This window comes from Roseofilum capinflatum BLCC-M114, from assembly GCF_030068505.1.
Taxonomy (GTDB): domain Bacteria; phylum Cyanobacteriota; class Cyanobacteriia; order Cyanobacteriales; family Desertifilaceae; genus Roseofilum; species Roseofilum capinflatum.
The window spans coordinates 57,672-115,342 of sequence record NZ_JAQOSO010000096.1; the positions used below are offsets into that span (position 1 = coordinate 57,672).

Here is a 57,671-nt window from a genome sequence, read left to right on the forward strand (position 1 = left end):
AAATGATGCATCGGTTCTAAGACATTTTCATAACCTTGCACCCAACTAATATCATTCGTCCAAGATGCTCCATCGAGATCGAACTGGGGATCAGTTTTCTTTAATTCACTTAATACCGTTTGCACCTTCTCTGGAGTCACCTCATCTCCCACCATTTGCCAAATCTTATGCTGCTGAACCGCCTGACACTGGGGATAATCATCGGAGTTTACTCCAGCATTATCCAACAACTCTAAATATTCCGTCCCATTTAAACCAACAACTCCATCCTTATCTCGGCCATTACCTTTAATCTCCTCCCAAACCGGAATAAAATCACGAGGATATTCATTCATCATTACGCCTCCATTTTCACCATCAGCAATTTGGGTGACACAACTCGGAACATCAACTTTACCCAACATTTGTCTAGAGCGCGTTTTGGCTTCATGATAGGGTTGCATTTGCGCGACCAATTTTGTATCTGAACCTTGGGTTTTAATCAAAGCCGTAATCCGGATTTCTTGTCCTTGGGAATTGCGGGCAATCAAACTATTGGGTACATATTTATCATCCTGGGTTAAGGGACTACCGTCTAAGTGTTCAACTGAACTTTCCTGTACCAACAACCAACGATACCCACATTCTTTCAAGGCTTTAATATATTCATACAGGGTATCCGGATGGTTAGGCAGATGCATTTCCGGCGGTGAAAACCCCTTAACTCGCTTGAGCGCCTCTGTACCAAAAATTGCCCTAAATTGATGTTGCCACGCCACAATATGCAATTTAATATCAGGAATAGGTGTAGAGGGAACAACCGCATGACTCCACATCGTTCCCAACCATTCCACACAATCAGAATAAGGGGATTGGGTCAAAATTTTCAGCGACCCTAGAATATCCTCGCGCCCCATTTGTTCTAATCCCCAAAGGAGGTTCCCCGAATAATCCAACATGATGCGCGGATCGCAGCCTTGGTTAACCAAATTGGGGATAAATTCTCCCATGCGTTGATAACACCAAGCAAAGGGAGCAGCATTGTGATTATCGCCTTCTTGGGGATGGTCAAACATATAGTGTAAATTGCTAATTAATGCCCCATTTTTACCCGCAGGAATGGTGGGTTGATGCATATGCAAGGCACAAGCAAAGGCGGCGTTAATCTGGTCGATCTTCCAGGTGGATGCAGAGCGATAGACGGGCGTTTGTTCTTGGACAAGGGCCGTGATTTCTGCTTCAGAGCCACAGATAGGAGGTAAGGGGGTTAGAGTCATGGGGTTTAGATAGCGGAATTTTGACTTAAAATTTGCTCAGTCTTTGATCTATAGCTTATCAGCCATGACCCGAAAAAGAGGATTCTTTTGGTATTCCCAAAATTATTGGTGCAAACGATGGGATAAAATAGTATTACCGACTATAATTGCCACCTTGAGAACTCTCACCTATTAGCCCCCATGGTTACTTCCACAGACTTTCGCGGTTTACTCAATCAACGCTTTGCCAAGAATTTCTTCCCTATTCCTGCAACCAGTCCTTGGGACGTGGGAGTAAAACCCCCTGATTTTCAATTGCCCAATATCACCCAGGGGGGAACGGTGCGCCTGTCCGAGTATCGCGATCAAAAACCGGTGATTATCGCTTTTACCCGCATTTTCACGGAGAAACAATACTGCCCCCTCTGCTTTCCCCATATTAAAAAACTGAATGAACAGTATGAAGCGTTTACAGAGCGGGGCGCAGAAGTGCTATTAATCACCAGTACCGATGCACAACAGAGCGAAATCGTGGTTCAAGATTTAGGCTTGAAAATGCCCCTGCTCTGCGATCCCGACTGTATCACGTTCCGCGCCTATGCCGTCGGTCAAGCCTTGGGCGCACCCCTACCTGCCCAATTTGTCCTCGATAACCGGGGAATTTTGCGTTATAAACACCTCTTCTCTTTTCTTCACCCCAATGCAGAGATTCAAACCTTGCTCACCGTTTTAGATAACCCATTTTAGATGACAGAACATTTAAACATTTACCAACTCGGTCATCCCCTTCTGCGAACCCTTGCCCAACCCATTGCCAACCCAGAAGATCCGCAGATTCAACAACTTATTAATCAATTAATTACGACCACAGAAACCAGTAACGGAGTCGGCATTGCCGCTCCCCAAGTCGGACAATCTTACCGTTTACTCATTGTTGCCTCTCGCCCTAATCTCCGCTATCCCCATGCTCCAGTGATGGAACCGACCCCACTGATTAATCCACAGATTATCAGCCATTCTGATACCCAAATCAAAGGATGGGAAGGCTGTCTTAGTGTCCCCGGAATCCGAGGATTAGTGCCCCGATTTACAGAAATTGAAGTTGAATATATTGATGCAACTGGCCAACGTCAGCACCGGATCTTTACTGATTTTGTGGCTCGCATTATCCAACATGAATGGGATCATCTAGAGGGGAAACTCTTTATCGATCGCGTGGAAAGTACCCAAGATTTAATGAGTGAATCGGAATACTACCGACAAATTGTGGGGACTGTCAACCCCTCCTCCTGCCCACCCTAGGATGATGGGTAATCATCGCTTCATCTTCAAGACTATCAACTCAGCAGACGAAATAAAAGAAATTGAGTTTGTTGATGGGAATTAAAATTATCATCACTAACCAAAATTAAACTCTGACTCCCGTCGGGAAAATGGGGGCCAAATGTCATCCCTTCCAAGTTATCCAGGGTAATCCCTAACCGATCTAAATCGAAAAGGAATTGTTTGCGAATGGCTTTTAATTCGCCCAGGTTACCTTTGAGAGATTGAATATTGGATATATCGGTGGCTGCTCCAGTTACTGCTTGGAAGAGCTTGACCTGAAAACCCGATAAACCAAAAGATCGCTCTAGGGTGAGAAAATGTCCCGGTTCATCTAGGGCCAAAATCTCTGTTAAACCTTGGGATAGGATCTTAGATTCAGGGGGATCGAGTTCATACAGGTGTTCAGAAACTAGCAGAGGGGGCCCTTCACTGAGGAGATAATGCATCCACCGAATTCGACTATTGAGGAATTCTTTGGCTTCTGGATCTTGGTCTTGGGTTAAGGCCGCTTCTGTGGCGACAAAGACCCGTAGGGGTTCGCCTGTTGTGGGCACGGGGCCGATGGGGTTCGTGGTTAAAGATTCAAATCCTAAGTTATTTTGTACTCCTTTTTCTTGCTCCTCTTCTGGAGCATCGGGGATATAGCGCCGAGGAATGGGGAGCTGATTTAACCATTGTCCAGTTTGAAGGTCGTATTCGGCGATCGCAGGGGGAATCTCTTGATCGGCAATACCTTCACTGGCAATTAAAACGCTTTGGTTGGGAGTGATGGCCAGTCCTTCTGGATCGAGGGTATTTTCTGGATAAAGCGTACCTTCGGGGGTTTTTAAGGGGGTAACTGCTTCTAAATCGACTTGAAAGGGGTCGAGGGAGAGATTAAACGTATAAAAGCGAGCTGGGCCGTGAAAACTGCGGTCATCGGAAAGGGCATACAGTTGATTGCGACCTCGATCGTAGGCGATCGCCGATAATCCTCCCACCGTTGTGCCCTCAAACTCCCTTTTCGGTAGGCTAACTTCTCCTACCCATTCCAAAGACAAGGGCAAAAACAACCGCTCTTGGGCACTCACTTGAGGAAGACTACAAGCAGTAAGCAACCCAACCAGACAGATACTTAACAGAAACCGGGGAACTAAGAAGCGTTTCATCCACACCCAGACCATTCAATCATCAATAAATCATCAATAAAGGCATCTTAACCGATTGTCTGAACTATTCCCCATTCCCCCTAGAAGCCACATTACTACAATTCAAATATTCTGCACTGCAAGGATCAACCGGTTGTCCATAAACTCCAGGGGGATAAACTTCAAAATGTAGGTGAGGGCCTGTTGATTGTCCGGTACTGCCGACTAAACCAATCGTATCTCCCTGGCGAACTTGCATTCCTTCACGCACTAAAATTCTAGACAGATGGCCATAAAGGGTGCGCGTACCATCAGCATGTAATAACGTGATGGTTAACCCTCCTTCTCCAGCAGATTCGTTAGCAAACGCGACTTTGCCATCGGCTACAGCCCTGACTGGACTTCCCATGGGGGCCACAAAATCAACCCCGGCATGGAGTTCTCGACCCCATCTGCGGGTAGTACGCCATCCATAACCGGAGGAAATACGAGCATTTTGTAGGGGATAGAGCCAGGTGTTTGGGCGAGGTTCCTGGATAGGAGGGGGAGAAACCCAAGCGCGATGATCCTCGGCATTGCTGTTTTGGGGGGAATTCTCTGTGGGATTTTCTGTCCGATTTTCCCATGGATTCGGTCTTTCTAGGGAGGGTTGGGGAAAGCGTCGGCTGGGTAACCGAGCGGCAGAGAAGTTTCCAGTGCTTGGAATCACGCCACTGGAATTAATGGCAAAATGGGAAAAGACTTGATATCCTTGGTTCCTCAATCTGGGCACAATAGAAGCCATACTCATCCTATAAGTCAGTGCTTGTACGCCTTCTACCGTTTCCAGTTGGCTGCCTGACTCTTGAAATAAATGGCACACTTTGATCTGATTGTTGGGAATTCCGGTGAGGCGGCTAATGTTTGCTATATCGTTATCTTGGGTATTTTGGATAAAAATAAATCGGCTGTTTAAGTTACAAACCTCACTGGAAGACGATCGCCAATTCCAGCTCTGAGCAATGGATGCCTGTTGAGGAATAAGGACGCGAGCAAGGGGAATAAGGGCGATCGCCAATCCCAATACAGCCAAGCGGATACGTTGTGTGATCATCTATTTACTCCCAAGAACTCTCGATCAAAAGCAGTGCCTCAGTCTCGGATTAAAGACTTATGTTATCGGATCTTGCTAGGGCCTATCTCACCGATCCGGGAAATCTGGAACTTTGAGTGCCTCAATTATGATCTCTATCACGTCCTAGGGTTTATTAACATCACCTGTGCATCATCTCCAATCTCACAGGATCAGTGTCGATCCTGTCACGGGCAAATGCTGGTTCATTGGCGAAGATAGGATTATCGATAAATGAGTTGTATTTCCTTAAGCATCATGTTTACTCCCACCACCACCCTCCAACCGATGATTCAATTCTTGCAACGGGATCTAGAACTGCCAGCTACCTCCATTCGCCTAGCGTTGCGCCACCATGATAGTAATCCGAGTCTGTTGCCGATGACCCTATGGCAGTATGGATTGATTACGTTAGAGCAACTCGACAAAATCTATGATTGGCTGTTTTCGCAAGTCTAAGGGATCTCTGCTCCTCATTCTGGCTTATCCTCTTCTACGGGGACGAGATTGAAACCACATCAGGATACCACTACTGGCTAAGAGAAGTAATCCGAAGGCATTGAGAAAAGGATAAATCAGTTCTAGGTTAATCCTGCCAAAGTGACCGCGATGGAATTCGAGCAACCACAAAAAATCATTAGCTTTTCCAGTAACCACTGCAACTTGAAACAGCGATCCAGTGATTAAGGTCAGCAGAATGGGAAACACCATAATCGGTGCTAACCAAAAGTGCAAACGACGGATATAGATTCTATTCATTCATCTTGTTTTTCGCTGTAATTAATACAATAGGTGTGGCCACTAAAGCAAATACCATGAATGTTCCCACATCGAGCATGGGATAGGCAGGAGGGGTATGTATCCCAGGGGCGATTTCTTGATGCACCATTACGGGAGTAGGAGAGGGTTGGATCTCTTCTTTCGCATTGGGTTCAGGTTCCACAGGGGGGCGGTTATGGGAATGTCCAGCATGGGCAAGCAGAGGAAAAGTCATGGCATTGAGGTTCGGCATCTCCATGCTATGGTAAACTCTCTAGTCAAGGGGAGAGTCAAGGGAATTAAGGTAAATCCTATGTTGTCATCCCAATCTGAACGCTTATTGATCGGACAAGTGAAAGCCCAAAGCGGCGTTCCCATTAAGACGATTCGCTATTATGAACAGTTGGGATTAATTGAGTCGGTCGATCGCACCCAAGGGGGATTTCGCCTATTTTCGCCCCAGGTATTATCTCGGTTAGCTTTTATCCGGCGATCGCAACAACTCGGTTTCAGCCTGCAAGAAATTAAGCAAATTTTACACATTCACGATCGCGGTCAACTCCCCTGCGAACAAGTACGCCACAATATCAATCTCAAAATTGCCGATATTGACCATCGAATTGCCGAATTAAAGCAATTAAAACAAGAATTACTTGATTTAATTCAAGATCCTCCTGATGTAGATAACTTAGAAGACCTTGTTATTTGCCCCATTATCCAACAATCTCATCCCAAATCTGATTAAATTAGAATAGAATCAGGAATCCGGGGCGTTTCAAGATCGCTGAATATGGATTAAATTCGACATATTCTCAAACGTATCATCATGGCTAATCACAAACAATTGCCGGAACGACTTTAAATTTCCAATTGCCTCCGCCAACAGTTGGCGACGCGGGCGATCCATATTCGTCGTCGGTTCATCAAAAAAGGCAATATCTAAATCTGATAACGTCCGTAAAATTGCCAATCTCACTGCCAACGCCGCACACATTTGCTCCCCACCGGATAAACTCTTAAAATTGCGCTTGTGGCCATCTTCTTGCACCACAATATCATAGTCTTCTGTCCATTCCAGGGCCACATTTTGCCGGTTCATCAATTCCCGAAAAATTGTATCCGCCTCTTGGGAAATTTCCGCCAAATAAAACTTCGTAATTCGGGGAGAAGCTTGATTAAAGAAAAAACGAGCATCTTTAACAAATTGCCAGTTACGTTGGGCTTTTTGTAGTTCCACTAAAGTTTGCTCTCGTTTTTTAGCAATTTCTCCCTTTTTAACTAAAGATTGACAAATTTCCGTTAACTGTTGTCGTTGGAATGAGAGCGTTGCTTCCAATTGTGCCAAGCGATTGTTTAAGTTCTGAAGGTCTTGATCGACCTGTTGAATTTCTGCTAAACTATAAGTAGAACTCAGGCGATCTAATTCGGCTTGTTTTTGCTGTTTTTCCGTTTCTAATTGTGCCCGTTTAGCGCTAATTTTCTCAAGGGACTGTTGTCGTTCTTCCAAGGTTTGAGCTTCTTTTTCAGATTGAACGTAGAGCAAATAACCGGAAGAATGCTCCTGTTTAAGTTGCTCTACCTTGCTTATTTGCGCTTCAAGCGTTTCAAAAGTGCTGAGTTGCTCATTGAGAGCGTCTAGAGAGTGCTGAATCGCTTGGTGTTGCTCCGTCAACTGCTGCCATTCCTGGGCTATATTCGGGGCGCTGGCTAGTTGTTGCTCTAAAAGCTGACGTTGCCCTTTAGGGTTAGCAAGCTGTTGCAGGCGATCGCCAATTTCCTTTAACTCCCCACTGAGCGCCTCTTCCCCCTCAATTTTCTCCTCTAAGGCAATTAAGCGCGATCGCAACTCCTGCCCCTCCTGCTTCAATTGGGCTTCTTGTTTACGCTGACTGGGCAGATTTTTCAATTCCGCCCGACATTGATAAGCCAGTTCCAATTGCCCTCTTAAATCCTCACAAGTTGCCGTTAATTCCTGTTCGCTCACCTGTTGATTTAAGTCAGAAGCCATCTGATCGAGGCGCTCTAAACTCCGATCTTGGCAACGTTTCCCGGAAGTAATCAGGGTTTGTACCTGTGGCTCTAGGGAGGGTAACAGGGGCTGGAGTTGCTGATAATAGGATCGCTGCTGTTCCCCCAAATCAATTAACGTATCAATCTCCTGGGCAAACTGCTGGGCGGCTGCCACCCTACTGAGTTGACCTTGATACTTTTGTAACTGCTCCTCTAGCTGGGGAATTTGCGCCACAGAGGGTTCTAAGGCTTGCAAGCGATCGGCCTCTTGTTTTACCTCATTTAACCGCTCTAAACACTCATATAACTGTTGCTCCGTGCGTTCCTGTTCCCGCCTCCAATCTTGCACAGCTTGCAGTTGAGTGTGCAAGATTTGCTGTTTCTCTTCTAAGCTATTTTGCTCTTCTACCCCAGGCGCTAACTGTTCAATCTTCCGTTCTGCAACCTGACAACTTTCCCGTTGCATCTCCAATTTTGTCAATTGATGCTGCAACCGTTGGCAACTTTGCCCCTGTTGCTCTTTCTCCCGCAACAGTTGCTGTTGACTTTGCCGACTTTTTCCCAGTTCCCTTAACTCACCTTCCGCTCGTTCATAGGCGAGATAACTGGCTTTATTATCATCACACTTTTGGGCACTCTCTTGGGCTTGATGATAGGCTTTTTCTCGATGATAACACTCTTGATTCACTCGTTGATACTCTGCCTCTAACCCTTGTAGAGCGCGAGTGCATTCTTCCACCTGTTGCTGATGTTGCTTAAACTTCTCTTGGCGCTGCTCTAGGGTATTGAGTTTCTCAACGACCGCCTTTTTTTCTACTTCCCCCTTCTCTATTCCTGCGTTAAATTCTTCATGGCGATCTTGCAGCGCTTGCCAATCTTCTAATTGTACATCAAAGCGTTCTAAATGTTGAGTACAAGTTGTAACTTCCTGTTCTGCAAATCGTTCTAACTCTCTCGATTTTTCCTGAGCTTTTTTATATTCTTCAACTCGTAAAATCGGATCAAATACAGCTTTGCGATCGCCTGGCTTTTTCAGGAAATCAACAGTAAACGTTCCTTGAGGAATCCCAATTGCATCTGAAAACACTTTGGCTAAATCCACATCTTTAGGAATTCCTAAGTGTTCTTGTAACCATAACACCACATCATTAACTTTAGTCGGGTCGAGTTTACTGTCAATCTGCGGATCGTAAAGCTCATATCCGCGCCGAGTGCAGCGTTTGACCTGATAAGTTCTACCATCTTGATTAGAAATAAATTGCACTGTGGCTTGGGCGCTTTTACTTCCCTTGCGAATTAAGTCTTCTCGTTGATACTCACAAGAGTTAAACATCACCCAAGCAATCGCTTCTAAAATAGAAGTTTTTCCTGCACCATTTTCGCCACAAATGGCATTACTTCCGGGTTCAAACTCTAGATATAGATCGGCGTGGGACTTAAAGTTTTTTAGGCTAATCGATAAAATTTCCATGGAATGTTAATCCGTGAAGTTGGGTAATGTAGCCAACCTAAATGAGTTATGTAATCGCTGCCCCTCATCCCCCAGCCCCCTTCGGCTTCGCTCAGGGCAAGCCTTCTCCCGCAGGAGAAGGGGAGCAGAATTGCATCAAATCTCTTGTGCTGCATCCAGGAATAATTTACGAGCAACGGTTTGAATTCCGGTATGGCGATAGTAGTCGGTTGCTTGGTCAATAAATGCCGCCACAAAATCTAAACTATCATCGGAAAATTCAATAAATCCGCCGATATGTTCATAAACACCTTGGGGGGTTAAGCCAACAGAACCCACCAAACTATTCATCCATCCTTCGACGGCGTTAAACGTATTGGTAATAAAGCCAAATTTGTCATCCCCAGGAATAAACCCAGAAATGGCAGAAAAGGCGGGGTTGCCTTGAAAGGCACTTCTACCTTGAGTATCTAAAGTACCGTGAACTTTTTGTAAGAAATCTGGGCCTAGAGGAAGTAATCCATCGACGGAGACGAGGGTAGCCATCCGCATGAGGGAAGACCCTTGATAATGTTCAGTGAGTTCCGTGACAAATTCTCTGGGTTTGAGAACATCTAGACCGTTTAACTTGCTGTAGGCAATTAATTCTACGACTAATTTTAAGCATAAATCCACGGATTGGGTGGTATCGGCTTTGGGGGTTAGCTTATTTAAAAATCCCAATAATCCAATTTTTTCGCCCACTTTATTGGCTAGAGCAGCCGCTCCCAGTGCCCGGTCTGCATTATCGATGGTTTGGTAGAACCAAATGGCGCTTTGATAGCCATTACTTTTATTGTTATACAGCTCGATCGCCCGGTTGCGGATGGCGCGAATGCGATCGCCGTCAGTTTCCCCGGTCACCACTTCAATGGTATGGTCACAACCGACCAGATTATCCCACTCTCCAGGGACTATAAAATCCAGAGAATTGAGCATCTTGACCGTTAAGTTATCTGCCGGTAATTCGTCGAGCAACTTAATAATGGAATCGGCCATCTTTAACTCCTGGTTAAATACTGTCTTTATTGTGAATCCTCTGCCCTCTATGCGTCAATCATATGACTAGAAGCAATGATGAAGCAACAACCGGGCAGAACGGAGTTATGATAATTAAGGTTTTAAGGATAGACTGTAAGCGATCGCAGTCTACAATTCCTACAGCACCATCTACAACCGTGATCTCCGAGGGTGAACATGGCATCATATACGAAAATTAATCCCCAACTGCTAGACGAGACAGGACTCCGACTCACAGAAGAACAAAAAGCAGAGATTTGGAGACGTTTTCCCAAGCCCATAGAGGGTTATTATTATGCCGATGCGATCTTTGAGGGAGGAGGAGTGCGGGGGATCGCCCTCTTAGGAGCCTTGCGCTGCTGTGAAGATTTGGGCATTCGCTGGAAAAAACTGGCCGGAACCTCTGCCGGTTCATTAACCGCAGCCTTCCTCGCTGCGAATTTTGCGATCGATGAACTCGAAGACATCCTCAGTACCATCGACTACGATCGCATCCTATCGCAAAAAACCAGCCCCTTTATTTTCAACGGCGACCCTAGCAACGACCTGAAAGCCCCCTTATGGATGATTTTGTCCTTATTATTCACCCAACAACTCGGTCAATATGACTCCGATCCTTTCCGCCAGTGGATCGCGAAAACGATTAAACAAACCGGAATTCAGACCTTTGCCGATGTTAAACGCCTCGATCCTCAACGGGAATTGAAGGTGGTCGTCTCTAATATTACCCACTGCGAAATGCTTGTCCTACCCGACGACCTCAATCCTAATGGCGATCGACTCAACTCAGAACAACAAACCCAGCGCAAGGCCATGCTAGAACAGCATCATATCAACCATCATGAAGACTTCAGCATTGCTGAAGCCGTGCGCTTATCTTCGAGTATTCCCCTATTCTTCAAACCGGAAAAACTCGGTAAAGCCTATATTCTCGATGGCGGTTTGCTCAGTAACTTTCCCCTGTGGATTTATGATCGTCCTTCTGGCGATCCCCTTAACCCTCCAAAATGGCCCACCTTCGGCTTTCGCTTAATCGATCAAACCCTGAACCCTCCCGAAATTAACAACGCCCTTGACCTATTTACCGCCTCCATGCGAGCCATGGCCAATGCCAGAGACCGATACCATCTGCGCCAGGGCGATCAAGGGCGGGTAATCAATATTGATGTCACCGATGCCAACGTGACTACCACCGAGTTTTCCCTCAGTTCAGCTAAAAAAGTCCAACTCTATCGCTTAGGATACCAACATACCAAAGACTTTTTCCTCCACCAGTGGAACTGGCAAGAGCATCTGATAGCGCGAGGATTTTGCTGAAAAAAGTCTCTCGATCCCCTTGCCCATCTGGGCTAAGTTTGTTATCATAGGTAATGCTTACCTTGGAGAGGTGGCTGAGTGGTCGAAAGCGGCAGATTGCTAATCTGTTGAAGGTGTTAGCACCTTCCGAGGGTTCAAATCCCTCTCTCTCCGTTTCTCATATCCGAGTCCTGTCAAGGGATTCTGGCGCTAGGAAGGCGGTAACACCTAAGTACCCTACCAAAATCTACTTAACCCTCCTCTGTCACTCTTGGAAATTCTAACGAATTTCCAAGAGTGACAGCCCGCGATCGCGAAGCGAAACGGAGTTTTATCGCGAAGCGTTTCATGTCGGCGACAGCCGAAAACGGAGTTTTATCGCTAACGAAAGAATCAGGGTTTCACACCCCTTTATCCGAAAGTGACAGAAGAGGGGTACTGTAGAGACAAGGTGGGTTCGTGCGGGTTTCCGCAAGCGGACATGAATACAAAAATAGTTGTCAGTCTACAAGATTTGGGTAAAACCCGCCCCTACAGAGATCTGTAGCGTAAATAAATAGATTTGATATTACTTTACAGCGCAAAGCGCTGTAAATCTGGGTTATGATGGAGACTTATACAGAAAAGGGATTAAATTTTTTCAAAGCAGATTCAATTATACTCGCATATTTTAATTCTCCTGAAAATATCTTAAAGAAAGTGTGCCCAGAAGTCCCTTGCTCAATGCCGACTTTATAGGCTAAATGGGTAAATTGATAAAATCCTTGGGCAATACGTTGAGCTAAAGCCATTTCTGAACCCCAGGTTTGAGCTAGGATGTGGGTATAGTCTTCTAGGGCATTTAAATCTCCTCCCAGGGCGCGATCGATCGCCTCAGATGCTTTTAGTCCACTCCAAATGGACGGACGAATGCCTTCTGCGGTAAACGGATCGACTAAACAAGCAGCCTCTCCTGCTAAAAGGGCGTTTTGGGTATGGAGCTTTTGGTTGCCATTCCACAGATAGATGGGATGAACCAATTGAGTATATTCTCGATCTCAAATTCAGTAGCGTAATCTTTTAAAACTGCTCTCAAGTTCCCAGATTGACCGCGTGAAAACTTCCCTATCCCCATTGAGTATCCATCCGCTTTCGGGAAATTCCACAAATAGCCATGATTTAAAAGACCGAACTCAATTTCAGCATGGGGATGGTGGAGATGCTCTCGTGTCACTTCAACCTCTAAAGCCGCTCCAGCAAAATGTTTGCGATGTTTAAATCCCAACCATCGCGCTAAAGGGCCTTTTGACCCATCGGCGGCAATCAAATATTTTCCTTGGATACAATCTTCAGGAGTATTCACTTGCCAACAGTGACCTAAGCATTCAATGCCTTCAGCCGGGGTCTGATCTCGCAATGTTGCGCCCTGTTGCACCGCCTGTTGAACCAGAAAATGATCGAAAATATTGCGTCTGACCATCCAAATTGCACCAGGACGGATATCAATTTCCACTGGTTTTTCTTTTTTCCAGGTACAGCGCACGGACTCAATTTTGGATGATAGGCGGCCGTTCCTCCTGCGGGGCCAGCGCCGACAATGATGCAATCAAAGCTCATAATCAATTAAAAATTAGAACTATTATCTATTATCCAGACTTGCGACGGTTCAACAGTAGAGTGAGGGCAAAACCGGTTAAGCCTCCCACGAGTAACCAGACACATCCTAAGCCGATCACATCACCGATAAATTGACGAAACTGAACCCGGAGCAACCCCCCTAAAGCCCAACCACAGGCCAGGGCGATCGCCCAATCTATAATACTGGCAATAATCCAACGCCAGGCTTGGGGAACTTGGTGGGAGAGCAACACATATTGCCCCACACCGAGAACAAACCCCACTTTGGCCCCCTCCCAGAGACCATAGAGCAAGCGCCCAGAAATATCCAGGGTTCTGGGCGCAATCCAACCGATCGCCCCTAAATCACTCCATCCCATAATTGCCCAACACATAGCACTGATCACCATCCACCAGCCAGCCTGTTTGAGATGAGGCAAAAGCACAATGGCTTGCATCAGGCCGACAATTGCGCCCCCAATGAATCCTTCTGTGATTCCTATATCAGGTCGTTCGCCAATTTCAATCAGCAACAGACTCACTAGAAATCCGATGAAGGTCTGGATTGTCCATTGAATTCCAAAACCCGATCCAATCATGGGCGAATTATAGCGCTATGCGCTAGGGAATGGGGAATAGGGAATGGGGATAACTCATTATTCATTACTCATTACTCAATAATCTCCCGCAGTCCGCGACGGCGAACTTGGGGAGACTCTGGGGCAATGTATCCCCACAAGCTTTCCCAATAAAAGAACGAAAAGCCGTCTAAGGAGCGATCGCGCACCACTTGCACTTGCTGTTCAATTAAATCTAAAGGAATAGGTGTTCTCAAGGTTCCCGTAGTAATTCCGATCGCCACCGGCATCTTCTCCTGCAACTTCGGAATCACTGGATCGGGCAAATCGCGCAGAAACGTTTCCATCCCACTCCGATACACTTGAATCACCAACTCATCAATTAAACCCTGTTCAGCCCAAGCCAGCCAGTTTTGTAGAAAATTGCGATAGGCAAACTCGCGGGGATTAGGGGACAAAGAAATAATACAATCCGGTTTAATCTCTTTTACTCGGTCATGAATCCGCTTCATCACTTGAGTCAGTTTAGCAGCCCGCCAGCGCATCCATTGCACATTGCGATAATTTTCCGGCGGAATCTCCCCATTATGTTCCTGTTGATAAAGCCAGATCGTAAACGGATCGTAGCCCAACTCTACCGGCAAACTAAAATGGTCATCGAGTTGAATGCCATCCACATCATACCGGGTGACCACTTCCACAATCAGATCGATCAACAACTGCTGCACTTCTGGATGCAGAGGATTCAACCACTCTAGGCCATATTTTCCATGGTGCTGTAACGGGAGTCCATCCCGACTTTGGGCTAACCAACTAGGATGACGTTTCACCAATAAGGAATTTTGAGGAGCCATAAACCCATACTCAAACCAGGGAATTACGCGCAGTCCCTGCTGATGGCCCAGAGTAATAATTTCTTCTAGAGTATCTTGACGAAAACGGATCGTATCGAGTAATAAATCTTGTTGGCGACCAATGACTTCTTTCGCCGTATCACTGGGATAAAACGTTACCCCTCGGTTCCAGGCAACAGGATAGATCGTGTTAAAATTGAGATCAGAGAGTTGGGCGATCGCCCGATTAATCCCCCAAGGACTATACAAAACTGCACTACTCACATTCGTCAACCAAACCCCCCGAATTTCATCGATCGCTTTTGGGGATTTAGCCTGTATGGGTTTGACCACTTGCAACCCCATAATTAAGACCGTAATGATGAGGGCCAAGCTTACCCACTGCCATCGTCTTTCAATCTTTCGTCTCATGGTTGGAGTGTCTACCGCATACCTTAGCCGTACTTTAACAAAATTCTACATCCTACTCTTACAGAATTAGGGGAACTCGAACACTAGCCGGATGGGAATAGATAAGCTTTGATAGTAGTGTACTCCCGTTCTTTCTGCGTCAGTTCCATGAAACTCTACGCCATTTGGAGATTACTCAAAGAAACCTTAGTGCAATGGCAGCAAGACCGGGTTCCCATCCTGGCAGCCGCCCTCGCCTATTATATGGTGTTTTCCTTAGCCCCCATGCTCATCATTGCTGTGGCAGTCGCTGGCTTTGTGATTGGACAGGAAGCAGCTCAAGAACAACTGGCCATTCAATTGCAACAGTTTATTGGCTCGGAAGCCGCCCAGTCCATTCAAACCCTCATTCAGGAACGCTATCAACCCCAATCGGGTCTGATGGCGACTATAATCGCGATCGCCACCCTATTGTTTGGCTCCACCACCGTCTTTGCCCAACTCAAAGTCGCCCTCAATATCATTTGGGGCGTTACCCCCAAACCCGAACGGGGTTTCTTGAACTTTCTCATGGCTAGAGTTCTCTCCGTTTTGATGATTATCGCGATCGGATTTCTCCTGCTCCTCTCCCTCGTCTTTAGCTCCGTTTTAGCCGGAGTCAGTGAATGGCTCGAACAATGGATGAATACCCCCGCCAGTATTTGGCGTTGGACAGATATTGGCGTTTCTTTCCTCGTCGTCACCCTTTTATTCGGAGCCATTTATAAAATCTTGCCCGATGCCAAAGTCGCTTGGTCAGATGTTTGGGTCGGCTCTACCCTAACCTCCATCCTCTTTACCCTAGGTAAATGGGGAATTAGCTTATATTTAGGACAAAGTAGTGTCCGATCCTTTTATGGCGCTGCCGGATCATTTGTCATCTTATTATTATGGATTTTCTTTACTGCCCAAATCTTACTCATTGGCGCAGAATTCACCCAAGTTTGGGCCAATCGCTATGGCGAAACTATTCGCCCTCGCAGCCATGCCATTCCCACTGGTGAAGCATCCTGGAGTCCCCCCCAGACTTCCACCTCCAATTCTCAATCCTTAGAGAGCAATCGTAAAAAACGCAAGAGAGTTGTCAAACTTAAACGATTTTTGCGTCAAGTCAAAAACACTCTAGACCATCCAGACAATCAACCTTAGTTGTTCCCACTCTACCAGGCTTGCATCTATGAATCATCTTACCCATTCTTTAGAATATAACCGCCTGCAAATGCTATCTTTTGTTGAGCATCTAGAAACCCAAATGCCCCAGGCTTCTCCCTATGAGATTGCCAATGAGTTGCGCCGCTATACCCGCGAATCTTATACTAATCACTTGTTTCGTTGGGCGACTTTATCAGATGTTGAATATATCGATAATCGCTTAGATAAAACCATAGTATTATGCGGACAAAGTACAGACTTTGCTCATTTTATTGCCTCCTTATCCGATCAAATTCAACTTCCAAGTTGGAAAAGCTTATTAAACTTCACCACATCTTGGACAAGTAAACACAGTTCTTGGAGTGGAGATTTATCCCAATCCATTCTCGATTTTCGTTCTGGAAAATTTTCGACCATTTATAAAGCCTTAGAAGCCGATGCCTCTGAACCAGATTTAGCCGCTAATATAGCCGCATTTCGAGTCGGCTATATGGTCAACCAACAGACTCATTCAGGGATTCCTGGATTTCGTAAACCTCGCTATGGCATAAAAATTTCAGAAGCCATTGTAGCTTATGATAGTGGATTTTACAGTGGGCAAGTGCGAGAATTTATTATTGAAGCCCTAAACGGTAAAATTGAGAAAGATAAAATCATGAATCCGGGAGAAATAGAAGCTAAAATTCGTAAGTCTATTGTCGAGTTTTTGGCATTCATGCAGCTCTATCAGTTAGGAGTAAAAATTAAAAGTATGGCTAAAGTAGCCGAAAATTACCGGACTCTCTCTAAGATGACGCACCATGAGATCACCCCAGAGGAAGAAGCGGGGGAAGATGATGTTCGCATGGCGACTCTTTATTTCTTCAATTATTTAGTTCAGCAAGCTAATCTCGATCCGGTGCAGATGCATTTTATGCACGATCTCTGGAATGGTCGAGTTTAAGGGAATAGGGAATAATCTTACAAAATACATTCAGCAGCTTCTTAGGGGGAGCGGTCATTGAGAATTCTAAATAATCCGCAAAATGCTCATAGAGGATAGCAAGCATGATCAAACTACCACCAGAACTGGCAGTTGTTATATTTACTTTTGGGGCAGCTATGTTGCTCGGTTGTATTGTAGGCAAAGTCTCTATAAAGGGGATTGAGTTTGGAGCTAAAGATCGTTTAGCACGCTTTCTGTTGGGAATTTTTGGTACTATGTTTGTTGTTCTTTCCATTATTTCATTTATAAATATCTAGCCATTCCAGTAGTCTAGTAGGGCTGGCATTGCCCACCCTACAACTATAGGTTTTCTTTCACCTGTTTATAACGCTGCTTGAATTCCCGTTGTTGTTGATTATGATTGACAATGGGTGAGGGATAATTACAGGCTTGCCGGACTAAAGGCGGAATCTCTCCGGTGAGTAAATCTTTGGTTTCGACAGACGCTAACTCCGGTAACCATTGGCGGATATATTGTGCTTCTGGATCGAATTTTTGCCCTTGACTGGCAGGATTAAAAATCCGTAAAGGTTTGGCATCCATGCCACTCGATGCGCTCCATTGCCATCCCCCATTATTGGCGGCTAAATCTCCATCGATGAGATGTTGCATAAAATAGCGCTCTCCCCATTGCCAATTAATGATTAAATCTTTGGTTAAAAAGCTGGCAACAATCATCCGACAACGGTTATGCATCCATCCGGTTGTGTTCAATTGGCGCATGGCTGCATCGACGATGGGATAGCCGGTTTTTCCTTCGCACCAAGCTTGGAAATGTTGGGGATTATTGTCCCAAGGGAAGTGTTTAAATGGCGCTCGATAGGGGCCATCAGCGAGTTCGGGAAAGTGGTAGAGTACATGCTGGTAAAATTCTCGCCAGGCTAGTTCTTGTTGCCAAGTTTGGATGTTTTGACGACTTTTATCGCTGGACGATTTTTTGATTGCTTCTTGGGTGGTTTGCCACACTCTGCGAATACCGATCGCTCCCAACTTCAAAGCGGCACTGAGCTTCGATGTACCTTCTATACTGGGGATGTTGCGCTGTTGCTCGTAGGTTTCGAGGGAGCGATCGCCAAATTTCTGCAATTGCTCTTCAGCAGCCCGCTCTCCCGGTATAATCACCAACTCTTTTTTCTCAGAATATCCCCAATCCTTCAAACTCGGAAAATCAATACTCTCCACCCGATCTAACACTTTTTTCTGTGCTTCGGTTAACCCCGATCCCGGTTGTAAATCAGCCACCGGATCGAGTTTCTTTTGTCCTTGCCAATTCTTCCAAAAGGGAGTATAAACCGTGTAAACATTGCCCGCTTGCGTGCGAATATCTTCGGGAGCCACTAAAAGCTGATCCCAAAAATTTTTAACCTCAATTCCTTTCTCTTTCAAGCCTTCAGAAACTCGCTCATCTCGAACTTGACTGTAGGGTTCCACATCCCGATTCCAAACCACCGCTCTTACCCCTAAATCCCTAGCTAGATTCGGAATCACTTGCTCCGGTTTCCCTTGCAATAAAACAAACGGATGATTCAATTTTTGATAATTATCCTGTAGCTCTTGCAAACATCCCAGAAGATATTGTAAACGAACCGGTGCAATATCCTCCCGGTTTAAAATATCGGGATCGAAGCAAAAACAACCCACCACAGAATGGGCTTTAGATTGGGCATAGCTTAAGCCCAAATTATCCGTAACTCTTAAATCCCGGCGATGCCAAAATAAAATCAGATTCGACATATATAGCTAGTCTAAAATAAGTTGTGCAACGAGAAATGCCCTCTCCCTGAATCCCTCTCCCGTGGGAGAGGGACTTTCCCCCCGTCTCCCACGAGAGAAGGGGGTAGGGGGATGAGGGACAATCGTTATATAACTCATTTAGGTTTGCTCTATCCTCTCTTAATACACTCTCTGAAGTTTGCGCTAGTGTAGAAGCGATCGCCAAAACTCAAGCCACCAGCTATGACTTCCACAGAACACTCTACTACCTTACCCGATCGCACTCAACTTCCCAATTCCCTTGAGGAAGACTACTTCGATCTCCTACCGGATCACACTCAACTCCCCTGTGAGGATGGCTCCTTTGTGAAAAACTTCCAAGAACTCCCCCAAAGCATCTTACTAACAGACTCCATTCGTCCCATTCTCGATCAACTTCATCCAGAAAGTGACTATTGCATTGGTCAAGATAGTGGAATTTACTGGCAGCTAACCCATCCTCCCGAAAAAGGAGCAGAATGTCCCGATTGGTTTTATGTGCCCAATGTACCGGCTACCCTAGATGGGCAAATGCGTCGTTCCTATGTCCTGTGGAAAGAATTGGTTCACCCTCAAATTGCCATAGAGTTCGTTTCTGGAAACGGTTCAGAAGAACGGGATCAGACTCCTCTTTTCGGTAAATTTTGGGTGTACGAACAAATCATTAAGCCAGCCTATTATGCAATTTACGAAGTCAAAAAGTCCAGTGTAGAAGTGTATGAATTGGTCGGCGGTCAATATCAACTCCTCTCAGCCAACTCACGCGGCCATTTTGCCATTCCGCCAATGGGCGTAGAATTGGGGATTTGGCAAGGACGGTATCAAAATGTCGATCTGCCCTGGTTACGCTGGTGGGATAGTGAGGGGACTTTATTACTAACTGGAGAGGAGCGATCGCAGGAAGCGGAGCGTCGAGCCAACCTCCTTGCGGCTAAACTCCAGGAATTAGGCATCGATCCGAATGAAATTCAATAGCCCTTGCACCTACGAGTAGAGTTGACTAATAATCTGGTGGAGAACTTGCGTAATCCCCCCTAATACCTGGGGGGAATTGGGGATCTGAGCCAACATTCTAATCTAAATGCCCTAATCTATTAGGATGACTGCTAGATCGCCTGCAATCTACCCCAAACGTCAACCCCTATCTATGAGGTCTGTAGTGTGAGGAGTGCCTTATTTATTTCTAGTCTATCAGTGAGTGCCTTAGTATCTCTGATAGCTCCGAGCTGGGCGAGTTTGCCCATGACTGCTGATTCAGTGGAAATAAGACCTGACCCCCTTTCCCCGAATCTGGAATGGGTTCCTGAACCCCTAGAACCTATAGCACCTCCTGAATCGTTCTCTTGGAGTTTGTCTCCGGTTTCTCCTCTTGAGTCTCCTACCCTTTGTTCGTCTATTGCTCCCCCTGAACTGATGGAGAATACGCCTCACTGTTCTCCCCTCTCCCAAGATACGGAGATGTCCGAACCCACTCAACCGATTCAGGTGCAGGAAATTCGAGTGATGGGAAGTACGATTTTTAGTCAGGAAGAACTCAAGGAAGTTGTGAGGGAATATGAAGGTCAATCCCAAACCCTAGAGCAACTGAGGGAAGCGGCCGATAGAATTACTGAACTCTATTTGAATGGGGGGTATATTAATAGCCGGGCACTTTTAGGCGATCAGGTGGTGGACAATGGGGTTGTGGAAATTCAAGTTATTGAAGGCCGTTTAGAAGAGATTGTGGTGGAAGGGGCAGGGCGTTTAAATCCGAGTTATGTTACCAGCCGGATTCGGCGAGGGGCAGGGGTTCCGTTAAATAGTGCTTCGTTGGAAAATGAATTAAGACTGCTGAAAACCGATCCCCTGTTCGAGAGTGTAGAAGCGAGTTTACAACCGGCCGCGGAGATTGGGCAAAGTAAACTAACGGTGCGGGTGAGCTTAAAGAAACCTCTGACGGTTAATTTATTTGCCGATAACTATTCACCGGCTAGTGTGGGATCGGAGCGGATTGGGTTTCGGCTGGGATATCAAAATTTGACGGGTTTGGGCGATCGCGTCATCCTTGGTTATAACCGTACCACCACCGGCGGAGATACCAGTCGCTATGAGTTTATCTATCGTATCCCCTTAAATGCTATGGATGGCTCGTTTACCATCCAATTTCTACCCGATAATAATGAAATTAGTAATATTGAACTCCAAGATTTGGGCATTCGCGGCGAAACGCAACGCTATGAATTTGACTATCGCCAGCCGATTATTCGCTCTCCCCGTCAAGAGTTTGCCCTATCTGTAGGATTTTCCCACCATCGCGGCCAAACCTTTTTGGGCGATATTCCCTTTGGCTTTGGAGAAGGGCCAGATGACCGAGGAAGAACCCGCAGCAGCGCCATTCGCTTCGGTCAAGAATATGTGCGTCGGGATGCGACAGGCATTTGGGGGGTGCGATCGCAGTTTAACCTGGGTATAGATGCCTTTGGTGCAACCCTCAATCCCGGATCGACCCCCGATAGTCGTTTTTTCAGTTGGCTTCTCAGTTTACAGCGCCTGCAACGGTTAGGGGATCATCATTTACTCACCTTCCGAGGAGACCTACAACTAGCCACTACGAGCTTACTTCCCTCACGGCAATACGTCATTGGTGGCGGTCAATCCGTTCGAGGATATCGACAAAATGCCCGCTCTGGAGATAATGGGTTTTTAATCTCCATTGAAGACCGAATTACCCTACAACGGGATAGCAAAGGTCAACCTACCCTCATGGTTGCTCCTTTTCTCGATTTAGGGCAAGTCTGGAATAGCCGAGATAATCCTAATATTTTAGCCTCTGAAAACTTTTTAATGGGGGTGGGAGTAGGATTACTCTGGGAAGTCGCCCCCGGATGGAATATTCGCTTTGATTATGGTTATCCGATTATCGATCTCCCTGACCGAGGCAATAATGCCCAGGATGATGGGTTTTATTTTAGTGTCAATGTGGAGCTTTAAATTAGAGACATTTTAGCCAGGTCGCTAAATCTTCAACAGTCTTGAAGTCCAAAACCTCTTCTCCTAGACTTTCTAAATCTTCAATGGATAAGCTTTCAATTTGACTACTTATCTCCTCTGGGATTTCTCCAAAACGTTTTTTGATTTGACGCATAATTAAGGCGATCGCTTGCTCTAGCTTTCCTTCTTGTCTGCCTTCTTGTCTGCCTTCTTGTCTGCCTTCTTGTCTGCCTTTTTGTCTGCCTTTTTCTTCCGCATAAGTTATTCTTCCTCTTTCATCTTGTAGCATCATCCCTCGCTGATCTACTATTTCAAATTCTTCGGGGGTCATGTTGGCTTGACTGGCTAGATTTAACGCCAATTCTATCTCCGATACTTCCCCCAAATTCTCTGGTACTTCCTCTAAAGTTGCCGCTTCCTTGAGGAAATAAATCCATTTATCTGTTAAGCTCTGTAACTCCGATAAACTTTTCTTGAATTTGGGAATTTCCACAAAAATCAATCGTAATTCTTTCTCTAGGATTTTCAGCTTTTTTTCCTCCTCTTCTTGAAACACAAATTTATTGATGATTTTTGAACTGTCTTTTAGTAAAATAAAATCGGTGATGGTTACGGCTATGGCTGGATTTAATCGGGGGTAGTATTCTCCTTTGATTAACTGATTAGCATAAGCTTTGGTTAAGTTGTAGGCGACTCGTTTTTCAAATGCTGCCATGGGTGCGACTTGCATTTCTATGACTACGATTGAACCGTCATTCAGAACTGCTTTTACATCTAAATAAGTGTCTTTTAAGCTCAGGACTTGACCGGGATTATAGGGATTTTTGATGGTTAAGGATTGGATGATTTTTTCTCCATCATAAACGATGGCATTGAGAAAACTGATTAATATTTGTTGGCTTTGTTCTGAACCAAATATTTTTTTGAAGGCATAGTCTATCTTCGGGTTGATAAATCTCATGGTTTTTTCCTGTTGAGCTTGAAGGGCTAGTTTTAGTTTACCACAGTCTCTCGCTGACTTAATATTAAACTCGTTGCGATCGACTCTTGCTTGTTTACCGTATTATCGATCTTTTAGCCAGTTCGCTAAATCTTCCAGACTATTGAAGTCTAAAAAATCTTCTCCTAGACTTTCTAACTCTTCAATCGATAAGCTTTCAATTTGACTGCTTATCTCCTCTGGAATTTCTCCAAAACGTTTTTTAAGTAAACGCATAATTAATCGTTTGCCTCCTTTTTGTTCCGCATAAGCCACTCGCCCTCTTTCATCTTGCAGCATCATCCCTCGCTTATCTACTATTTCAAATTCTTCGGGAGTCATGTTGGCTTGACTGGCTAGATTTAACGCCAATTCTATCTCCGATACTTCCCCCAAATTCTCTGGTACTTCCTCTAAAGTTGCCGCTTCCTTGAGGAAATAAATCCATTTATCTGTTAAGCTCTGTAACTCCGATAAACTTTTCTTGAATTTGGGGATTTCCACAAAAATTAGCTTGAGTTCTTTCTCTAGCATCTTCAAGTTTTTTTCTTCTTCCTTAAACACAAACTTATTGATGATTTTTGAACTCTCTTTCAGCAAGATAAAATCGGTGATGGTTACGGCTATGGCTGGATTTAACAGTGGGTAGTCCTCTCCTTTTGTTAACTGATTTGCATAAGCTTTGGTTAGGTTGTACGCTACTCGTTTGTCAAATGCTGCCATGGATGCGACTTGCATTTCTATGACTACGATTGAACCGTCATTCAGAACTGCTTTTACATCTAAATAAGTGTCTTTTAAGCTCAGGACTTGACCGGGATTATAGGGATTTTTGATGGTTAAGGATTGGATGATTTTTTCTCCATCATAAACGATGGCATTGAGAAAACTGATTAATATTTGTTGGCTTTGTTCTGAACCAAATATTTTTTTGAAGGCATAATCTATCTTCGGGTTAATAAATCTCATGGTTTTTTCCTGTTGAGCTTGAAGGGATAGTTTTAGTTTACCACAGTTGTGATTAATATAGCATTAAACCAGCACCAATTTTAAGTATAAATATAGGTTAAGTTGATTCTGTGGTTCTGGCGATCGCGATCGCCCCCTGTCCCAAGGATACCCCACCATCATTTGACGGCACTTTTGCCTGGGATAAGCACTCATAGCCTCTCGCTTCCAGGTTTTTGGTTAATTCTTCCAGCAAAATCCGGTTTTGGAAACATCCTCCAGAGAGGGCAATTTTTTCAATATCGAGTCCATCTAATTGACACTGATGGGCTAATTTTTCCACGAGATGGGTTATCCCTTGGATTAAACCTTGGTGAAACCGGGTTGCAATTAGGGAAAGGGTTGCCCCTTGACTCAAGTCTTCTAAGAGGGAATGCCACATGGGGCGAGGATCGAGAGAGAGAAGGTTATGACTGGAGGTACGGTATTTTGCTCGAAGATCCCCCCAACCCCCCTTAGAAAGGGGGGCAGCAAGCAAAGTCTCCCTTTTTAAGGGGGATGTAGGGGGATCGATAATCTCAAAGGGATAAGGAAAATCAGCGTCAGAGACTGAGAGTAAATGGCGATCGACTGCCATTTCTAATTCGATCGCCCCTTGTCCTTCAAACAGGGCGCGATCGCGACATAGACCGATCGCCGCCGATACCGCATCAAATAACCGTCCTGCTGAACTTGCCAGGGGTGTATTGAGTCGTTTTTGCAGCATTTGGTCAAAGAGAGCGATCGGTTGGTTTTGCCAATAGTCAAAGAGTTCTAAATGACCATATTTTTTGTGCAACATTTGCCAGTCAAAAGCGGCTTTTAAGTGGGCGTAGGTGTTGCGCCAGGGTTCCAGAATTGCCTTTGTACCACCAATCATCGCCACCGGTTTTAAGCTTGCCAACCGTTGATAGCCTCGATAATCTGCCAGGAGAAACTCACCGCCCCAAATCGTACCATCCTCGCCAAATCCCAAACCATCCAGGGCAATGCCCAAGACGGGAGCAGTATCTAAGGGGATGCCATTTTCGACTAAGCAACTGGCAATATGGGCATGGTGATGTTGAACTTGAATCAGGGGTAAATTCTGGGTTTGGGCGTGGTCTTGGGCGAGTTTGGTGGAGAGATATTCCGGATGGAGATCGGCGACTAAAAATTGAGGTTGATGATCGTAAAGTTGGCGAAAAAGTTGCAGATTTTTTTGATAATCTGCGTAGGTAATGGGGTTTTCTAAATCCCCTTGATGTTGGGATAAAATAGCTTGATTATTTTGGATCAGGCAAAAGGTAGATTTGAGTTCTGCGCCATAGGCTAATATTTTAGGGCAGTTTTCCCTGCTATGCCCTGCATGTCGATCCCCCCAACCCCCCTTTTTTAGGGGGGCAGCAAAAGTCCCCCTTTTTAAGGGGGATGTAGGGGGATCTGTTGGATTGTGCCTTGTTGCAGAGGAACCTGCTGTATGGCTCCGCTCAAATCCTGGCGGAAGGGCGATCGCCCCCGGAACATACCCCCGACTGCGACGCAATAACCGGGGTTTTCCTGCCATGACTCGCACGACGGAATCATCCATACGGTTAGCGATTTCTCGGTTATGAAATAATACTGTATCCGCTAATCCGATCAGTTTTGTCCTGGCTTCTGCGTTACTGATTAACTGGGGTTCATGGGATAAATTGGCGCTGGTCATCACTAAGGGATAATTCAGGGTTTCAAGTAACAGAAGATGCAGGGGAGTATAGGGAAGCATAAAACCGAGGGTTGTTACTCCAGGGGCGATCGCCTCCGGTAACCTCTCCCCACCCTCCGCATTCAACAGCACAATGGGAGCCGCACCACTCCTGAGCGTCTCCTCTTCGGCTGCACTCACCTGACAATAGCGCCGAATAACAGCAATATCCCGCGCCATCAGTGCAAAGGGTTTGCCATATCTGCGTTTGCGTTGACGTAAGCGGTTTACAGCTTCTGGGTTAGTAGCATCGCAGGCTAAATGGAAGCCACCTAAGCCGCGAATAGCTAAAATTTCTCCCTGTTCGATCCGGGAAATTACTGTTTCTATCTCTTGTCCCGGTTCCCAAACCGCGTTTTTATCGGTGAGGGACTCTAGCCAAAGTTTCGGCCCGCAAACCGGACAAGCAATGGGTTGTGCATGGAAACGGCGATCGCCTGGATCGTCATATTCTCGCTGACAGTCTGGACATAAGGGAAAGTTCGCCATCGTTGTTGAGGGGCGATCGTAGGGAACCCCTCGAATAATCGAAAGCCTTGGCCCGCAATGGGTACAGTTCGTAAATGCATAACGATAGCGGCGCTCAGAAGGCGTACTAATCTCTGCCACACAAGCCCCACAAGTGGCAGTATCCGGCGCTATTTGAGTCTGGGTTTTGCCCCCCACACTCTCCACAATGGCAAACCCTTCAAACCCCACAGTCGGCTCTAGCGCTTCGGTTTCAATCGATTCAATCTCTGACAGGGGGGGCGCTTCAGACTCTAACCGTTGCCGAAATACAGATAACGCTTCCGGTTCTCCAGCAATGCGAATGCGTACCCCTTCCCCATCGTTGCAAACTTCACCCCCTAGCCCCAGCTCATGGGCTATACGCCAAACATGGGGTCGAAATCCCACCCCCTGAACCCGTCCTCGAACTCGAATTTGTAGGGTTTTTTCAGCAGTCTTTTTGGGTTTCATTGACTCAATCTAAATTTATTGCTGTACATCCCTCAAAATCTCCTCCAACGTTAACTTCTGTGGATATCTAGTCTGTACTTGCGGTAAAATATTAGCCGTCGCCTCACCAATAACGGCCAATCCATACAAAACTGCTTTCTAGAAGGCACGTATAGCCTCCTTTAATACCTTTTCCTTGAAAGCTGGTTTGAGGGAATTCGGCGTACCCAAATCTACCGAGCAGCCTAAGATCTCTTCCAGATAATGCTTGAGACCCAGAAATGTAAATAACCCAACCGGCCGCTCAAATTCTACCAGCAAATCTACATCGCTGTCTGCATGAGCCATATCTCTAGCCACCGAACCAAATAAAAACAACATTTTTACTGAAAATTGCTGCAATTGTTCACGATGCTCTGATAATTGTTGTAGAACGGTTTGCTTACTTAACATTTCGTTCCCCCTGTCAACTTTGCCCCGATCAACTTTGATTGTTGATTCCAGGATAAACCTGACCAGCTTTCTTGTTTAGGTTTGAGATTGATATCCATAGAAATCAATCCGATAATCGGTGATTTTCACCCCAGTTTGCTGCTCAATTTGGGCGATCAGCTCTGGGGGCAGTTCGACATGAATATCGAGAATTTTGCCATTATCTAAGCAATTGATATGGGAGTGGGGGTCACTAATATGACCATAAAGCCGTCCATCGGCGCGATCGACACATTCAATAATCCCTTGGGAAGAAAGGGCTTCGAGATTCTGATACACTGAGGTATGACCGATCGCCCGTCCCTGTTGATTGAGCAGGTCATAAATATCCCTTGCTGACAGATGCTCCTGTTCTTGCCAGAGCAATTCCAGAATAAACCGCCGTTGACGACTCAGGCGCATTCCTAAATGTTGACATCGATCAATGGCCTCTTCTAAAGAGCGGATCGGTTCTAAGGTGTTAGGTTGGTTGCTCATTGTTAATGATATGGGTTCTCCTAATCTATACATGCTAAACAGCATCAGGATGCGCTCATCAGGGTCAAAGCGCGATCGCTTCTAAAGTAAACTCATTACCACTTTAACTCACATTTTCGAGGCGTGTCGGCAGTCAATAGGAGAGAGTAACTCTTTTAGCTCTTTTAAAAGCCTAGGGTTTTCAAGGCGATCGCCCCTGGAGGATCTTGGGGCATATAGTTAAGTTGCTCCCATAATGGTTGGTAATGGCTCCCATCACCAGAGCATCGGTGACCATTAAACCACTAAAGCCCAAATCTTGGCGCAGTTTCTGGGTGAGAATTGTGGCGGATAAGGTAGCAGGATAGCGCTCATTCCAAGCGGGAATCTGCAAATGGGCGCTCATAATGCCATCGACTCCAGAGGCGATCGCCACTATTTTCCGTTTATGAGCTTGCAGAATTTCGTTCATAGGCCATCAAACACTCCTAGTTTTCTAGCCAGCCAAGTTAACACCTTAGAACACCAATTTTTTTGAGAACTTGGCTGGTAGTATAAAAATCTAATCAAACTATATCCTGACTCTTGATATCGCTGTAAGTTACGGAGGACAATTACGCGGTTATACCAAGCCCAGTGAAAGTCCGGTTGCAGTTGTAGGGCGCGATCGCAGCTCTCTAGGGCTTCCTCATATCGCTCTAAGTTATTCAGGGCATTACCTCGGTTGTGCCAAGCATAGTGAAAGTTAGGTTGCAGTTGTAGGGCGCGATCGTAGCTCTCTAGAGCTTCTTCATATCGCTGTAAGTTCTTCAGGGCAACACCTCGACCATTCCAAGCATAGTGATAGTCCGGTTGCAATTGTAGGGCGCGAACATAGCTTTCTAGGGTTTCCTCATATCGCCCTAAGTTATAAAGGGCAATACCTCGGTTAGCCCAAGCCAAGTGATAGTCAGGTTGCAATTGTAGGGCGCGAGCATAACTCTCTAGGGCTTCCTCATATCGCCCTAAGTTCTCCAGGGCAATACCTCGGTTATTCCAAGCATAGTGATAGTCTGGTTGCAGTTGTAGGGCGCGAGCATAACTCTCTAGGGCTTCCTCATATCGCTCTAAGTTCTTCAGGGCAAAGCCTCGGTGAAACCAAGCCAAGTGATCGTCAGGTTGCAGTTGTAGGGCGTGATCGCAGCTCTCTAGGGCTTCCTCATATCGCTCTAAGTTCTTCAGGGTACGACTTCGGTTAGTCCAAGCTAAGTGATAGTCTGGCTGTAGTTGTAGGGCGCGATCATAGCTTTCTAGGGCTTCTTCATATCGCTGTAATTCATCTAGGGCAATACCTTGGTTAGTCCAAGCCTGATGAAAGTCAGGTTGTAGTTGTAGGGCACGAGCATAGCTTTCTAGGGCTTCTTCATATCGCTCTAACTTATTCAGGGTATTACCTCGGTTAGTCCAAGCTAAGTGATAGTCTGGCTGTAGTTGTAGGGCGCGATCATAGCTTTCTAGGGCTTCTTCATATCGCTGTAAGTTCTTCAGGGCAACACCTCGACCATTCCAAGCTATGTGAAAGTCAGGTTGCAGTTGTAGAGCGCGATCATAGCTTTCTAGGGCTTTTGTATAATCCTGACTGCTGTAGAAGAGTAGTCCTTGCTTTGCCAATAATTTTGCTTTTTGTTCATCATTCGATGAATCGAGCTGAATGAGTTTTTCTTTAATGTCTAAAATTTTTGCGATCCGTTGTTCTGGGGTGAGATTGAGATATTCTTCGGAATCTGCACCGACTAGCTTTTGACAAGCTTGTTCTAGCTCCTCTGCACTCTCAACGAATCGAAAAAAACCCGATCGCCAGTCAAAAAAATCCGGCGCTCTTTGAATAAAATAATCGATGACAAAGTAGGGAACTAGAAACACCATGCGAATGGGTAAATGCGCCTCAAACATCTCCCGTTGCCGATTCAAATGACTCAGAAGCGGTGGCACTCCCTTCCAACTGTAGTTATAGATTTCCTTAGCAGTCCAACCCGCCAGACGCTTCGTATCTTCATAGCTGTATAGGGCTTGCTCTACTCCACTAATACAGGCAATTTCAAACCCCTCTGTCTGATGTCGTTCTCGCAACTCTGGATAAAGGGTTTCACTCTCCCGATTTAACTCAATTTCTACTATCCGTTTCTGGGGAAAACGTTCTCGAATTGCACGGATAACTTGGGTTCCCTGAGCGGGACTACATTGGACAAAAAACAAACCAAATCCCTTTTTCCGTCGCAAAGCCCGCAGGATATCGGCAATCACCTCCGCATTTTCTGCGCTCCAACGACCTAACTCTGGAAAGTCTGTCCAAGGTTTAGTCATTCCAACTCCTTCCACAGTACGGGATGCACATCATACCAAGTTTGCTTATCTCCCTTCTCATCAAAATAGCGATATTCCAACAGACAACGATTAAACAACAAACTGCGCTCAATTGGGTCATTTTCAATATCTTTTGACTGATGTACTTCTCGCAAGATTTCCCATTGATTTGCCTCCACTGCCCGCCGATAAACATCTCGTAAATTATCCGTCGCCCGTTGTACTGCACGTGCTTGAATGGGCAGGGTATCAGTCTTTTTAATCGCTTCCTGCATTAATTGTATGAAATCTCGCACATAACCGCCACTCATTAAACATAATTGTCGGAAAATTTGCTCAGATTCAAATACCTCTGGAACGAAATTATCGCGCAAACGCTCAGGAACCCGCCGTTTAATCAGATTTCGCAAAATCTCCAAGCCTTTATCGTCAGGGTCATTATTTTTCTGGCGCACCATAATTGAGGGTAAAACTTGGGGAATACCATAATTAACATGCAGTTCTGTTGCCCAGCGAGAATAGATGAAGGAAATGGGCACAGTATAAACAATATGGCAATTCAGCGCCTTCAATTGTTCGTTCCGGTCAAGAAAAATTTCCTCATGGTTACTGCGCCCATTTTCCTGAAAAATGGGCACAATTCGATCTAAATTATCGGCAATTACCAGCAGTTTGGTCTTCTCTGGTAAATGTTGTTTTCCATCTGCAATAAAGGCATTCAAAGCTTCAATCAGCGTTTCTGTGTGCGGTTCAACCAACTCGCGAATTTTCTGTCGTTGTCCGGGTTCCATCCGCACTGCTGCCGTTAATTTGGCAAACATTTGTAATCCCACTTCTAAGTTAAGCTGATCGACCTTAATCTCCATCAGCATCACCTCTTTCAAGTCCTGTAACCGGTCTTGCAACCAACTCAGTATCGGCTGAGAGTCTGCGTTTTTTAACTCTTCCAACAGGTGACGGGTGCAAGCCAGTAAAATATCGGTATACTGGGCATCCTGAACACTCAGGTCTTCTTCATCTGCCGCAAAATAGACGACCTTATGATGCCGGTCTTCCAAGTCTTTTTTCAGCCGCAGCAATTCCGTGGTTTTCCCGGAGCCACGATGACCAGAGTATAGCTGATAGGTGAATGCTTGCGATCGCCGCACTGTTCTCCCCAAATCCTTCACCACATCCTCATCCCCGCGCACCGAGCGACAGTCCACATACCTTGGATCTCCCGGTTGCAGTGGAGTCGGGGTAAAGTTGTTATACATCTCATCAAGGAGATCTTCCATTTCGTCGGGACTGATCATGGTTCAAGACCGATAGGACTAGAGAACAGAGCAGAAGGGTTCACGCCTCATTTTATCCCAAATCTAAAGCTTGATCGTTCAAAAGCCTAGGGTTTTGAGGGCGATCGCCTGTGCATCTGGCATTTGTCCGTAACTGAACACATAAGGCACATCATTGGGCAGTTGGGGACGGAGAAATTCCAGGATATAAGGACTGCCATAAATGACCAAGGCTTGCAGAGTATCAGTTTTAAGCAAGGCTTCAAACCAGGCGATCGCCGTTTCATTCAACGTGGAACTGCCGCGAAATGGATGACCGCGAACGAATAATTGTAACAAGGTGGGCTGTAGACCTTGGGTGGGTAAACTGGGGGTATGACGGTCTACGAGCTGCAACGGATATCCCTTAGCTTCTGGGATCAGAATTGCAGGCGCGGGTTTAGCCAACACGGAGCAATCCAAGGCATTATCAACTACAATTAAATTGCGTCCTCCTTGGAGATTGAGGGGCAGATTACCGCCGGTTTCCTGGGCATCCTGAAGGACTGACTGCACGATTTTGCGGGTTTCTGGGGTTCCCAGAGCTTGGGGAAATTGCGGAGAATCAGGTCTCGGTTTAACTTTCTGTTTGGCTTGAAAAATGCGCTCTACGGAAGCTTGAATCCGTTCTGGGGCAATTTTTCCAGCTCGGACGGCTGCACAGACGGCGGCGATCGCCCCTGGAGGATCTTGGGGCATGAGCAGAATATCTACCCCCGCTTGCACGGCTAAAACGGCGGCTTCATTGCTGCCATAATGGTTGGCAATGGCTCCCATCACCAGAGCATCGGTGACAATTAAACCACTAAAACCCAACTCTTGGCGCAGTTTCTGGGTGAGAATTGTGGCGGATAAGGTAGCAGGATAGCGCTCATTCCAAGCGGGAATCTGCAAATGGGCGCTCATAATGCCATCGACTCCAGAGGCGATCGCACTCTGAAATGGGGGTAGCTCAATCTCGGCTAACCGCTCTTCTGAATGGGGAAGCACCGGTAATTCTAGATGGGAGTCTACTGCCGTATCGCCATGGCCGGGAAAATGTTTAGCTGTGGTTAAAATGGGATAGGATTTAGCGCCCTGAATATAGGCGGCGGTTAATTGACTGACGGCTTGTGGCGTTTCTGCAAAGGCACGGACATTAATCACCGGATTTTGGGGATTATTATTCACATCCACCACCGGCGCATAGAGCCAATTTAAGCCGATCGCCACTGCCTCTTGTGCTGTCCTTTCCCCCATCTGTTGGGCATAGTGGCGAGCGGCTTGGGGAGACTTTTCAGCGATCGCCCCTAGAGCCATAGGGGGAGGGAAATGGGTAGCGCCACTAAAGCGTTGTCCTACTCCTTCCTCCACATCTGCCCCCACCAACAGGGGAAAGGTTGCCCAACTCTGCAACCGGTTAATGCGATCGTGCAGTTCGGCAGCGCTTCCCCCAACTAATATCACTCCACCCACACCCCACTGGGCGATCCAGGATTTTAGGGTTTCATTGACGGGTTCCCAGTCGGGGTAGCGAATTTGATGATCGAACAAATAGCCACTTGCCCGAATCACGACCATTTGGGCAACCTGTTGTTCTAAGGACAGAGAAGCTGGATCGGGCAGATGAGAAGGATGGGTGGGATCTAACATGGCTCTACACCACAGCTTTACTCATTGTCTACTCATTGTCTTCAGTGGAGACACTATTTTCTGAGTCCTCGTGGGCATCATGTTCGTGGGAAATCTGGTTAATCAGATGCAACAGGCGATCGCCCCTTTCCAAAGAGCGATCTTCTAAAAAGATCACCTCTGGAGTGCGGCGTAACTGCATCCGATGGCCCAGTTCATAGCGAACATAGGAGGTTGCTGATTGCAATCCTTCCATGGTTTCGGCTTTTGCTTCTTCCGTCCCATAAATACTGACGAAAATTTTAGCATGTTGCAGATCTCCAGAGACATCCACATCCGTAACGCTGACCATACCCGCCCCTACTCGGTCATCTTTAATGCCATGAATCAACATCTGACCGACTTCGCGTTTAATTTGGGAGGACACGCGAGAGACACGACGACTGTTAGCCATAAGACCTCCTCCACATTTTGGGGTGATTAGCGGTTATCTTCTCTGGTTTGATGGTATCTTCACACCGGAGATAATCCTAGCATAGCCCGTAATGTCAGGGTTAGGAAGACAAAACCCGAAACTAAGAGTCCTAAAGTGGCGATCGCCGTTACCGGATTCTTAAACAGGGGCTGGACAGATTTGAATAAAAAGAAGAAAATACCCAGCGTAAAGGTAATCAAGTACCGAGGATAGCGCGATACGTTCTGAAAGAAGTCTCCCATGGGATAGATATTTTAAGTGTGCAACAACTCAACAGGTTTCTAGTTATTCTACCTTCAGTCTGAACGACCAACCAAAATTTTGGTCGCAGAATCAATCTATGTTAACGAACCCATCTGGAAGTGATGTAGTGTCCAAGATTAGCGATCGCGGCCAGATCTGCCATAATGCAAGCAAGAATAGACATATCACAGTTATGCCCAAGTCTCGAACCCTCTACGTTTGCAATCAATGTGGGGCAGAATTTTCTCAATGGTGGCGAAGCGATCGCCCTGAATGGACGATCAACAACCGGGTTAAATCACAGGACAACATGAACAAAGCTATGCTGTGAGGGTTTTTGGGGATAATGAACGATGCTCACTTGGCTACCTGGGAAGCGCTGTTCTAGGTCTGCTGCGAAGCGATCGACATTATGAACGGCTAGATCGGGGGCTTGTTCTAGACGACTGGGAGCAATATATTTGATATCATTCAAAAATAGGCTAAATCCACGGTTAGCCAACTGGGCCATTTTGTCAGTGAAGGCGCGATCAAATGATTCTTGATCTTTTTTCTTGGGACTTAATGAGCCAATGGAAAAAATCCAATCAAAGGTTTGTCCTGGGAAAGGATAGGATAAAAATTCACCACAAACAAATTCAGCTTGCGGATCGTGACCATAGAGCTGTTTAGCCACTCGATCAAACTCAGGCAAAAATTCCAAACCCACATATTTGCCTTGAAAGTGCTGTTGTTCTCGCAAAAATTGCAGAAAATAGCCCTGACCAGAACCAATATCTAAAACGCTTTGTATCTCTTGCCAATTGTGTTGAGGTAAATGACTAATACCTTGATAGAGCGATAAAGCTTTCTCTTCTGAACTCCAACGAGCAGCCATCAGAGAGCGATCGCCATGTTTCTCAATCGCCTTTTGGTAGAACTGTGTAATTTTTTCTGGTTCTGCTACCATTGCTGCTTCTGAGGCAGTATAGTTTTCGTTATTCATCATCTTCTATCCTTCCTTGCTCTGACGAGCGATAAGGGCCAGATCTGCCATAATGCAAGCAAGAATAGATATATCACAGTTATGGCTAAGTCTCGAACCCTCTACATTTGCAATCAATGTGGGGCAGAATTTTCCCAATGGTTCGGTAAATGCTCTGCTTGCAATAGTTGGGATTCGCTGATCGAACAGGTGAGCGGCCCGGTGACTCCCACGAACAACCGGTTGGGGTTGCTGAATCAGGAGTGGCGCAAGGATGGGGGGCGATCGCCGACCCAGAGCGGTCAACCTCGCGCTGCGATTACCCTGGATGCCATTTCCGATCAAGCGGTTTTACGGATGGATTCCGGGTTCTCGGAGTTAGACCGGGTACTCGGTGGCGGCATTGTGCAGGGGTCTTTGGTGCTGATTGGGGGAGAACCGGGGATCGGAAAATCGACGCTGCTGTTACAAATGGCTAATCAGCTCTCCCAACATTATGCGGTGTTATATGTATCTGCGGAAGAGTCGGGACAACAGGTAAAATTACGGGCAGCGCGGTTAGGAGTGGGGGAAGAGGAAGAAGAGGAGAAACCGAAACTCAAGCATGGATTTGATGCGGTCATCGAACCGAAGCCGAAGGGAAAGAAGGGAGAAAAGTCGGAGGAACCACAGTCAAATTTTTATCTATTACCGGAAACCGATTTAGAGGAAATTTTACGGGAGTTGGAAGCGCTCAAACCCCGTTTAGCGGTGATTGATAGTATTCAAACCATTTATTTTCCGTCTCTGTCGTCTGCTCCGGGTTCGGTGGCTCAGGTGCGCGAGTGTACTTCGGCGCTGATGCAGGTGGCGAAACGGGAAAATATTACGTTATTTATTGTCGGCCATGTGACGAAGGATGGCTCTTTGGCGGGGCCGAGGGTGTTGGAGCATTTAGTGGATACGGTATTGTATTTTGAGGGCGATCGCTTTGCATCTCATCGGTTGTTGCGCTCCATGAAAAATCGCTTTGGCGCAACCCATGAAATCGGCGTGTTTGAAATGGTCGCTCAAGGATTGGCAGAAGTACCGAATCCCTCGGAGTTGTTTTTGGGCAATCGGGATGAGAAGGTATCGGGAACTTGTACCATTGTCGCCTGCGAGGGGACGCGCCCGATTGTGGTGGAATTGCAAGCGCTGGTGAGTCCGACAAGCTACGGTTCCCCCCGTCGGGCTACCACTGGAGTAGATAATAATCGCTTGTTGCAGATTTTGGCGGTGTTGGAAAAGCGGGTAGGTATTCCTTTATCCAAGCTCGATACTTATGTGGCTTCTGCGGGGGGGTTAGGGGTAGAGGAACCCGCCGCAGATTTGGGGATTGCGGTGTCTGTGGTGGCTTCATTCCGCGATCGCCTCGTCGATCCGCGCACAGTGATTATTGGTGAGGTAGGTTTGGGGGGACAGGTGCGAGCAGTGTCGCAATTAGAACTGAGATTAAAGGAAGCCGCGAAGCTCGGCTTTAAGCGGGCGATCGTTCCCAAAGGGCAGTCTTTACCCGACTTAGGCTTAACCATTCTCCCGGTTGGGCGAGTTCTGGATGCGATCGTTTCTGCCATTCCCGTACAACCTCCCTCCGAAAATTCACCAGAGTCTGAATTGGAATTAGATGAATTAGACCTTTAAGTGTTGAGCTAAATGAGCAAAGGTTATAATGAGCTGAGTCTTCACTTTTTACTTGGTCTACCTGACCCACTCTAATCCTATTAAACGGAAACCATGCCTCAATACGACCTCTATCATCATGAAGTTAAAAATGCATTGAGCAAAGATGGCTGGTTAATTACTGACGATCCTTACACTTTAGAGTATAAAGGACTTCGTTTATATGCGGACTTGGGAGCGGAAAAATTATTGGCGGCAGAGAAAGAAGAACGGAAAATTGCGATCGAGATTAAAGTTTTTAACAGTATTTCACAAATCACAGAACTACAAAAAGCTATAGGGCAGTACAATATGTATCAAAGTATATTAAACCGTGTTAGCCCAGAGCGAAAGCTATTTTTAGCGATTTCAGAGGAAGTGTATAACGATTTTTTTCAGAAACCAGCGATTCAAGATATTATCAACGATCAAAAGATGTACTTAATGATTTTCGATCCAGAACAGGAGGTGATTTGTCAATGGCTCAACTAGAGAATAAGCTGGAGCATTATCGCCAAATTATTGCTCAGATTCTCCAAAATCACGGTCAATATAAACCGAGTCATGGAGACCTAGAAACGTTAATAGTTCAAGATGAAATTGGGAATAATTACTTATTACTCGATGCTGGATGGGATCGCACTGGACGGGTTCATGCAGTGGTTTTTCATCTGAGGATTCTTGATAATAAAATCTGGATTGAGGTAGATGGGACAGAAAAAGGAATTGCCTTAGAATTAATGGAGCTAGGCATTCCTCAAGAAGATATTGTTTTAGGATTTATTCGCCCCAAAAATCGCCATGTCACTAATTCTGTAGCGTAAGCGGCGAAGCTCGGCTTTAAAAGGGCGATCGCTCCCAAAGGTCAATCTTTACCCGACTTAGGGTTAATCATTCTCCCGGTGGGGCGGGTTTTGGATGCGATCGTCTCTGCCATTCCCGTACAAACTCCCTCCGAAAATTCCCCAGAGTCCGAGTTAGAGTTAGATGACCTAGACCTTTAATTGCCCTATTTAAAAAGGCTAGAATCATGGAACTTGAACGATTTGGGCGATCGTTTCCCCTAAACGAATAAAGTCTTTTGGATTGAGAGTCAATAAAACATCTACACCGACATTTACAGCGCTTTGCGCTGTATCGGTGGACAGTAGGAAAAGATCCCCCCTTGCCCCCCTTAAAAAGGGGGGAATAGGAAAGTCCCCCTTTTTAAGGGGGATTTAGGGGGATCAAGATGTCCCACATAACAGCGAAAACTGCTGTATAGCTGCTTGCGCGATCAATGCATCATAAATAGAACCTCCAGTCAAATTTAGACTAACCATGTTTGTCATCACAGCATGATAGTCTTTCGCTGCGAAAGGAACCGTTTCTAATCTCTCTAAGTTTTCTGTAATTAACTGTTGAGCTAAATGAGCAGAAATACGCGGTCTCAGGGGAAGACGAGTTAGTACAGAGTAAGTTTCTGCTAGAGTATGGGTAGCAACAAGCCCATCAATTTCTCGTATTTTTGCTCGATTGAGCCAATCAGCACAGGATTGATGATGGGGATGGCTCACTACAAACGCTGACACCAAGATAGAAGTATCAAACAGGACTTTTACCAATTCATTTGCTCCTGAATTCGTTCCTCTCGCAAAGCATGGATAATATCAAGGTTATCCGTTTTTTCTGAGTTCACGACTAGCACGCTCCCTTCATAGGAAAGGTTTGCTTCTTCGTGAATTGGGGTTAAGATAATCTTTCCATCTTGCACTTCTAAATGCAGAGAGGTGGCAATAGTTAAACCGAGTTTTTCCTGTACGGCTTGGGGCACTTGGATGCGTCCCCATTCATCCATCTGAACGCTCATAATTCTTAATCTTTTTGAAGACTTCAACAGGATTCACTATTTTAGCATAGGTATAAAAAGGAAGCCGAGCTTCGCGGCTTTAAGCGGGCGATCGCTCCCAAAGGGCAGTCTTTACCCGACTTAGGCTTAACCATTCTCCCCGTTGAGCGGGTTTTGGATGCGATCGTCTCTGCCATTCCCGTACAAACCCCCTCCGAAAATTCCCCAGAGTCCGAGTTGGAGTTAGATGACCTAGACCTTTAATTACAATACTTTTTCCAGGCGTTCAGCAATCCACACTTTAATCAAGGACTGTCGGGTGATTCCCAACCGTCTTGCTTCGCGATCGAGTGCTTGAATCATCCACTCTGGAAAATCAACATTTACCCTTTTTTGCGTTAACTCACCCCGTCGTGCTTGACTGAGATCGAGGTATTCAACAATATCTTCTTCTCCTCGGTCAAACTTTTCATCAAATGTCTTAGCTTTCATAAAGTTCTATCTCCTGTTTTCGTGAACGTCGAACTGAGATGATGCGTATTTTGCTCTCTCTGTAAGCAATAATAGCTGACCAGCATTTTCCTGCAATTTGCCCAATGACTAAAAAGCGAGGCTCATCCTCTGTGCGAGCTGGGATCTCTAACCGTTCTGGATCGTCCCAAAGTTCTTGGGCTTCTACAAAATTAATCCCGTGTTTTGATCTATTGCTTTCACTCTTGTTTTGATCGAATTCAAACTCCATTTTTATACCTATCAAGAAAATAATATCAAAACCCTAACTCTCTCCCCTATCAATCAAAAAACTCTCCAATTCATTTGCTCCTGAATTCGTTCCTCTCGCAAAGCATGGATAATATCAAGGTTATCCGTTTTTTCTGAGTTCACGACTAGCACGCTCCCTTCATAGGAAAGGTTTGCTTCTTCGTTAATTGGGGTTAAGATAATCTTTCCATCTTGCACTTCTAAATGCAGAGAGGTGCAATAGTTAAACCGAGTTTTTCCTGTACGGCTTGGGGCACTTGAATGCGTCCCCATTCATCCATCTGAACACTCAACAGTATGTCATTGCGAATGGAATGCAGTGGAATGAAGCAATCTCGCCTATCCCGGTAGACTCGGCGATCGCTTCCCTGCGATCGCCATGACAACTGTTTAGCCGGACTTGATATTATATCAAATCTATTTGTTTACGCTACAGATCTCTGTAGGGGCGTTTCACACGAAACGCCCCTACAGGGAATTTTTTGGACAATTCAATTTTTAAATCTGAGGAGCCGTCATCCCTTGAGCTAGGTGAGCGGGAACCTCTTCGAGTGCCACCGATGAAGATTCAACCAAGGTGGGGACAGCATTGCGTAACCTAGCTGTATACTCCACCGTAGTCGGATCGTAAATTTGGGTGACAATTTTCGGATAGAGTCCGATACCGATAATGGGAACCAACAAGCAGGCAATGATAAAGACCTCGCGGGGTTCCGAGTCTACTAACACCTCATGTTCGACTAACTCCTTGTTTTCTGGGCCATAGCATATTTCTCGCAACATGGACAACAGATAAATCGGGGTTAAAATTACACCCACAGCAGCCAGGAAGACTACCAGAACCTTAAAGGTGGAACTGTAGGCATCACTGGTGGTAAAGCCGATAAATACGGTTAACTCAGCCACAAAACCACTCATACCGGGCAGTGCCAAGGAAGCCATGGAGCAAGCTGTCCACATGGCGAACATCTTCCGCATCTTTTGACCGACTCCGCCCATTTCATCCAACATTAGGGTATGGGTGCGGTCATAGGTTGCACCAACGAGGAAGAATAAACTGGCTCCGATTAAGCCGTGGGAAATCATTTGTAGCATTGCGCCACTGAGTCCCAAGTTGGTGAAGGAGCCTAAGCCAATGAGAACAAATCCCATGTGGGAAATGGAAGAGTAGGCGATTTTGCGCTTCAGGTTCCGTTGAGCAAAGGACGTGAGAGCTGCATAGACGATGTTAACTACGCCGAGGATGACCAAAATGGGGGCAAAGACAGCGTGAGCATCGGGTAACATGCCAGCATTCATGCGGATGAGGGCATAGCCTCCCATTTTTAAGAGGATACCGGCAAGTAGCATGTGTACGGGAGCGGTGGCTTCACCGTGAGCATCTGGTAGCCAGGTATGGAGGGGGAAAACGGGAAGTTTGACGGCGTAGGCGATGAAGAGGCCAGCATAGAGGAATAGTTCCAAGTTTAGGTTATAGTCCTTAGCGGCGATCGCCTGCATATCAAACGTAACGGTATCCCCATAAAACGCCATCGCCAAGGCCACCAGCAGGATAAACAGGGAACCCCCAGCCGTATACAGGATAAACTTAGTCGCTGCATACAGCCGTTTTTTACCGCCCCAAATCGAGAGCAGCAAATAAACCGGAATTAACTCCAATTCCCAAACCAGGAAAAAGAGCAACATATCCTGAACTGCAAAAACGGCAATTTGTCCGCCATACATGGCCAACATCAGGAAGTAGAAGAGCTTGGGCTTCATGGTCACTGGCCAAGCCGCTAACATAGCCAAGGTGGTAATAAAGCCGGTGAGAATAATCAGAGGCATGGATAAGCCATCTGCACCCACCGACCAATTCAGGTCAATTTGGGGAACCCAAGCATATTTCTCGACTAATTGCAAATCCGGGTTACTTAAGTCATAGCCGGTGCAGAAGGCATAGACAATAAAGGCAAAGTCAATCAGTCCGACAATCAGAGAGTACCAACGTACTGTTTTCCCGTCCTCATCTGGAATAATCGGCAACAGCAGAGAAGCCGCGATGGGAAACAAAATAATGATCGTTAACCAAGGTAAATCAGTCATAAGTGCTTAGTAGGTAGAGGTGTCGGGAGGTGAGGAGATGGGATGGGGAGGATTGGGGAATGGGGAGATTGGGGGGATGGGATGGGGAGATGGGGAGATGGGGGGATGGCCTATTCCCTATTCCCCATTACCTATTCCCCATTACCTATTCCCCATTCCCTATTCCCCAATTACCCAATTCCAGAGAAGATCACTAATCCCAAAACTGCGCCAAAGACAATCAGAGCATAGAATTGGGCGCGACCATTTTCAAAATATTTGAGACCTTCACCCGTGATTAGGGTAACAAACCCGGTTAAGTTTACCGCACCATCGACGACTCGGAAATCGACTTCCATCACTTGCCTAGCAACCCGGCGCATTCCCATGACAAAGACGGAATCGTAAATCTCGTCAAAATACCATTTGTTGAGAGATAATTGATACAGGGGTTGAATGGATTTGGCGATCGCCCCTGGATCGATTTGACGGCTCAGATACATCAGTGAGGCCAGGGTAATGCCAATTAACCCTACACCAACCGAGCTGCCTGCCATGGGCAAAAATTCTGACCATTCAAACTCGGCTGCGGCTTCGGCCATATCGAAGGCTTCACCGGGAGCATGGATAAAGGCTTCAAAATAGTTAGCAAAGGGTGTGCCCACCCAACCCACTAACACGCTAGGAACCGCCAGCGTCATCAGGGCAAAGGTCATGGAGAGGGGAGATTCATGGGGACTATGGGCATGATCATGGCCATGGTCATCATGATGATCGTCATGGCCCGCAGAACCGGAAACACCCGCAGACTCGCGGACGAGTTCGCGAATGGCTTCATCATTACCCCTAAATTCTCCTTCAAACGTGGAGAAATACATGCGGAACATATAGAAGGCGGTAATTCCAGCCGTTCCCCAACCAATGGCCCACAGTAGGGGATTGGCAGCAAAGGCATTGCCAAGAATTTCATCTTTTGACCAGAATCCAGCAAAGGGAGGAATTCCACAAATGGCCAGAGTTCCGATTAAAAAGGTGGTGGAGGTAATGGGCATATATTTCCGCAAGCCCCCCATTAAGCGCATATCTTGGGCTAAAACGGGGTCATGGCCAACGACTCCTTCCATGCCATGAATGACGGAACCGGAGCAGAGGAAGAGCATGGCCTTAAAGTAAGCATGGGTCATCAGGTGGAATAAACCAGCGCTGTAGGCTCCGATGCCCATGGCCATAATCATGTAGCCCAGTTGGGACACTGTGGAATAGGCTAATCCTTTCTTAATATCGTTTTGGGTGATGGCGATGGTGGCCCCTAAGAAGGCGGTAAAGGCTCCTGTCCAGGCAATCACATCCATGGCCACGGGGGTATGCTCGAAGACGGGATACATGCGAGCGACTAAGAACACGCCAGCCGCGACCATGGTGGCAGCATGGATGAGGGCGGAAATGGGGGTGGGGCCTTCCATCGCGTCAGGAAGCCACACATGGAGCGGAAACTGGGCTGATTTGGCGACGGGGCCTAAAAAGACCAAAATGGCGAATAGACCGGCTAGAGCGCTCGATATCACGCCGTCTGAGACTAAATCGGCTAGGTTCTCACCCATGGCTTCAAACTCGAAGCTACCGGTCGCCCAATAGAGGCCGAGGATACCGAGGAGGAGGCCAAAGTCACCGACGCGGTTGACGACAAAGGCTTTTTGACAGGCTTCGGCGGCGGCGGGGCGATCGTACCAAAATCCGATCAGCAGGTAGGAACACATGCCCACCAATTCCCAAAATACATACACTTGCAGCAGGTTGGGACTCACGACTAACCCCAACATCGATGAGCTAAACAGGCTCAAATAAGAATAGAAGCGCACATAGCCAGAATCGTGGCTCATGTAGCCATCGGTGTAGATCATCACCAAGAACGCCACAGTGGTCACGATCGCCAACATCACCGACGTGAGCGGATCGATCACATAACCCATGGTGAGGTGAAAATCGCCAGCCGATGCCCAGTCTAAGGTGTAGGTATAGACTTCATGGCCTTGAATTTGGCTCCACAAGAGGGCAAAGGACAACACCATGGCAGCCCCTAACAGGGATACAATCACCACAGCATTGATTTGTCGTAAGTTATTCGTTGCTTTGTTGAAAGATATTAAACCCAGGCCAACCAGCATCGCGCCCAATAAGGGCAGTACGGGGATTAACCAGGCATATTCATAGAGGTATTCCATTGAAAATCAGCCTATCTGAAAATGTCCTATTTCTGGTTGAAAGTTCAACTACATTTTGTCCAACCGTGAGTCTGTCAGCAGATCTCACTCATTACAAGTGAGAATTCGCTTCTGACTCAATATTGTGGCATACCCCTTGCCGGGTTGGAACTAAAGATTATTTTAAGATCTGCTGGGAAGCCATTCCAATTTACCTCAATTATCAATGAAAACACGGGCTTGTTCCCTGTTCTGATTGAGGGTATGAATCACTTCTGCTTTGCTAATTCGCACCAGTTGATATACGCCTTGTTGATCCAAACGTTGGTACTGTTGGGGTTCAAATCCCATGTTGGTGAAGGTTTGTGGTTCTCCTAAAATCAGGATTGTGTTAGGCGTTTCCGGGTTTTGGATCAGGTTACCGAGGGTAACGAGGGCTTTTTGAGAATGATCGGCATAAATGACGGTACTTTGAGTATAAAAGGTGAGGCTGGGTTTCCAGAAGCCGACCATCACCAGAGGTTCGCTCGGTTGTCGGGTTTGGGTGACGGTTTGGGCGAGTTCCCGTAGGGGGAGTTGTCGCTGTTGATCCACGATCGCAGTGATGGGGGTAACCAGAAGGATCATAAAGGCGGCAAAGGCGATCGCATTCACAGTCCATAACCCGCGCCACCATTTTCCCAGGAGGGTGATGAAGAGGGCGATCGCCAGAATTGTATAATGCCATGCCAATTGCAAGAGAAAACCCGATTCTTGTAAGGTGATGCCTAAGTTGGGCATGGAGGGATCGTTACTCAGGAAGGGAGCAGCCAAGGGTGCAAGAGTCGCTAGGGCTAAACAGATAATGATATTGGCCACACCGCTCCAGAATAGTCCAGGGTTGGGGCGTTTGGAGTGAGCCGCTTCCGGTTCGCTCCACATGAAGGCGACTAGAATGCCGCAAGCTGGCATTACGGGGAGGATGTAGCTAGGCAGTTTGGTCACAGCAATGGTAAAAAAGACCAAAATGCAGATCAACCAGAAGAATGCAAACATCCGTAGATGCTGCCTGCGGGGTTGCCGTAACCAGGCGCGACGCTGCCAAAATCGGGTTTTGAACAGAGCTACAGGAAGATACACCGACCAGGGAAAAAAGCCGACGAACAGGGTGGGAATGTAAAAATACCAAGGTGCAGAGTGGTTATTGACGACGCGGGTAAAGCGCTCGATGTTGTGATAGCCAAAGAACGAATTCATATAGTCCCAACCATTGGCCAAAGTGACCAGGATATACCAAGGGAGAGTTAGGGAGAAAAACAGCAGTAAACCCGCCTTCAGGTTCATTTCTCCTAAGACCAGTTTCAGGTTGCCCATGTAGGTTAAAAAGCAGACAATGATTAGACCAGGCAAAACGATACCCACGGGGCCTTTGGTGAGGACAGCCAGAGTGCAGAAGATATAAAAGGCTTGATACCACAATTGTTTGCCGTGCCGCTTGGGGGTGGCGTAGGCAAAGAAGAAGGAAAATAGGGCAGCCCCCATGCAGGCACTCAGGAGCATGTCCGAGACTCCCATCCGCGCCCAGGCAATGGTTTGCACATTGAGCATGATCGCGGTTGCGCCAATGCAACCGGCGATCGCAAAGGGTGGGGTGGCTCCTGGGGAGCGGCCGAAGCGGCGTAGGGTGTAAAATCCAAACAAGCCCAAGGCGATCGCCGCCAGAGCTGAAGGCAGACGCACCGCCCAAGGGTTGACTCCCATCGCCTGATAACACAGAGCCATGGCCCAATAGATCAGGGGCGGCTTATCAAATCGGGTTTCGCCATTAAAATAGGGTGTGATCCAATCTCCCGTAACTGTCATTTGCCGCGCTGCTTCGGCAAACAGGGGTTCAGTTTCATCGACCAAACCCATACCGCCTAAGTCCCAGATAAAGGCGATAATACCGATGCTGATCAGCCAAACCAGGCAGATCGTTGAGGCGATCGCCGGTTTGAAGGGTTTTGGTCTCTTGGTGGGTAACGACTCCCCCATAACGGCTGCTCCCAAGTCCGTAGGTTATGCGATTCTCAATTTACCAAATCTGGGCGTTATTTTTGGGATTTGATATTAGACCAACCGATTCTGCTCACTTTACTGCTATATCTTGATCGATCACCCAAACTTGAGATCAAGCATACAGCGCTTGGCGCTGTTATGGTGTACAGTCTTAAAGGCTCAAAGCCATGTACCACAAACCTATTCCCTATTCCCTATTCCCTATTCCCTATTCCCTATTCCCTAGCGCGAAGCGCTATATTTCTGCGGTTGAGACAGACACCAGAGAAGGCGAGGACAGCGATCGATCAGATAATCAAATTGTTTACTCGATAGAGTTAAAAAAGAACAATCGGTTTGAGTAACCACTTTGTACCAAGGCTTTTCGAGAGCAGCAATTTCACCAAAATATTCTCCAGGGTTAAGCGTTAGGGTCTGGGCTTCTACTGTGTCGGGATGGTTATATAAAGTTACTTGACCCTCGGCGATCAGATAGAGTTTAGCTTGGTGGGGGTCGCAGACGTAAAGGGTGGAGTTTGCAGGGCGATCTTCTGGATAAAAAAGGGAGTTGAGTTCTTCTAATTCATCAAGGGATAGGATGTTCAATAGGTGGGTTTGTTTCAGGAAAAAGAGTTGGCTTAAAAACCAGTCTTGTTGGGGGATTTCTTCTTGTTGACCCGTTGCTAGGGATTGGGCAATCCTGCGAACGAGGGGGCTAGAGTCTTCTTCTAAGTGAGGAGGGATGAGATGGGGGGTAGGCGAGAGGATGAATAATGCACCAAGGCGTAACCAGCGATCGTTCTGTTGACTAAGTTGGTTGATTAATTCCGATTCGGATAAAACAGCATGAGAGACAGATGTTGGAGCATTATCCAATAGGGGAAGAATGGGACGGATAAATCGTTGATGTTTCAGGGACATCAAGGTTTCTAGGGCATTGGCTCGCAGACGAGCATCGGTTGTCGTCAGTAAAGGTTGAATCTGTTGAATAGTTTTTTGGTCATCCAGTACGGATAAAACATAAAAGACACGCCGAAGGACTCGTTGTTGATAGTCATCCAGAATAACCTTTAAAAACTTGGCATAGGGGGCATGGGAGTCAATACTTTGAATCCAGGAGGGGGTTTTGGCAACTGCTTTATAATCAGGTTTGAGGAAGTCATAGAGCATATTGAGGGCGCGGCGACTTCCTACTTTAGCTAGGGTGGCGATCGCCATTTCCACGACCTCATAGCGAGGGGAATAGAGATAGATACGAGCTACTTTTAAGCTGGCTTCCCCATAATTGGCTAAGGCTGTGGCTGCCCATAACCGGACTGCTAAACTTGAATGTTGCAGTCCCATGGCCACATCCAGCAGTAAATTGGGATTTTGGACAACGCCCATGACCTTAAAAGCTACTGCCCTAGATAACGGATCGATATTGGCGAGTTGGGTCGCGGCTAACTCTCCTAAATCTCTTTCTCCAGGGCGAGCAAGTAGGGCTAACACATCTAATCCTTGACGAGTCACCTGTAGGGAAGCCCCCTTTAAGAGCATTTGCAGATAGGGAATAAATTGGCGATTTTTGGTACTACGAATGGCTCGAATTAAGGTAAGTTTGGTGGTTTCATCGAGGGGAGTATTCCAAAAGATTTGGCAGGCCTGGTAAATTTGAGGATGTTGACTTTGCGCTTCAATAGAAGCTACACACAGAAGAGCTTGTTGTTGAAGATTGGGGTTTTGACCGAGGCTTTCTAACTGTTCATTGGTGAGTTTATATTTACTGGCAATAATTGCTTCTAGGGCTAACAGGCGTAGGGTTTGATCCTCACTTTTGAGAAAAGGCTCTAAAAAATCGAGCATCTGGGGACTGGGACAACTTTGGAAAAATTGAACCAGATGGCGATGAATCTCTGGGTGGGGATTGATGAATAGGGGTTGAATGTAGATTAAAAATTGTTCAGGTTTTTTCAGGCGAGAGGCAAGAGAAAGGGCGAGAATAATGTTTTGAAGATCGCCACTGATGAGCATCTCGATCACTTCAGTTTCGCAGCGTTTGGGTAATTGGGTTAATCCTCCTCTTACATCATCAAAGTGAGTGGAACCCGATCGCAATAAACTCAGCAGGGATTGTAGATAACTTTTACCCATACCATAGCGGACGATCAAAAAGAGTAAGCTAAAGCCCATACCCAATTGAGCAATTTGGGATAGACTGAATCGCTCTAATCCCCAGAGCAAAAGGCCGGCGGTGGCTAGACCGAGAGAGTAGAATAAGCCGTTGCTGATGGTGCGAATCCGGCCGACTAAAGGATAGGGAACGGCGTTATAGTTGAGGCTTTGAATGGGTTGATTAATGCTATCTTCAATGCCATTGGTATTACAATTGCAAATTATGGCAGCGATTAAGTTGCCTTGAGTTCCTAATCCGAGAAAGCTGAGAAAGGTGGTCATGGGATAAACTAAGTTCATTCCCATGACCCCAATCCGATTGAGCAGGGGTTGGGTACAGGTGTAGAGAATGACAAAGGGAATGATGCTGTTGATCATTCGCATGATGCCTAAAAAATGGGTCAGTTGGCGATCGCCCTGAAAGGTTTGGGTATAGATACTAAAGTAAAGAAACTCGCCAATGGTATACAGGAGAATAGTTAAAAAGGTGCTGGTGGCTAAGAAGCCAATGATTGGATAGTCTTTCAGGGTTCCTAAGCGGGAACTGGTAGTGGGAGGGTTGACGGAATCTGGGGAAGTTGAGGGTTCTATGGGGTTTTGGGTATGGTCGAGATAGAGCAGTTGAATAAAAACGATCGCATAAAAAAAGGGCAGAATTAAGATCAGATTTTCGGGTGTAATTCTTTGCGAGAGGATACTGATTAACCCTCCACCTAATAACCCCCCTAAAGCGGTTGCCATTCTCAGGGAGGGGGCGTATCGCTTCCAGTCTAGGGTGGTAAAGTAATCGGTGACTAAGCTGGGAAAGAGGACTTCGGTGACTAAAGTCCATTGAATATAGAAGCTGATGTAAAGGATGAAGTAAACCCAGGGGCGATCGAACAGAATCAATAGACGTAAGGCGATCGCCAGTCCGAGGGCAAGGATGAGAAAATATTGTAAGAGTCGGGGGCGATGGGTGCGATCGACGATTTGCGATAATCCCAGATATACCGGGATAGAAACCCCTCCCATGATCATATAGGACAGGGGCAGAGAGGATGGGCCGGCATGTTGTAAAAAGAGGGCACTTCCTAGGGTTAACCCAATGACACTAAAGTTCATCATGGAGATGGCCAGGAGGAACAGTTGTGTTAAACGGTTAATGGGCAATAGGTCATGGGGAATAGGTAATAGGTTGCCTTCAGGTCTACTCATTTCCCTATCTCCATGTTTGGGTGTCTGGGTGTTCTTCTATCTCCATGTTCCCCCATCTCCCTATCCCTCCCTCTGCCTAGCCATAATAGGAGGGTTCATTCCCTGGCTTCCACTTGATGTTACAACCAAGACTTGGCTTTTGCTCTGGGTTGACGGGTTGTCCGGCTAAGGTGGTTTCGATCGCCTGGCGCAGGTCTGTACCAGTTACGGGAATCTCGGTGCTGGGGCGAGAGTCATCGAGTTGACCTCGGTACACGAGACGGCGATCGCTATCAAAGAGGAAAAAATCGGGCGTGCAAGCAGCCGTATAGGTTTTCGCCACTTCTTGGGTTTCGTCATAGCAAAGGGGAAAGGTAAAGCCTAATTCTACAGCCATCTGTTTGAGTTGTTCCGGAGCATCATCGGGATATTTCACCGCATCATTGGCGCTAATCGCCACGATTCCCAAGTCCGTCTCCTGATAATCTTTCCCTAAGCTTGATAATTGGCTCTGAATATGTTTGACAAACGGGCAATGTTTACAAATAAACATCACCAACAGGGCTTTGTTCTGGGCAAAACTCTCTAAAGAAATAATTTCTCCAGAAACCACATCTGGGAGTTGAAAGTTGGGCGCTAGAGTGCCTAACGCCAACATGGTTGATTCGGTTCTAGCCATAGGGATTCAATGCACAAAGTCGGTTGAACTGACGTTCATTGTACAAGTCAATCCCCCATTCCCCCACAGAGGGCATGTCAGGTTTTAACTTCGGTCAACTTGGGCCAGAATTTCTGCTAGGATTTCTCCTGCACCACGTCCCCGCAGTTCTTCAGCCAAACTCGTACCGAGTTGTTCCGCCTCTTGGCAACTACCAGTAATTTGGTCGCGGATGAGCTGTTGACCGTCTAAACTGGCGACCATACCGACTAAGGTGAGGCGATCGCCCTCAATGGAGGTATTCACGCCAATGGGAACCTGACATCCTCCTTCCAAACTCCGCAGAAACGCCCGTTCTGCCAAACAGCGATAGAGTGTGGCTTCATGTTGGATCGCCTGAATAATGTCCAAGATTTCCGTATCTCCCTCCCGGCACTCGATACCCAATGCACCTTGTCCGACTGCATGGAGAGAAATATCAGAGGGAATCTCTTGTTGAATGCGATCGCCCATTTCCAAGCGCTTTAAACCGGCTGCCGCTAGAATGAGAGCATCATATTCCCCATCATCCAACTTTTTCAGACGAGTATTCAAATTTCCCCGCACATCCTTAAACGTCAGTTTCGGGAAATGATGGCGCAGTTGGGCTAAACGTCGCAGGGAAGACGTACCCACCACCGCACCATCGGGGAGGGTTTCCAATTTCTTATCCCCATACTTCCCATTTACCACCAGTGCATCGGCTGGGTTTTCCCGTTCTGTCACACAACCGAGAACCAAACCTTCCGGTAAATTCGTGGGTAAATCTTTCAGCGAATGCACAGCCAAATCTGTTTGTTTAGCCAGCATCCCCACTTCCAGTTCCTTTGTAAACAACCCCTTATCGCCAATTTTCGCCAGGGGTACATCCAGGATTTTATCCCCTTGAGTACTCATGGTTTCAATTTCAAATTGGGTATGGGGATGATGGGCCTGGAGTTGAGCTTTTACCCATTCGCTTTGAACCAGAGCGAGTTGGCTTTTACGGGAACCCAGGCGTACAGTTCGGGTAGCGGTAGCAGAGGAGGTCATTAATGATAATTCTTATTGCACATAGACTGACTTGATCTAGAGTACCAGGAATGGGAAGGCAATAGGAGAAGTCAGGTTATATGGTTCTACCCGTTGCAAGAATCGCATGAACTCGTTAGCATTTCCCATTAACAGCACACAGCCCTCTATTGATATGATGGCTCCAGTTGAGGCCAGAGGGTAAGGGTAGGAGCTATGGTTGAAAAACTGATGAGTACGGAGCTATCCACTAAAGAACTCACGTTTCAACCGGGTTATGGGGTGGCTCAGTTTGAGGTGAAGGTACTCAACCAGGGCGATCGCTTCGCCAGTTTTCAGCTAGAGATTATCGCTGCGGGGGTTCCTCCCCAGGATGAGCGCACTTGGTACAGTCTCTCTCCAGAAGTCAGCACCAAGAAGCCTCCCGGAGATTTGACCCGGTTTATTGTGGAAATTCACCGCACCCCAATTTTAGGGTTTGTCGGTCTGGTTAATCTCACCATCCGTATTTTTTCCCTGGAATTGGGAACGGAAGAACGGCATATCCTGCGCTTGCGGGTGCAAAAAGGGATCGGTGAACTGCTGATCCAGGCTGAACTCCCCAACTCTAAGCTCAAAGGGTATCCCAATAGCGATCTAGAGCTTCCCATAAGGCTCCTGAATCCGGGTCAGAAAGAGATTACAGCCCTGATCGCTCTCTCTAGCTCCTATTCTTGGTTAAACCGCTCTCCTGTCCCCCTGAGCTTGCCTCCGGGACAATGGATGGATTACAGCTTAGTTTGCTATGTACCAGATTTTGAAGAGGCGATCGCCAGCATCTCCTACTTAGCCGACATCAAAATTACACACCCCGATGGCCCCCCGACCCAACTACAAGCCGCCATTGAAATTCTTCCCCAAGGTGAAATTCGCTTTGAAATTCCCCAGCCAGAGCAAACCCTCCCTCAAAAACGCCGTTGGCTCCCTTCCTGGAAATCCACCCCAGTGATGTATCCCTTAGAACTGGATAATCAGAGTAATCAACGGTGTCAAACGACCATCGATTTACCCCTAGAGGAGAAGGACAACCGAAACCCACTGCAACTGGAACTGTCACCCCCAGAACATACCCTCAACCCCACCGAAACCCAAACCTTTGATCTGAGGGTAGAAACCCAACGGCCCTGGTTAGGATGGGTGCGGGAGCGTTTGATTCCCATTGAAGCCAACGTTTTGCCTGTGGGGGCTGCTTCATCTATCGGCATAGGAGCGGTTTTGAAACCCGCCCCGACAACGGCATCTGTTCCCATCATCGATCGCCAACAAACCCTAATGTTAAGAGTCTTTCCTATCGTGCCCCGATGGTTACAGGGACTGTTGATTTTAGGCTTGGCTTGGGTCTTCTGGTGGTTTATTTACGGACAATATTATTATATTCATCACAAAGGGCCTGTCATGACGGTACAACTGAATGGCTTAGGCGATCGCGTTCTCAGTGGCGGTATCGATCAACAGGTCAGAGACTGGATTATAGAAGGGAAAAAACTCGAATTTATCGACATTCGCGCCCTGGCCGATAAAGCCGTTCGTACCGTCAAATATCGCCCCGTCGATAACAATCAAATGGCCATGGGCTTAGAAAATGGAGAGATTCAACTGTGGGATTTATTATCCTATGAAGAAATGCCGGTGCGATCGCTCGTTTATCAAAAAGACGACCGGGTAATGGATCTCGAATTTACCCCCGACTCCCGCTATTTATACAGTGGTCATGGGAGCGGACTTCTGGCCAAATGGTATATCGGCCAAGACTTTGAGCAAATCCAAAACGTTAACGAACCCGAATTAACCCAAACCTTTGAATTCGCCATTTCCGATCTCGCCTTTGTCGGTCAAGGTGCAGAAACCTTAGCCATTGCCGGTCGATTTAATCAACTCATCCTCTGGAATACCGCAGACAATTCAACCCAAACCGTTGATATTTCCGATCCCGATACCGCCACCGGCCAAGACAACTACATTACCAGTTTAGCCACTGCTGAAAAACGTCCCTTTCTCCTCGCCGTTGCCGATAATCAAGGCAGTATCAGTATTTGGAATTTACGCCCTTGTCTAGAACCCGGTTTAGGAGCAGGAGCCAATCCCCCTTGTGAACTGCTCGATCGCTGGGACAATAGTCATGAAGGTGAAGCCGTGCGCTCTATCGCCTTCAGTGCCGATGGTGCATACCTTGCCAGTGTCGGCGATGATGGTAGACTCATCCTCTGGCCCCTCAGAGACACTGGAGAGCGCTTAAGTAAATATCTTAAAGGAAAGGTTATATCCAACCATTCCCAATCCCTCAATACCGTAGACTTATCCCTAATCCCCTCTCGCAGAAATAGAAGTGGTTCCCAACTGCAAATCGTCACCGGAGGCGATGATGGCAAAGTTAGACTCTACCAGGTGCAGTCCATTCGGGATTGAGAGAATAAATAACCAATTACACAATATCGCGTACCGGCTGTTAGAATTCATAACCAGAGGAACCCAGTTTCTGGAAGATGGCTTCTTGTTTCAGTCAGAATTGGTGGTTTTCGAGATCCCCATATTGATAAAAGTGGTACAGCTCAAATCATGGAAAGAAAATTAATTAGCACTTATGCGATCAATCCGAGAAATGTTGGAGATTTCATGTCATCACCGATTCATTATTTTGATTTTCCAGGTTGGCAAGTAGAAACCCTAGATTTTCGCTCTATTGATCCAGATTTTCCAACCCCTCAAGGTGGTTTTGGTGGATCAATTTGTTTAGATAAAATAAAAAATACGAGTTCAAATACTCGCTATCATCTAATAGTTGGTGGAGGCGGTTTATTATTTCAAAGGTTTTGGAAATGTTTCCAGCAGCTTCAAGATATACGCAATCATATTCAAGGGCAATGGATTATTTGGGGAGCGGGTCAGCAAATCTACCCTAATTTCAAACTATCCCGTAATAAGCCGTTCATCAATGAACTTCAGGAGAATCATAAAAACTTTGATTATTCAGGCTATGTAGATCCTTTCAGTTTTGTAGGCATTAGAGATTTTAATCAAGGATATGATTGGGTTCCTTGTGTGAGTTGCATGAGCAAAGAATTTGATAAACACAGAGAAATAAAACATGAATTTGTCGTATTTTCTCACGAAAAATTTAAGATAAAAATCGGCTCATTACCTCAGATGACTCACAACACACAAAATTTGCAAGAGGTTCTTGATTTCTTGGGATCTGGAGAAACAATATTGACCAGTTCTTATCATGGTGCTTACTGGGGTATGTTATTAGGACGTAGGGTTCTAGCTTTTCCATTTAGCACTAAATTTTTAACGCTCAGGAACCATATTGGTATTTATCCTGTAAGCCAGTGGAAATATAGTAGACTGAAGATTCAGCCTTTCAAAACCACTTTCCTAAATAAGCTTAAGTGGGAATTTAGTTATGGAAATCATTTTTGGTGTTTTACTCGTAACTGGAAAAGATTTTTGCCCAACCAGATAACTAAAGATTCGTCCATCCTTCAAGAACATAGAAAGGCAAATATCCAATTCTATGAGCGAATCATGCAAACTCTCAAGGAGACTTAAGCTTAGAGGTATGAGAAGTTTTAATTTTTAATTGACATGACTCAATCGAATCCCCAGCTTAATCCGTTCAACCCGAGTAATTCCTTTAGTTCACGGTCTAATGGCAGTCAGTCCCTGAGCGTGATTACCAACCCATCAGGCGATAGTGTCATTTCGGCTGGGGAAACCTTTGAACTGCGGGTAACGATTGGTAATCAAGGATTCCAAGGGGCAATTATCGATCTGTTTATTGATGATTCTTCAGGAGTCCTCAAAACTTGGTGTCCGAACCCCTATGAACGGTTTGCCCTCAGTGCGGGAAGTAGTAGCGAGGTTGTTTTCTCCTTTCCCATTCCCGTAGAAGCAATTCCTGGTCAGTATACTTATCTTCTGGTGATTGATGCACCCAAGCATTATCCGGAAGAAACCCCCATCCGTCACCAAGCAACACTCCAAGTTCTGCCCCCCATTCAAGAAGCGGTTCAGTCTAATGACCCCACTTTTGCCCTGACTCCGGTTACCACTCCCGAAAAACCGGCGCTTCTCGAACTGGGTCAATCGCTGATCGTGACGGTTTTGGTGCATAATCGCTCTAATCGGGTCGATCGCTTTCGCCTCACTTGTACCGATTTACCGGAACTCTGGTGGGAAGTCCATTATCCAGAAGGGATTAATGAGTTGGGGTTGGTGGTGATTCCCGATAATTTGGCCCTGAATCCAGGAGCGAAGGGAGAAGTTACTCTAGAGTTTCGCTTCCCTGTGGATACCAAAGCGGGCCGTTATTTACCGACTCTGCGCTTAACGGGGGAAAATAACCCGGAGTTGCTGTTATTGGATGTGGTCTATATCGAGGTTGTGCCTCGGTATGATTTGCGGGTGGATTTGCGGACATTGGTGGGTAAGGTGAGTCGGGAGGCGGCCCTCTTTCAGTTGCGCCTACAGAATCAGGGCAATACTCTGCGACAGTTGCGCCTGACGGTGCGGGAAGATCAGGAGCGCCCGGTTTGTGTGTATGAATTAAATCCCGATCGCCTGAAATTGGATCAAGGGGAGCAATGGCAAGTCGATATAGATGCAAAACCGGGGCCCTGGTGGCGCAGGCCATTGCTAGGTCAGGGACGCACGCTTAATTTTTATGTGCAACTGACGGATGATTATCAACTGCCCTTACCCACAGATGAGATTGAGGGGAATTTTCTCTGGCAAGCTCGGCCCTGGTGGCAATTGCTGTTAGCAATTTTAGCGGGTTTAGGGTTATTGGGCTTGTTGATTTTTGCGATTTGGTGGCTGTTTTTTAAGCCCCCCGCGCCTCCGAGAATTGAGGACTTTAACTCGGTTTCTCCGTCCTATGCGGCAGCGAATGATGATTTTATTTATCTGAATTGGGAAATTGGCAATGTTCGACAAATTCAGAGTTTGCAAATTTTGGGGCGATCGCCCAATGGTAATGTAACCAGTATTCCCGTTTCCTATAGTTTCAGCCGCCGAGGATTACCAGAAAGCTTACAGGAGTTCTGTACCCGGTCTTGGCGTACTTTAGTCTGTCGCAATATTCGCACGGATGCCCGCGAACCGGGGGATTATATTTTTGAGTTAAAGGTGACTGCCAAGCGATCGCAAGTTTCTCCCATTATCGCTAAAACTAACACGATCGCGATCGCCCCCATTCCCCTACCAGAAATCCTGGAATTTCGGGCAACATTAGCACAACCCGATGCGGTACAACCGGGTTCTGTAAGGGCGGGTTTACCCACCGTATCGTCTGCAAACCGGGATCTCGGTGAACCCGCCCCTACCACGGGAAATTCTACCGGAAATGACCCAACCCACACCATTGAATTAAGTTGGAAAATCAGTAATCCTAGTGCGATCGCTGAATTGGGTTGGATCGGGCGCAACCCGGATGGAGTCGTCAACAGCGAGCAGCAGCGCACCGATCTACAATCTGGACTACCGGATGATTGGCGTAAGTATTGCACCTTTGACAATCAAACGTTGATTTGTGAGGCTGTTCCCGTCACCGTAGACGAATTTGGTCGTTATATCTTTGAACTCACCGTTATTCCCGATCCGCGTATTGAAGGAGAAGCCCAAACTGCCCTGGCAGATGTGATTGAAATTAAAGCACCAGAGCCGCCCAAAATTATCGAATTTCAGCCCACCCAACCCCAGTATGAAATCGCTAGGGGGGAAGAAATACAGCTTGATTGGGCGATCGCCAATGCCGATCAAATTCAAGCCATAGTCTTGAAAGGGCGATCGGTTGAAGGCTTTGTTGCCATGCCAGAAATGCGCTTTTCCTTCGACTTCGCTCAGGACAAGCCCTTCAACTCAGCTATCCCCGAACGCCTAAAATCCCTCTGCGATATCACCCTAAATCAACTGCGCTGTCGGAATATCACTCTCCCCATCTCTGAAAGCGGAAACTATCAATTTGAACTCGGTGTGATTCCCAAACGGGGAACCGGAGAAATCACCGAAACCGAAACCACTGCCACCATTGCCCTAATTCCCCCTCCTGCCCCTCCCTCGCCGCAAATTCTGCAACTGCGATCGGGACAAACCACCTACAGCGAAGACCAAGGAGAAGAAATTTTACTCTCTTGGGAAATCGAAAACGCCGACCAACTGCAAGAGCTGCAAATTGTCGGTCGGGATACCAATGGAATTGCTAGGGTTCCAGCCCGCCGTTATCGGTTCGATAGCGGCATCCCCAATGCCCTACAACCCTATTGTGTCCTAGCTGGACGTTTGATTTGTCAAAATGTCCCCACTTCCGCCCGTCAAGGGGGAGAATACATCTTTGAAGTTAGCACTATCAGTAAACAAAATCCCTCAGAGGTGAGCGACAGACAACAAACAGAAGTGATTCAAATCTTACCGCGCACCTATCCCCTCGCCATTACCGGCTTTACCGTCAATGGAGAAACTGCCCCCCTGCGCGTCGTGGTCACATTGCAACCCGAAGAGCGCCCCGACCCTCTCAATCTAAGCTGGAGTGTCATCGGCGGCCCCAATACCCGTGTCCAATTACTCCCCTCACCCGGCACAGTCCCCTTAACCGGCACGCTGGCCTATCCCATCAGTCCCCAACCCGGACAAGAAACCCTCACCTTAACCGTCACTGGAGGAACCGGGCAACAATTGCAACGCACCCTAGTGATTGAAACCGTCCTTCCTCCCCCATCAGAGACTCCCCCATCTCCTACCACCGACCAACCCCTACCCGCAGAACCCGATGGCTTATCCCCTGCGGATTTACCCCCACAGTTTGATTAATGGGTTATAGCGCTTCGCGCTGTAGTAGACCGGCAAGCTTAAAAATAGGGGTAAACCATGTGCTATAAATACAACTAATTGTTCAAGAAACCGGGTTTCTTAATCTCATAGCTGATTCTATGGAATGATTTGCGCTCGTTCGACTAATTCGGGAAAGAGGGCGTTAAATTCTTGTTCGGCTTGCTTTTGAGCGAGTATAGTCATGAGGGTGGTATAGGAAAAGAAACAGATTCCGGCTAAGTTGCGATCGCGCACTTCTCTTAAATGCTGTTTAATTTGCGCTAGGGATGTATTCTGAGTTGATACACCGAGACTGACGGGAATTTTATGTTTAGCTAGGGCGATCGCCGGATGGTCGAAGGAAGGTTGGGAATCTGTGTAAAGAATCAGTTCTTCAATCACGTTATCGCTTGCCCATAGTTGCGGATCTTGGAGCGTATTGTTGGCCTGAAGATCGGCCACAAAGCTGAGAATACAATAGGGTTTCTCTTTTTTGATGCGGGCAGAAATTTGTTTGAGCAAGTCCGTGAGGCGATCGCGTCTCCAGTTTACCCAGGCAGCATCTTGGGGATTACTGGGGGGGCGTTTTCCCGGATAATCTTGCTGATAGAGTTGGGTGGTTAAGGCATCATAGCCTAATTCAACCGGTGGACAAAAAGAGGAGTCGAGTTGAATGCCTTCTATTTCATGCTGACTGACCATTTCTCCCACTAAATCTAGAATAAATTGCTGGACTTCAGGATGAAAGGGATTCAGCCAAAGATAACTTGATTCTCCAGCTCCAAATTGGGAACTGCCATCTTGACGGGTGGCGATCCAATGATGGCGGTTTTTCAGTAGGGGAGAATTGACGGGGAGTTTCAGTCCCCCTTGCAACCAGCCAATAATGCCGATCCGCTTGCGGCGAGAGGCTTGTAGGGCTTCGGTTAAGGGATTGCTATAGAGGGGACGTAAGCCAGTAAGCTGTTGCAGGAGGGTGCTGGGGTAGGGGGTTTGACCTTGATTCCAGAGGCTGGGAT

49 protein-coding genes, 1 tRNA gene and 3 pseudogenes (2 of these 53 cut by a window edge) are annotated in these 57,671 nt (G+C 46.6%); 18 read left to right on the plus strand and 35 right to left on the minus strand.

The window, feature by feature from the left end; genetic code table 11:
• Window positions 1-1,256 carry the 5' portion of a polysaccharide deacetylase family protein gene (locus tag PMG25_RS18410; RefSeq protein WP_283768355.1) on the minus strand. 196 nt of this gene lie to the left of the window's left edge, so 1,256 of the gene's 1,452 nt are visible here — the first part of the coding sequence; its start codon is at window positions 1,254-1,256; its stop codon lies off the left edge, out of view.
• Window positions 1,257-1,436: 180 nt separating this feature from the next.
• Here PMG25_RS18410 and PMG25_RS18415 point away from each other — a divergent pair, with 180 nt between their 5' ends.
• Window positions 1,437-1,982: a peroxiredoxin family protein gene (locus tag PMG25_RS18415; protein ID WP_283768356.1), complete on the plus strand. Its 546-nt coding sequence runs from the start codon at window positions 1,437-1,439 to the stop codon at window positions 1,980-1,982.
• Window positions 1,983-2,537, plus strand: a complete 555-nt coding sequence (def, locus tag PMG25_RS18420) for a peptide deformylase (protein WP_283768357.1) — start codon at window positions 1,983-1,985, stop codon at window positions 2,535-2,537.
• A 35-nt stretch (window positions 2,538-2,572) separates the two neighbouring features.
• Here def and PMG25_RS18425 read toward each other — a convergent pair whose 3' ends face one another.
• Both PMG25_RS18425 and PMG25_RS18430 read right to left on the minus strand, forming a co-directional pair.
• Window positions 2,573-3,709, minus strand: a complete 1,137-nt coding sequence (locus tag PMG25_RS18425) for an esterase-like activity of phytase family protein (protein ID WP_283768358.1) — start codon at window positions 3,707-3,709, stop codon at window positions 2,573-2,575.
• A 64-nt stretch (window positions 3,710-3,773) separates the two neighbouring features.
• Entirely contained in the window at window positions 3,774-4,781 is a 1,008-nt protein-coding gene (locus PMG25_RS18430) for a M23 family metallopeptidase (protein ID WP_283768359.1), read from the minus strand.
• Between the two features lie 252 nt (window positions 4,782-5,033).
• Between PMG25_RS18430 and PMG25_RS18435 the strand changes: the two genes are divergently transcribed.
• Window positions 5,034-5,258, plus strand: a complete 225-nt coding sequence (locus PMG25_RS18435; protein WP_283768360.1) for a DUF2949 domain-containing protein — start codon at window positions 5,034-5,036, stop codon at window positions 5,256-5,258.
• Window positions 5,259-5,282: 24 nt separating this feature from the next.
• Here PMG25_RS18435 and PMG25_RS18440 read toward each other — a convergent pair whose 3' ends face one another.
• Together PMG25_RS18440 and PMG25_RS18445 are read right to left on the minus strand one after the other, a co-directional pair.
• Window positions 5,283-5,558: a hypothetical protein gene (locus tag PMG25_RS18440; RefSeq protein ID WP_283768361.1), complete on the minus strand. Its 276-nt coding sequence runs from the start codon at window positions 5,556-5,558 to the stop codon at window positions 5,283-5,285.
• Entirely contained in the window at window positions 5,551-5,817 is a 267-nt protein-coding gene (locus tag PMG25_RS18445; protein ID WP_283768362.1) for a hypothetical protein, read from the minus strand. Before PMG25_RS18445 ends, PMG25_RS18440 begins: the two co-directional genes overlap by 8 nt.
• A gap of 54 nt (window positions 5,818-5,871) precedes the next feature.
• Here PMG25_RS18445 and PMG25_RS18450 point away from each other — a divergent pair, with 54 nt between their 5' ends.
• Entirely contained in the window at window positions 5,872-6,303 is a 432-nt protein-coding gene (locus tag PMG25_RS18450) for a heavy metal-responsive transcriptional regulator (RefSeq protein WP_283768363.1), read from the plus strand.
• A gap of 30 nt (window positions 6,304-6,333) precedes the next feature.
• Here PMG25_RS18450 and PMG25_RS18455 read toward each other — a convergent pair whose 3' ends face one another.
• Together PMG25_RS18455 and PMG25_RS18460 are read right to left on the minus strand one after the other, a co-directional pair.
• Window positions 6,334-9,039, minus strand: coding sequence for an AAA family ATPase (locus PMG25_RS18455; protein WP_283768364.1), 2,706 nt, complete (start codon window positions 9,037-9,039; stop codon window positions 6,334-6,336).
• 135 nt (window positions 9,040-9,174) lie between these two features.
• Complete coding sequence (locus tag PMG25_RS18460; RefSeq protein ID WP_283768365.1) at window positions 9,175-10,056, minus strand: hypothetical protein; 882 nt, start codon at window positions 10,054-10,056, stop codon at window positions 9,175-9,177.
• A 198-nt stretch (window positions 10,057-10,254) separates the two neighbouring features.
• On the opposite strand from PMG25_RS18460, the gene PMG25_RS18465 reads away from it, so the two are divergent.
• Together PMG25_RS18465 and PMG25_RS18470 are read left to right on the plus strand one after the other, a co-directional pair.
• Window positions 10,255-11,394: a patatin-like phospholipase family protein gene (locus PMG25_RS18465; protein WP_283768366.1), complete on the plus strand. Its 1,140-nt coding sequence runs from the start codon at window positions 10,255-10,257 to the stop codon at window positions 11,392-11,394.
• Between the two features lie 64 nt (window positions 11,395-11,458).
• Window positions 11,459-11,547 (plus strand) — tRNA-Ser (locus tag PMG25_RS18470).
• Window positions 11,548-11,987: 440 nt separating this feature from the next.
• On the opposite strand, the pseudogene PMG25_RS24530 reads toward PMG25_RS18470, so the two are convergent.
• From PMG25_RS24530 to PMG25_RS18490, 3 genes and pseudogenes are all read right to left on the minus strand, one after another.
• Window positions 11,988-12,969 (minus strand): annotated as a pseudogene (locus tag PMG25_RS24530) (geranylgeranyl reductase family protein).
• Window positions 12,970-12,998: 29 nt separating this feature from the next.
• Window positions 12,999-13,568: a hypothetical protein gene (locus tag PMG25_RS18485; protein WP_283768369.1), complete on the minus strand. Its 570-nt coding sequence runs from the start codon at window positions 13,566-13,568 to the stop codon at window positions 12,999-13,001.
• Window positions 13,569-13,639: 71 nt separating this feature from the next.
• Window positions 13,640-14,812 carry a glycoside hydrolase family 10-like protein gene (locus PMG25_RS18490; RefSeq protein ID WP_283768370.1) on the minus strand — a complete coding sequence of 391 codons (1,173 nt, stop codon included), beginning with the start codon at window positions 14,810-14,812 and terminating at the stop codon, window positions 13,640-13,642.
• A 117-nt stretch (window positions 14,813-14,929) separates the two neighbouring features.
• Here PMG25_RS18490 and PMG25_RS18495 point away from each other — a divergent pair, with 117 nt between their 5' ends.
• The 3 genes from PMG25_RS18495 (at window position 14,930) to PMG25_RS18505 (ending at window position 17,224) form a co-directional block, all read left to right on the plus strand.
• A complete protein-coding gene (locus tag PMG25_RS18495; protein ID WP_283768371.1) occupies window positions 14,930-15,979 on the plus strand; it encodes a YihY/virulence factor BrkB family protein in 1,050 nt (349 codons plus the stop codon).
• 28 nt (window positions 15,980-16,007) lie between these two features.
• Window positions 16,008-16,925 (plus strand): hypothetical protein, encoded by a 918-nt coding sequence (locus PMG25_RS18500; RefSeq protein WP_283768372.1) that lies wholly within the window; start codon window positions 16,008-16,010, stop codon window positions 16,923-16,925.
• A gap of 104 nt (window positions 16,926-17,029) precedes the next feature.
• Window positions 17,030-17,224: a hypothetical protein gene (locus PMG25_RS18505; protein WP_283768373.1), complete on the plus strand. Its 195-nt coding sequence runs from the start codon at window positions 17,030-17,032 to the stop codon at window positions 17,222-17,224.
• A gap of 43 nt (window positions 17,225-17,267) precedes the next feature.
• Here the strand turns inward: PMG25_RS18505 and PMG25_RS18510 are convergent, their stop codons facing one another.
• Entirely contained in the window at window positions 17,268-18,701 is a 1,434-nt protein-coding gene (locus tag PMG25_RS18510) for an FAD-binding domain-containing protein (RefSeq protein ID WP_283768374.1), read from the minus strand.
• Window positions 18,702-18,923: 222 nt separating this feature from the next.
• Between PMG25_RS18510 and PMG25_RS18515 the strand changes: the two genes are divergently transcribed.
• Window positions 18,924-19,694 carry a Uma2 family endonuclease gene (locus PMG25_RS18515; protein WP_283768375.1) on the plus strand — a complete coding sequence of 257 codons (771 nt, stop codon included), beginning with the start codon at window positions 18,924-18,926 and terminating at the stop codon, window positions 19,692-19,694.
• A gap of 267 nt (window positions 19,695-19,961) precedes the next feature.
• Entirely contained in the window at window positions 19,962-21,689 is a 1,728-nt protein-coding gene (locus PMG25_RS18520) for a ShlB/FhaC/HecB family hemolysin secretion/activation protein (RefSeq protein ID WP_283768376.1), read from the plus strand.
• Window position 21,690: 1 nt separating this feature from the next.
• Here the strand turns inward: PMG25_RS18520 and PMG25_RS18525 are convergent, their stop codons facing one another.
• The 12 genes and pseudogenes from PMG25_RS18525 to PMG25_RS18580 all read right to left on the minus strand — a co-directional run bounded on the left by PMG25_RS18525 (window position 21,691) and on the right by PMG25_RS18580 (window position 34,238).
• Window positions 21,691-22,650 carry an Rpn family recombination-promoting nuclease/putative transposase gene (locus tag PMG25_RS18525; protein ID WP_283768377.1) on the minus strand — a complete coding sequence of 320 codons (960 nt, stop codon included), beginning with the start codon at window positions 22,648-22,650 and terminating at the stop codon, window positions 21,691-21,693.
• Between the two features lie 102 nt (window positions 22,651-22,752).
• Complete coding sequence (locus tag PMG25_RS18530; RefSeq protein WP_283768378.1) at window positions 22,753-23,637, minus strand: Rpn family recombination-promoting nuclease/putative transposase; 885 nt, start codon at window positions 23,635-23,637, stop codon at window positions 22,753-22,755.
• 97 nt (window positions 23,638-23,734) lie between these two features.
• A complete protein-coding gene (gene hypF, locus PMG25_RS18535; RefSeq protein WP_283768379.1) occupies window positions 23,735-26,341 on the minus strand; it encodes a carbamoyltransferase HypF in 2,607 nt (868 codons plus the stop codon).
• Window positions 26,342-26,479: 138 nt separating this feature from the next.
• Window positions 26,480-26,773 carry a nucleotidyltransferase family protein gene (locus PMG25_RS18540; protein ID WP_283753209.1) on the minus strand — a complete coding sequence of 98 codons (294 nt, stop codon included), beginning with the start codon at window positions 26,771-26,773 and terminating at the stop codon, window positions 26,480-26,482.
• 75 nt (window positions 26,774-26,848) lie between these two features.
• Window positions 26,849-27,289, minus strand: coding sequence for a Fur family transcriptional regulator (locus PMG25_RS18545; RefSeq protein WP_283768380.1), 441 nt, complete (start codon window positions 27,287-27,289; stop codon window positions 26,849-26,851).
• 223 nt (window positions 27,290-27,512) lie between these two features.
• Window positions 27,513-27,701 (minus strand): annotated as a pseudogene (locus tag PMG25_RS18550) (glycoside hydrolase family 3 N-terminal domain-containing protein); the annotation flags it as partial.
• Between the two features lie 35 nt (window positions 27,702-27,736).
• On the minus strand, window positions 27,737-29,611 hold the full coding sequence (locus tag PMG25_RS18555; protein WP_283768382.1) for a tetratricopeptide repeat protein: 1,875 nt from the start codon (window positions 29,609-29,611) through the stop codon (window positions 27,737-27,739).
• Window positions 29,608-30,906 (minus strand): P-loop NTPase fold protein, encoded by a 1,299-nt coding sequence (locus tag PMG25_RS18560; protein WP_283768383.1) that lies wholly within the window; start codon window positions 30,904-30,906, stop codon window positions 29,608-29,610. The genes PMG25_RS18555 and PMG25_RS18560 overlap by 4 nt, the downstream gene beginning before the upstream one ends.
• A gap of 78 nt (window positions 30,907-30,984) precedes the next feature.
• A complete protein-coding gene (locus PMG25_RS18565) occupies window positions 30,985-32,556 on the minus strand; it encodes a glycoside hydrolase family 3 protein (RefSeq protein ID WP_283768384.1) in 1,572 nt (523 codons plus the stop codon).
• Between the two features lie 28 nt (window positions 32,557-32,584).
• A complete protein-coding gene (rbfA, locus tag PMG25_RS18570) occupies window positions 32,585-32,989 on the minus strand; it encodes a 30S ribosome-binding factor RbfA (protein ID WP_283768385.1) in 405 nt (134 codons plus the stop codon).
• Window positions 32,990-33,048: 59 nt separating this feature from the next.
• Window positions 33,049-33,252, minus strand: coding sequence for a DUF751 family protein (locus PMG25_RS18575; RefSeq protein WP_283768386.1), 204 nt, complete (start codon window positions 33,250-33,252; stop codon window positions 33,049-33,051).
• 299 nt (window positions 33,253-33,551) lie between these two features.
• Window positions 33,552-34,238 (minus strand): class I SAM-dependent methyltransferase, encoded by a 687-nt coding sequence (locus PMG25_RS18580; RefSeq protein ID WP_283768387.1) that lies wholly within the window; start codon window positions 34,236-34,238, stop codon window positions 33,552-33,554.
• Between the two features lie 81 nt (window positions 34,239-34,319).
• Between PMG25_RS18580 and radA the strand changes: the two genes are divergently transcribed.
• From radA to PMG25_RS24535, 4 genes and pseudogenes are all read left to right on the plus strand, one after another.
• Complete coding sequence (gene radA, locus PMG25_RS18585; RefSeq protein ID WP_283768388.1) at window positions 34,320-35,879, plus strand: DNA repair protein RadA; 1,560 nt, start codon at window positions 34,320-34,322, stop codon at window positions 35,877-35,879.
• A 93-nt stretch (window positions 35,880-35,972) separates the two neighbouring features.
• The gene (locus PMG25_RS18590; RefSeq protein WP_283768389.1) at window positions 35,973-36,389 is read left to right on the plus strand and encodes an element excision factor XisH family protein; all 417 of its coding nucleotides are present in this window, start codon (window positions 35,973-35,975) and stop codon (window positions 36,387-36,389) included.
• The gene (locus tag PMG25_RS18595) at window positions 36,377-36,721 is read left to right on the plus strand and encodes a XisI protein (protein ID WP_283768390.1); all 345 of its coding nucleotides are present in this window, start codon (window positions 36,377-36,379) and stop codon (window positions 36,719-36,721) included. The genes PMG25_RS18590 and PMG25_RS18595 overlap by 13 nt, the downstream gene beginning before the upstream one ends.
• Window positions 36,722-36,901, plus strand: a pseudogene (locus tag PMG25_RS24535) (DNA repair protein RadA); the annotation flags it as partial.
• Window positions 36,902-37,123: 222 nt separating this feature from the next.
• On the opposite strand, the gene PMG25_RS18600 reads toward PMG25_RS24535, so the two are convergent.
• The 11 genes from PMG25_RS18600 to hemC form a co-directional block, all read right to left on the minus strand.
• Window positions 37,124-37,501: a PIN domain-containing protein gene (locus PMG25_RS18600; protein ID WP_283768391.1), complete on the minus strand. Its 378-nt coding sequence runs from the start codon at window positions 37,499-37,501 to the stop codon at window positions 37,124-37,126.
• Complete coding sequence (locus tag PMG25_RS18605; RefSeq protein ID WP_283768392.1) at window positions 37,495-37,746, minus strand: AbrB/MazE/SpoVT family DNA-binding domain-containing protein; 252 nt, start codon at window positions 37,744-37,746, stop codon at window positions 37,495-37,497. Before PMG25_RS18605 ends, PMG25_RS18600 begins: the two co-directional genes overlap by 7 nt.
• 243 nt (window positions 37,747-37,989) lie before the next feature.
• Window positions 37,990-38,217 (minus strand): type II toxin-antitoxin system BrnA family antitoxin, encoded by a 228-nt coding sequence (gene brnA, locus PMG25_RS18610; protein WP_283768393.1) that lies wholly within the window; start codon window positions 38,215-38,217, stop codon window positions 37,990-37,992.
• Window positions 38,207-38,467: a BrnT family toxin gene (locus tag PMG25_RS18615; protein WP_283768394.1), complete on the minus strand. Its 261-nt coding sequence runs from the start codon at window positions 38,465-38,467 to the stop codon at window positions 38,207-38,209. The genes brnA and PMG25_RS18615 overlap by 11 nt, the downstream gene beginning before the upstream one ends.
• A gap of 53 nt (window positions 38,468-38,520) precedes the next feature.
• Window positions 38,521-38,760, minus strand: coding sequence for a hypothetical protein (locus PMG25_RS18620; protein WP_283768395.1), 240 nt, complete (start codon window positions 38,758-38,760; stop codon window positions 38,521-38,523).
• Window positions 38,761-38,985: 225 nt separating this feature from the next.
• Window positions 38,986-40,572 (minus strand): NAD(P)H-quinone oxidoreductase subunit 4, encoded by a 1,587-nt coding sequence (locus PMG25_RS18625; RefSeq protein WP_283768396.1) that lies wholly within the window; start codon window positions 40,570-40,572, stop codon window positions 38,986-38,988.
• 170 nt (window positions 40,573-40,742) lie between these two features.
• Complete coding sequence (locus tag PMG25_RS18630) at window positions 40,743-42,773, minus strand: NAD(P)H-quinone oxidoreductase subunit 5 (RefSeq protein ID WP_283768397.1); 2,031 nt, start codon at window positions 42,771-42,773, stop codon at window positions 40,743-40,745.
• A 195-nt stretch (window positions 42,774-42,968) separates the two neighbouring features.
• Complete coding sequence (locus PMG25_RS18635) at window positions 42,969-44,765, minus strand: ArnT family glycosyltransferase (RefSeq protein WP_283768398.1); 1,797 nt, start codon at window positions 44,763-44,765, stop codon at window positions 42,969-42,971.
• Window positions 44,766-45,011: 246 nt separating this feature from the next.
• On the minus strand, window positions 45,012-48,119 hold the full coding sequence (locus PMG25_RS18640; protein ID WP_283768399.1) for a cyclic nucleotide-binding domain-containing protein: 3,108 nt from the start codon (window positions 48,117-48,119) through the stop codon (window positions 45,012-45,014).
• A 76-nt stretch (window positions 48,120-48,195) separates the two neighbouring features.
• Window positions 48,196-48,777, minus strand: a complete 582-nt coding sequence (locus PMG25_RS18645) for a thioredoxin family protein (protein ID WP_283768400.1) — start codon at window positions 48,775-48,777, stop codon at window positions 48,196-48,198.
• Window positions 48,778-48,861: 84 nt separating this feature from the next.
• Window positions 48,862-49,827, minus strand: coding sequence for a hydroxymethylbilane synthase (hemC, locus tag PMG25_RS18650; RefSeq protein ID WP_283768401.1), 966 nt, complete (start codon window positions 49,825-49,827; stop codon window positions 48,862-48,864).
• A gap of 195 nt (window positions 49,828-50,022) precedes the next feature.
• On the opposite strand from hemC, the gene PMG25_RS18655 reads away from it, so the two are divergent.
• From PMG25_RS18655 to PMG25_RS18665, 3 genes are all read left to right on the plus strand, one after another.
• Window positions 50,023-52,251, plus strand: coding sequence for a WD40 repeat domain-containing protein (locus tag PMG25_RS18655; RefSeq protein ID WP_283768402.1), 2,229 nt, complete (start codon window positions 50,023-50,025; stop codon window positions 52,249-52,251).
• Between the two features lie 150 nt (window positions 52,252-52,401).
• The gene (locus PMG25_RS18660) at window positions 52,402-53,394 is read left to right on the plus strand and encodes a glycosyltransferase family protein (protein ID WP_283768403.1); all 993 of its coding nucleotides are present in this window, start codon (window positions 52,402-52,404) and stop codon (window positions 53,392-53,394) included.
• Between the two features lie 36 nt (window positions 53,395-53,430).
• Window positions 53,431-56,652, plus strand: coding sequence for a COG1470 family protein (locus PMG25_RS18665; protein ID WP_283768404.1), 3,222 nt, complete (start codon window positions 53,431-53,433; stop codon window positions 56,650-56,652).
• Between the two features lie 117 nt (window positions 56,653-56,769).
• On the opposite strand, the gene PMG25_RS18670 is transcribed toward PMG25_RS18665, so the two are convergent.
• Window positions 56,770-57,671, minus strand: the 3' portion of a protein-coding gene (locus PMG25_RS18670; protein WP_283768405.1) for a glycoside hydrolase family 10-like protein. 736 nt of this gene lie beyond the right edge of the window; 902 of the gene's 1,638 nt are visible here — the last part of the coding sequence; its start codon lies beyond the right edge, outside the window — the gene reads right to left on this strand; it ends in the stop codon at window positions 56,770-56,772.

Bases quoted from the DNA above. Each gene is read 5' to 3' on its own strand.
- PMG25_RS18415 (WP_283768356.1), top strand. From the start codon at position 1,437: ATGGTTACTTCCACAGACTTTCGCGGTTTACTCAATCAACGCTTTGCC.
- def (WP_283768357.1), top strand. From the start codon at position 1,983: ATGACAGAACATTTAAACATTTACCAACTCGGTCATCCCCTTCTGCGA.
- PMG25_RS18425 (WP_283768358.1), bottom strand. From the start codon at position 3,709: ATGAAACGCTTCTTAGTTCCCCGGTTTCTGTTAAGTATCTGTCTGGTT.
- PMG25_RS18430 (WP_283768359.1), bottom strand. From the start codon at position 4,781: ATGATCACACAACGTATCCGCTTGGCTGTATTGGGATTGGCGATCGCC.
- PMG25_RS18435 (WP_283768360.1), top strand. From the start codon at position 5,034: ATGAGTTGTATTTCCTTAAGCATCATGTTTACTCCCACCACCACCCTC.
- PMG25_RS18440 (WP_283768361.1), bottom strand. From the start codon at position 5,558: ATGAATAGAATCTATATCCGTCGTTTGCACTTTTGGTTAGCACCGATT.
- PMG25_RS18445 (WP_283768362.1), bottom strand. From the start codon at position 5,817: ATGGAGATGCCGAACCTCAATGCCATGACTTTTCCTCTGCTTGCCCAT.
- PMG25_RS18450 (WP_283768363.1), top strand. From the start codon at position 5,872: ATGTTGTCATCCCAATCTGAACGCTTATTGATCGGACAAGTGAAAGCC.
- PMG25_RS18455 (WP_283768364.1), bottom strand. From the start codon at position 9,039: ATGGAAATTTTATCGATTAGCCTAAAAAACTTTAAGTCCCACGCCGAT.
- PMG25_RS18460 (WP_283768365.1), bottom strand. From the start codon at position 10,056: ATGGCCGATTCCATTATTAAGTTGCTCGACGAATTACCGGCAGATAAC.
- PMG25_RS18465 (WP_283768366.1), top strand. From the start codon at position 10,255: ATGGCATCATATACGAAAATTAATCCCCAACTGCTAGACGAGACAGGA.
- PMG25_RS18485 (WP_283768369.1), bottom strand. From the start codon at position 13,568: ATGATTGGATCGGGTTTTGGAATTCAATGGACAATCCAGACCTTCATC.
- PMG25_RS18490 (WP_283768370.1), bottom strand. From the start codon at position 14,812: ATGAGACGAAAGATTGAAAGACGATGGCAGTGGGTAAGCTTGGCCCTC.
- PMG25_RS18500 (WP_283768372.1), top strand. From the start codon at position 16,008: ATGAATCATCTTACCCATTCTTTAGAATATAACCGCCTGCAAATGCTA.
- PMG25_RS18505 (WP_283768373.1), top strand. From the start codon at position 17,030: ATGATCAAACTACCACCAGAACTGGCAGTTGTTATATTTACTTTTGGG.
- PMG25_RS18510 (WP_283768374.1), bottom strand. From the start codon at position 18,701: ATGTCGAATCTGATTTTATTTTGGCATCGCCGGGATTTAAGAGTTACG.
- PMG25_RS18515 (WP_283768375.1), top strand. From the start codon at position 18,924: ATGACTTCCACAGAACACTCTACTACCTTACCCGATCGCACTCAACTT.
- PMG25_RS18520 (WP_283768376.1), top strand. From the start codon at position 19,962: ATGACTGCTGATTCAGTGGAAATAAGACCTGACCCCCTTTCCCCGAAT.
- PMG25_RS18525 (WP_283768377.1), bottom strand. From the start codon at position 22,650: ATGAGATTTATCAACCCGAAGATAGACTATGCCTTCAAAAAAATATTT.
- PMG25_RS18530 (WP_283768378.1), bottom strand. From the start codon at position 23,637: ATGAGATTTATTAACCCGAAGATAGATTATGCCTTCAAAAAAATATTT.
- hypF (WP_283768379.1), bottom strand. From the start codon at position 26,341: ATGAAACCCAAAAAGACTGCTGAAAAAACCCTACAAATTCGAGTTCGA.
- PMG25_RS18540 (WP_283753209.1), bottom strand. From the start codon at position 26,773: ATGTTAAGTAAGCAAACCGTTCTACAACAATTATCAGAGCATCGTGAA.
- PMG25_RS18545 (WP_283768380.1), bottom strand. From the start codon at position 27,289: ATGAGCAACCAACCTAACACCTTAGAACCGATCCGCTCTTTAGAAGAG.
- PMG25_RS18555 (WP_283768382.1), bottom strand. From the start codon at position 29,611: ATGACTAAACCTTGGACAGACTTTCCAGAGTTAGGTCGTTGGAGCGCA.
- PMG25_RS18560 (WP_283768383.1), bottom strand. From the start codon at position 30,906: ATGATCAGTCCCGACGAAATGGAAGATCTCCTTGATGAGATGTATAAC.
- PMG25_RS18565 (WP_283768384.1), bottom strand. From the start codon at position 32,556: ATGTTAGATCCCACCCATCCTTCTCATCTGCCCGATCCAGCTTCTCTG.
- rbfA (WP_283768385.1), bottom strand. From the start codon at position 32,989: ATGGCTAACAGTCGTCGTGTCTCTCGCGTGTCCTCCCAAATTAAACGC.
- PMG25_RS18575 (WP_283768386.1), bottom strand. From the start codon at position 33,252: ATGGGAGACTTCTTTCAGAACGTATCGCGCTATCCTCGGTACTTGATT.
- PMG25_RS18580 (WP_283768387.1), bottom strand. From the start codon at position 34,238: ATGAATAACGAAAACTATACTGCCTCAGAAGCAGCAATGGTAGCAGAA.
- radA (WP_283768388.1), top strand. From the start codon at position 34,320: ATGGCTAAGTCTCGAACCCTCTACATTTGCAATCAATGTGGGGCAGAA.
- PMG25_RS18590 (WP_283768389.1), top strand. From the start codon at position 35,973: ATGCCTCAATACGACCTCTATCATCATGAAGTTAAAAATGCATTGAGC.
- PMG25_RS18595 (WP_283768390.1), top strand. From the start codon at position 36,377: ATGGCTCAACTAGAGAATAAGCTGGAGCATTATCGCCAAATTATTGCT.
- PMG25_RS18605 (WP_283768392.1), bottom strand. From the start codon at position 37,746: ATGAGCGTTCAGATGGATGAATGGGGACGCATCCAAGTGCCCCAAGCC.
- brnA (WP_283768393.1), bottom strand. From the start codon at position 38,217: ATGAAAGCTAAGACATTTGATGAAAAGTTTGACCGAGGAGAAGAAGAT.
- PMG25_RS18615 (WP_283768394.1), bottom strand. From the start codon at position 38,467: ATGGAGTTTGAATTCGATCAAAACAAGAGTGAAAGCAATAGATCAAAA.
- PMG25_RS18620 (WP_283768395.1), bottom strand. From the start codon at position 38,760: ATGGGGACGCATTCAAGTGCCCCAAGCCGTACAGGAAAAACTCGGTTT.
- PMG25_RS18625 (WP_283768396.1), bottom strand. From the start codon at position 40,572: ATGACTGATTTACCTTGGTTAACGATCATTATTTTGTTTCCCATCGCG.
- PMG25_RS18630 (WP_283768397.1), bottom strand. From the start codon at position 42,773: ATGGAATACCTCTATGAATATGCCTGGTTAATCCCCGTACTGCCCTTA.
- PMG25_RS18635 (WP_283768398.1), bottom strand. From the start codon at position 44,765: ATGGGGGAGTCGTTACCCACCAAGAGACCAAAACCCTTCAAACCGGCG.
- PMG25_RS18640 (WP_283768399.1), bottom strand. From the start codon at position 48,119: ATGAGTAGACCTGAAGGCAACCTATTACCTATTCCCCATGACCTATTG.
- PMG25_RS18645 (WP_283768400.1), bottom strand. From the start codon at position 48,777: ATGGCTAGAACCGAATCAACCATGTTGGCGTTAGGCACTCTAGCGCCC.
- hemC (WP_283768401.1), bottom strand. From the start codon at position 49,827: ATGACCTCCTCTGCTACCGCTACCCGAACTGTACGCCTGGGTTCCCGT.
- PMG25_RS18655 (WP_283768402.1), top strand. From the start codon at position 50,023: ATGGTTGAAAAACTGATGAGTACGGAGCTATCCACTAAAGAACTCACG.
- PMG25_RS18660 (WP_283768403.1), top strand. From the start codon at position 52,402: ATGGAAAGAAAATTAATTAGCACTTATGCGATCAATCCGAGAAATGTT.
- PMG25_RS18665 (WP_283768404.1), top strand. From the start codon at position 53,431: ATGACTCAATCGAATCCCCAGCTTAATCCGTTCAACCCGAGTAATTCC.